62 protein-coding genes (2 of these 62 cut by a window edge) are annotated in these 54599 nt (G+C 71.9%); 30 read left to right on the top strand and 32 right to left on the bottom strand.

Going from position 1 to position 54599, the window contains the following annotated elements; all coding sequences use genetic code 11:
• Positions 1–151: the final stretch of a sugar transferase gene (locus AB0K10_RS04075; RefSeq protein WP_363679777.1), read on the top strand. It extends 1334 nt beyond the left edge of the window; 151 of the gene's 1485 nt are visible here — the last part of the coding sequence; the start codon falls outside the window, past its left edge; its stop codon occupies positions 149–151.
• 10 nt (positions 152–161) lie between these two features.
• Here the strand turns inward: AB0K10_RS04075 and AB0K10_RS04070 are convergent, their stop codons facing one another.
• Entirely contained in the window at positions 162–1292 is a 1131-nt protein-coding gene (locus AB0K10_RS04070; RefSeq protein WP_363679775.1) for a PP2C family protein-serine/threonine phosphatase, read from the bottom strand.
• Positions 1293–1388: 96 nt separating this feature from the next.
• Here AB0K10_RS04070 and AB0K10_RS04065 point away from each other — a divergent pair, with 96 nt between their 5' ends.
• Complete coding sequence (locus tag AB0K10_RS04065; protein ID WP_363679773.1) at positions 1389–2078, top strand: MarR family transcriptional regulator; 690 nt, start codon at positions 1389–1391, stop codon at positions 2076–2078.
• Positions 2079–2108: 30 nt separating this feature from the next.
• On the opposite strand, the gene AB0K10_RS04060 is transcribed toward AB0K10_RS04065, so the two are convergent.
• Both AB0K10_RS04060 and AB0K10_RS04055 read right to left on the bottom strand, forming a co-directional pair.
• Positions 2109–3782, bottom strand: a complete 1674-nt coding sequence (locus AB0K10_RS04060; protein ID WP_363679771.1) for a SpoIIE family protein phosphatase — start codon at positions 3780–3782, stop codon at positions 2109–2111.
• A 118-nt stretch (positions 3783–3900) separates the two neighbouring features.
• The gene (locus AB0K10_RS04055) at positions 3901–5139 is read right to left on the bottom strand and encodes an ROK family transcriptional regulator (protein WP_363679769.1); all 1239 of its coding nucleotides are present in this window, start codon (positions 5137–5139) and stop codon (positions 3901–3903) included.
• Positions 5140–5216: 77 nt separating this feature from the next.
• Here AB0K10_RS04055 and xylA point away from each other — a divergent pair, with 77 nt between their 5' ends.
• The 3 genes from xylA to AB0K10_RS04040 all read left to right on the top strand — a co-directional run bounded on the left by xylA (position 5217) and on the right by AB0K10_RS04040 (position 9348).
• On the top strand, positions 5217–6404 hold the full coding sequence (xylA, locus tag AB0K10_RS04050; RefSeq protein ID WP_363679767.1) for a xylose isomerase: 1188 nt from the start codon (positions 5217–5219) through the stop codon (positions 6402–6404).
• 10 nt (positions 6405–6414) lie between these two features.
• On the top strand, positions 6415–7839 hold the full coding sequence (gene xylB / locus AB0K10_RS04045; protein ID WP_363679765.1) for a xylulokinase: 1425 nt from the start codon (positions 6415–6417) through the stop codon (positions 7837–7839).
• Between the two features lie 84 nt (positions 7840–7923).
• Positions 7924–9348, top strand: coding sequence for an MFS transporter (locus AB0K10_RS04040; protein ID WP_363679763.1), 1425 nt, complete (start codon positions 7924–7926; stop codon positions 9346–9348).
• Between the two features lie 106 nt (positions 9349–9454).
• Here AB0K10_RS04040 and AB0K10_RS04035 read toward each other — a convergent pair whose 3' ends face one another.
• The 5 genes from AB0K10_RS04035 to AB0K10_RS04015 all read right to left on the bottom strand — a co-directional run bounded on the left by AB0K10_RS04035 (position 9455) and on the right by AB0K10_RS04015 (position 15767).
• Complete coding sequence (locus AB0K10_RS04035) at positions 9455–11125, bottom strand: glycoside hydrolase family 13 protein (protein WP_363680487.1); 1671 nt, start codon at positions 11123–11125, stop codon at positions 9455–9457.
• A gap of 95 nt (positions 11126–11220) precedes the next feature.
• On the bottom strand, positions 11221–12267 hold the full coding sequence (locus AB0K10_RS04030) for a LacI family DNA-binding transcriptional regulator (protein ID WP_363679761.1): 1047 nt from the start codon (positions 12265–12267) through the stop codon (positions 11221–11223).
• Between the two features lie 66 nt (positions 12268–12333).
• The gene (locus AB0K10_RS04025; protein ID WP_363679759.1) at positions 12334–13302 is read right to left on the bottom strand and encodes a carbohydrate ABC transporter permease; all 969 of its coding nucleotides are present in this window, start codon (positions 13300–13302) and stop codon (positions 12334–12336) included.
• Between the two features lies 1 nt (position 13303).
• On the bottom strand, positions 13304–14350 hold the full coding sequence (locus AB0K10_RS04020; protein WP_363679757.1) for a sugar ABC transporter permease: 1047 nt from the start codon (positions 14348–14350) through the stop codon (positions 13304–13306).
• Positions 14351–14420: 70 nt separating this feature from the next.
• The gene (locus AB0K10_RS04015; RefSeq protein ID WP_363679755.1) at positions 14421–15767 is read right to left on the bottom strand and encodes an ABC transporter substrate-binding protein; all 1347 of its coding nucleotides are present in this window, start codon (positions 15765–15767) and stop codon (positions 14421–14423) included.
• A 250-nt stretch (positions 15768–16017) separates the two neighbouring features.
• On the opposite strand from AB0K10_RS04015, the gene AB0K10_RS04010 reads away from it, so the two are divergent.
• A complete protein-coding gene (locus AB0K10_RS04010; RefSeq protein ID WP_363679753.1) occupies positions 16018–16791 on the top strand; it encodes a peptidoglycan DD-metalloendopeptidase family protein in 774 nt (257 codons plus the stop codon).
• A gap of 52 nt (positions 16792–16843) precedes the next feature.
• Here AB0K10_RS04010 and AB0K10_RS04005 read toward each other — a convergent pair whose 3' ends face one another.
• From AB0K10_RS04005 to AB0K10_RS03985, 5 genes are all read right to left on the bottom strand, one after another.
• Complete coding sequence (locus AB0K10_RS04005) at positions 16844–17338, bottom strand: TspO/MBR family protein (protein ID WP_363679751.1); 495 nt, start codon at positions 17336–17338, stop codon at positions 16844–16846.
• A 157-nt stretch (positions 17339–17495) separates the two neighbouring features.
• The gene (locus AB0K10_RS04000; RefSeq protein ID WP_007464364.1) at positions 17496–17639 is read right to left on the bottom strand and encodes a GPGG-motif small membrane protein; all 144 of its coding nucleotides are present in this window, start codon (positions 17637–17639) and stop codon (positions 17496–17498) included.
• Positions 17630–18406: a metallophosphoesterase gene (locus AB0K10_RS03995; RefSeq protein WP_363679749.1), complete on the bottom strand. Its 777-nt coding sequence runs from the start codon at positions 18404–18406 to the stop codon at positions 17630–17632. Before AB0K10_RS03995 ends, AB0K10_RS04000 begins: the two co-directional genes overlap by 10 nt.
• A 10-nt stretch (positions 18407–18416) precedes the next feature.
• Positions 18417–18692: a hypothetical protein gene (locus tag AB0K10_RS03990; protein ID WP_363679747.1), complete on the bottom strand. Its 276-nt coding sequence runs from the start codon at positions 18690–18692 to the stop codon at positions 18417–18419.
• Positions 18689–19336 (bottom strand): nucleotidyltransferase, encoded by a 648-nt coding sequence (locus AB0K10_RS03985; RefSeq protein ID WP_363679745.1) that lies wholly within the window; start codon positions 19334–19336, stop codon positions 18689–18691. Before AB0K10_RS03985 ends, AB0K10_RS03990 begins: the two co-directional genes overlap by 4 nt.
• Positions 19337–19437: 101 nt before the next feature.
• Here AB0K10_RS03985 and AB0K10_RS03980 point away from each other — a divergent pair, with 101 nt between their 5' ends.
• A complete protein-coding gene (locus AB0K10_RS03980; protein WP_363679743.1) occupies positions 19438–20211 on the top strand; it encodes a thymidylate kinase in 774 nt (257 codons plus the stop codon).
• On the opposite strand, the gene AB0K10_RS03975 is transcribed toward AB0K10_RS03980, so the two are convergent.
• A complete protein-coding gene (locus AB0K10_RS03975) occupies positions 20196–20888 on the bottom strand; it encodes an SDR family NAD(P)-dependent oxidoreductase (protein ID WP_363679741.1) in 693 nt (230 codons plus the stop codon). The genes AB0K10_RS03980 and AB0K10_RS03975 overlap by 16 nt on opposite strands.
• A gap of 104 nt (positions 20889–20992) precedes the next feature.
• Between AB0K10_RS03975 and AB0K10_RS03970 the strand changes: the two genes are divergently transcribed.
• The 4 genes from AB0K10_RS03970 (at position 20993) to AB0K10_RS03955 (ending at position 25342) form a co-directional block, all read left to right on the top strand.
• On the top strand, positions 20993–22009 hold the full coding sequence (locus AB0K10_RS03970) for an NAD-dependent epimerase/dehydratase family protein (protein WP_363679739.1): 1017 nt from the start codon (positions 20993–20995) through the stop codon (positions 22007–22009).
• Positions 22010–22084: 75 nt separating this feature from the next.
• Positions 22085–22999 (top strand): MurR/RpiR family transcriptional regulator, encoded by a 915-nt coding sequence (locus AB0K10_RS03965; RefSeq protein WP_363679738.1) that lies wholly within the window; start codon positions 22085–22087, stop codon positions 22997–22999.
• A complete protein-coding gene (locus AB0K10_RS03960) occupies positions 22996–23952 on the top strand; it encodes an N-acetylmuramic acid 6-phosphate etherase (RefSeq protein ID WP_363679736.1) in 957 nt (318 codons plus the stop codon). Before AB0K10_RS03965 ends, AB0K10_RS03960 begins: the two co-directional genes overlap by 4 nt.
• A 400-nt stretch (positions 23953–24352) precedes the next feature.
• A complete protein-coding gene (locus AB0K10_RS03955) occupies positions 24353–25342 on the top strand; it encodes a sigma-70 family RNA polymerase sigma factor (protein ID WP_363679734.1) in 990 nt (329 codons plus the stop codon).
• A 71-nt stretch (positions 25343–25413) separates the two neighbouring features.
• On the opposite strand, the gene AB0K10_RS03950 is transcribed toward AB0K10_RS03955, so the two are convergent.
• Positions 25414–26358, bottom strand: coding sequence for an NlpC/P60 family protein (locus AB0K10_RS03950; RefSeq protein ID WP_363680485.1), 945 nt, complete (start codon positions 26356–26358; stop codon positions 25414–25416).
• A gap of 557 nt (positions 26359–26915) precedes the next feature.
• Between AB0K10_RS03950 and AB0K10_RS03945 the strand changes: the two genes are divergently transcribed.
• Positions 26916–27398, top strand: coding sequence for a DUF6232 family protein (locus AB0K10_RS03945; RefSeq protein WP_363679732.1), 483 nt, complete (start codon positions 26916–26918; stop codon positions 27396–27398).
• Between the two features lie 16 nt (positions 27399–27414).
• On the opposite strand, the gene AB0K10_RS03940 is transcribed toward AB0K10_RS03945, so the two are convergent.
• Entirely contained in the window at positions 27415–27741 is a 327-nt protein-coding gene (locus AB0K10_RS03940; protein ID WP_007464337.1) for a DUF3817 domain-containing protein, read from the bottom strand.
• A 27-nt stretch (positions 27742–27768) separates the two neighbouring features.
• Positions 27769–28203 (bottom strand): hypothetical protein, encoded by a 435-nt coding sequence (locus AB0K10_RS03935; RefSeq protein WP_363679730.1) that lies wholly within the window; start codon positions 28201–28203, stop codon positions 27769–27771.
• A gap of 128 nt (positions 28204–28331) precedes the next feature.
• On the opposite strand from AB0K10_RS03935, the gene AB0K10_RS03930 reads away from it, so the two are divergent.
• Genes AB0K10_RS03930 through AB0K10_RS03920 form a run of 3 tightly spaced genes read left to right on the top strand, consistent with a single transcriptional unit; the run spans position 28332 to position 29582 of the window.
• Positions 28332–28670, top strand: coding sequence for a DUF6158 family protein (locus AB0K10_RS03930; protein WP_363679728.1), 339 nt, complete (start codon positions 28332–28334; stop codon positions 28668–28670).
• On the top strand, positions 28670–28996 hold the full coding sequence (locus tag AB0K10_RS03925; protein ID WP_363679726.1) for a hypothetical protein: 327 nt from the start codon (positions 28670–28672) through the stop codon (positions 28994–28996). Before AB0K10_RS03930 ends, AB0K10_RS03925 begins: the two co-directional genes overlap by 1 nt.
• 49 nt (positions 28997–29045) lie before the next feature.
• Entirely contained in the window at positions 29046–29582 is a 537-nt protein-coding gene (locus AB0K10_RS03920; RefSeq protein ID WP_363679724.1) for a DUF1360 domain-containing protein, read from the top strand.
• 63 nt (positions 29583–29645) lie between these two features.
• Here the strand turns inward: AB0K10_RS03920 and AB0K10_RS03915 are convergent, their stop codons facing one another.
• The 3 genes from AB0K10_RS03915 to AB0K10_RS03905 form a co-directional block, all read right to left on the bottom strand.
• Positions 29646–29840 (bottom strand): hypothetical protein, encoded by a 195-nt coding sequence (locus tag AB0K10_RS03915; protein ID WP_363679722.1) that lies wholly within the window; start codon positions 29838–29840, stop codon positions 29646–29648.
• Positions 29841–29890: 50 nt separating this feature from the next.
• Positions 29891–30115 (bottom strand): hypothetical protein, encoded by a 225-nt coding sequence (locus tag AB0K10_RS03910; protein ID WP_363679720.1) that lies wholly within the window; start codon positions 30113–30115, stop codon positions 29891–29893.
• Positions 30116–30384: 269 nt separating this feature from the next.
• On the bottom strand, positions 30385–31479 hold the full coding sequence (locus tag AB0K10_RS03905) for a 3-deoxy-7-phosphoheptulonate synthase (RefSeq protein WP_363679718.1): 1095 nt from the start codon (positions 31477–31479) through the stop codon (positions 30385–30387).
• A 274-nt stretch (positions 31480–31753) separates the two neighbouring features.
• Here AB0K10_RS03905 and AB0K10_RS03900 point away from each other — a divergent pair, with 274 nt between their 5' ends.
• On the top strand, positions 31754–31972 hold the full coding sequence (locus AB0K10_RS03900) for a hypothetical protein (protein ID WP_363679716.1): 219 nt from the start codon (positions 31754–31756) through the stop codon (positions 31970–31972).
• On the opposite strand, the gene AB0K10_RS03895 is transcribed toward AB0K10_RS03900, so the two are convergent.
• Entirely contained in the window at positions 31939–32355 is a 417-nt protein-coding gene (locus AB0K10_RS03895) for a hypothetical protein (RefSeq protein ID WP_363679714.1), read from the bottom strand. The genes AB0K10_RS03900 and AB0K10_RS03895 overlap by 34 nt on opposite strands.
• A gap of 439 nt (positions 32356–32794) precedes the next feature.
• Here AB0K10_RS03895 and AB0K10_RS03890 point away from each other — a divergent pair, with 439 nt between their 5' ends.
• The 4 genes from AB0K10_RS03890 (at position 32795) to AB0K10_RS03875 (ending at position 37243) form a co-directional block, all read left to right on the top strand.
• Entirely contained in the window at positions 32795–34087 is a 1293-nt protein-coding gene (locus AB0K10_RS03890; RefSeq protein ID WP_363679712.1) for a pitrilysin family protein, read from the top strand.
• Positions 34084–35427, top strand: coding sequence for a pitrilysin family protein (locus AB0K10_RS03885; RefSeq protein ID WP_363679710.1), 1344 nt, complete (start codon positions 34084–34086; stop codon positions 35425–35427). Before AB0K10_RS03890 ends, AB0K10_RS03885 begins: the two co-directional genes overlap by 4 nt.
• A 192-nt stretch (positions 35428–35619) precedes the next feature.
• Positions 35620–36645: an aspartate-semialdehyde dehydrogenase gene (locus tag AB0K10_RS03880; protein WP_363679708.1), complete on the top strand. Its 1026-nt coding sequence runs from the start codon at positions 35620–35622 to the stop codon at positions 36643–36645.
• Between the two features lie 157 nt (positions 36646–36802).
• Positions 36803–37243: a PPOX class F420-dependent oxidoreductase gene (locus AB0K10_RS03875; protein WP_363679706.1), complete on the top strand. Its 441-nt coding sequence runs from the start codon at positions 36803–36805 to the stop codon at positions 37241–37243.
• 134 nt (positions 37244–37377) lie between these two features.
• Here AB0K10_RS03875 and AB0K10_RS03870 read toward each other — a convergent pair whose 3' ends face one another.
• Complete coding sequence (locus tag AB0K10_RS03870) at positions 37378–37959, bottom strand: nucleotidyltransferase family protein (protein WP_363679704.1); 582 nt, start codon at positions 37957–37959, stop codon at positions 37378–37380.
• A 144-nt stretch (positions 37960–38103) separates the two neighbouring features.
• Here AB0K10_RS03870 and AB0K10_RS03865 point away from each other — a divergent pair, with 144 nt between their 5' ends.
• From AB0K10_RS03865 to AB0K10_RS03845, 5 genes are all read left to right on the top strand, one after another.
• Complete coding sequence (locus AB0K10_RS03865; RefSeq protein WP_363679702.1) at positions 38104–38802, top strand: TMEM175 family protein; 699 nt, start codon at positions 38104–38106, stop codon at positions 38800–38802.
• A gap of 90 nt (positions 38803–38892) precedes the next feature.
• Positions 38893–39309, top strand: a complete 417-nt coding sequence (locus AB0K10_RS03860) for a CBS domain-containing protein (RefSeq protein WP_234582109.1) — start codon at positions 38893–38895, stop codon at positions 39307–39309.
• A 302-nt stretch (positions 39310–39611) separates the two neighbouring features.
• On the top strand, positions 39612–39983 hold the full coding sequence (locus tag AB0K10_RS03855; RefSeq protein WP_363679700.1) for an SCP2 sterol-binding domain-containing protein: 372 nt from the start codon (positions 39612–39614) through the stop codon (positions 39981–39983).
• Positions 39983–42043 (top strand): glycogen debranching N-terminal domain-containing protein, encoded by a 2061-nt coding sequence (locus AB0K10_RS03850; RefSeq protein ID WP_363679698.1) that lies wholly within the window; start codon positions 39983–39985, stop codon positions 42041–42043. Before AB0K10_RS03855 ends, AB0K10_RS03850 begins: the two co-directional genes overlap by 1 nt.
• Before the next feature lie 103 nt (positions 42044–42146).
• Positions 42147–42899, top strand: a complete 753-nt coding sequence (locus AB0K10_RS03845; protein WP_363679696.1) for a lysophospholipid acyltransferase family protein — start codon at positions 42147–42149, stop codon at positions 42897–42899.
• Positions 42900–42992: 93 nt separating this feature from the next.
• Here AB0K10_RS03845 and AB0K10_RS03840 read toward each other — a convergent pair whose 3' ends face one another.
• From AB0K10_RS03840 to AB0K10_RS03820, 5 genes are all read right to left on the bottom strand, one after another.
• On the bottom strand, positions 42993–43706 hold the full coding sequence (locus AB0K10_RS03840; protein ID WP_363679694.1) for a hypothetical protein: 714 nt from the start codon (positions 43704–43706) through the stop codon (positions 42993–42995).
• A gap of 71 nt (positions 43707–43777) precedes the next feature.
• Positions 43778–44491: a response regulator transcription factor gene (locus AB0K10_RS03835; protein WP_266245576.1), complete on the bottom strand. Its 714-nt coding sequence runs from the start codon at positions 44489–44491 to the stop codon at positions 43778–43780.
• The gene (locus AB0K10_RS03830) at positions 44464–45681 is read right to left on the bottom strand and encodes a hypothetical protein (protein ID WP_363679692.1); all 1218 of its coding nucleotides are present in this window, start codon (positions 45679–45681) and stop codon (positions 44464–44466) included. Before AB0K10_RS03830 ends, AB0K10_RS03835 begins: the two co-directional genes overlap by 28 nt.
• Entirely contained in the window at positions 45671–46849 is a 1179-nt protein-coding gene (locus AB0K10_RS03825; protein WP_363679690.1) for an ATP-binding protein, read from the bottom strand. The genes AB0K10_RS03830 and AB0K10_RS03825 overlap by 11 nt, the downstream gene beginning before the upstream one ends.
• A gap of 118 nt (positions 46850–46967) precedes the next feature.
• Positions 46968–47363: a VOC family protein gene (locus AB0K10_RS03820; protein ID WP_363679688.1), complete on the bottom strand. Its 396-nt coding sequence runs from the start codon at positions 47361–47363 to the stop codon at positions 46968–46970.
• 19 nt (positions 47364–47382) lie between these two features.
• Between AB0K10_RS03820 and AB0K10_RS03815 the strand changes: the two genes are divergently transcribed.
• Together AB0K10_RS03815 and AB0K10_RS03810 are read left to right on the top strand one after the other, a co-directional pair.
• Complete coding sequence (locus AB0K10_RS03815) at positions 47383–47532, top strand: hypothetical protein (protein ID WP_363679686.1); 150 nt, start codon at positions 47383–47385, stop codon at positions 47530–47532.
• Between the two features lie 5 nt (positions 47533–47537).
• A complete protein-coding gene (locus tag AB0K10_RS03810; RefSeq protein WP_363679684.1) occupies positions 47538–48572 on the top strand; it encodes a hypothetical protein in 1035 nt (344 codons plus the stop codon).
• A gap of 6 nt (positions 48573–48578) precedes the next feature.
• On the opposite strand, the gene AB0K10_RS03805 is transcribed toward AB0K10_RS03810, so the two are convergent.
• From AB0K10_RS03805 to AB0K10_RS03790, 4 genes are all read right to left on the bottom strand, one after another.
• A complete protein-coding gene (locus AB0K10_RS03805; RefSeq protein WP_363679682.1) occupies positions 48579–49472 on the bottom strand; it encodes a septum formation family protein in 894 nt (297 codons plus the stop codon).
• Positions 49473–49605: 133 nt separating this feature from the next.
• Positions 49606–50118 (bottom strand): DUF3592 domain-containing protein, encoded by a 513-nt coding sequence (locus AB0K10_RS03800; RefSeq protein ID WP_363679680.1) that lies wholly within the window; start codon positions 50116–50118, stop codon positions 49606–49608.
• A 65-nt stretch (positions 50119–50183) separates the two neighbouring features.
• Entirely contained in the window at positions 50184–50561 is a 378-nt protein-coding gene (locus AB0K10_RS03795) for a hypothetical protein (protein WP_363679678.1), read from the bottom strand.
• The gene (locus tag AB0K10_RS03790; protein WP_363679676.1) at positions 50561–51484 is read right to left on the bottom strand and encodes an oxidoreductase; all 924 of its coding nucleotides are present in this window, start codon (positions 51482–51484) and stop codon (positions 50561–50563) included. The genes AB0K10_RS03795 and AB0K10_RS03790 overlap by 1 nt, the downstream gene beginning before the upstream one ends.
• 97 nt (positions 51485–51581) lie before the next feature.
• Here AB0K10_RS03790 and AB0K10_RS03785 point away from each other — a divergent pair, with 97 nt between their 5' ends.
• Complete coding sequence (locus tag AB0K10_RS03785; protein ID WP_363679674.1) at positions 51582–52151, top strand: TetR/AcrR family transcriptional regulator; 570 nt, start codon at positions 51582–51584, stop codon at positions 52149–52151.
• Between the two features lie 71 nt (positions 52152–52222).
• A complete protein-coding gene (locus tag AB0K10_RS03780; RefSeq protein WP_363679672.1) occupies positions 52223–52912 on the top strand; it encodes an alpha/beta fold hydrolase in 690 nt (229 codons plus the stop codon).
• Here AB0K10_RS03780 and AB0K10_RS03775 read toward each other — a convergent pair.
• On the bottom strand, positions 52860–53165 hold the full coding sequence (locus AB0K10_RS03775; protein WP_363679670.1) for a hypothetical protein: 306 nt from the start codon (positions 53163–53165) through the stop codon (positions 52860–52862). The genes AB0K10_RS03780 and AB0K10_RS03775 overlap by 53 nt on opposite strands.
• A 268-nt stretch (positions 53166–53433) precedes the next feature.
• Here AB0K10_RS03775 and AB0K10_RS03770 point away from each other — a divergent pair, with 268 nt between their 5' ends.
• On the top strand, positions 53434–54599 hold the 5' portion of the coding sequence (locus AB0K10_RS03770; RefSeq protein ID WP_363679668.1) for a hypothetical protein. 112 nt of this gene lie beyond the right edge of the window; the window shows 1166 of its 1278 coding nt (coding positions 1–1166); its start codon is at positions 53434–53436; the stop codon falls past the right edge of the window.

The raw sequence follows: 54599 nt of genomic DNA, 5'->3' as shown, positions 1-54599 counted from the left end.
GTTGTGGCAGGTCAGTGGCCGGTCCGACCTGAGCTGGGAGGACGGCATCCGACTCGATCTCTACTACGTGGAGAACTGGTCGCTCGCCGCCGATCTCACCATCCTCTGGAAGACCGCCGGCGCCGTGCTGAACAGCCGCGGCGCGTACTGACCGCCGCCGTTCACGCCTGCGGGCCGGTCCAGTCCAGGCAGACCACCACGGCGTCGTCGACGAGGTCGCCGGCCACGAAGGCGCGCAGGTCACCGATCAGCGACCGGACGGCGTCCAGCGGCTCCATCGGGCCCGTCCGCCGCAGGAACCGGTCCAGTGCCGTCTCGCCGTAGCGCACGTTCCGCCCGGTGGCCTCCACCACGCCGTCGCTGACCACGAAGAGCCGGTCGCCGCGTTCCAGCGTGAACGTCTGCTCGTGGTAGTCGGTCGCCTCGAACATGCCGAGCGGGAACTGCGCCTCCAGCGGTTGCTCGGTGACCTCCCCGTGGCGCAGCAGGACGAGCCGTGGCGAGCCGGCGTCCACCACTGTCATCCTCCCGGAGCGCAGGTCCAGCTCCATCAACAGCACAGAGAGGTGCCGCTTGCCCCGGTACTCGTCGTAGATGGCCTGGTCGGCGAGGGCGGCCTGATCGCCCAGATCGAGGCCGGCCCGGCGGGCGTTGCGCAGCGCGTGGGTGGCCAGCGACGTGAGCAGGGACGCCGCGACACCCTCGCCGGTCCCGTTGACCGTGGACAGCCAGAGCTTCTCTCCGTCGTCGGACCAGTCGAAGCTGTCTCCCCGGACGGCGTACGCCGGTTCCAGCTGGCCGGCAAGGCTGAACGAGGGCCGGATCCGGCTGCGGCCGGGGAGCAGGTCCCACTGCATCTCGGCGGCCAGCGTGAGCCGCTGGCTGCGTCGCGCGACGCTGTAGACGTCGGTGCCGGGGGACACGGCGGCCAGCTCGTGCGCGAGCGCGGTGGCGATGTCGGCCAGCTCGCCGAGCACGGCCGGGTCGTCGGCCACCGGCGCCAGGCGCAGGACGCCCCGGCGTTCGCCGCGCATGCTCACCGGCAACCAGGCGGTGCCGTCGACCAACAGGGGTGACTGGTGGTCGAAGGCGCGCCAGGCCGGGTGCCCGGCCCCCCGGAGGGAGTCACCCTGGGTGAGTGGCAGCAGCTCCGAGAGGCGGTAGTCGACCTGGTACAGCTCGGTCTCGGTGATCCCGTACGCCTCGGCGAGAATCTTCCCGATGCCGCCCACGAGGCGGTCGGCGGGTGTCTCGTTCAGGCCACGTCGTGCCCGATTGACCGGTTCGCTCATCAGGCCTCCTTGATCAAAGCTCGACTACCAGTGGCTTCGGAGTAGTCTCGGGCAACCATGGCCGAGAAACATGGTCCGCCGGACCCTGCGACGAGTATGGCCGCCGCGTTGGACGCGGCGGCGGAAGCCCTGCTGGGCGTCTGGGATTCCGCCCGCGAGGAGACCGCCAGCCGGGTCTCCGGAGCCCAACTACGGGCTGTGATGGTGGTCGAGCAACACGACGGGATCAACCTACGCCGGCTCGCCACCCGCCTGGACATGTTGCTCAGTTCCGCCAGTCGGCTCTGCGACCGGTTGGTCGCGGCCGGCATGCTGGAACGCGAGCCGGGGCGCTTCGACAGGCGCGAGATCTCCCTGCACCTCACCCCGGAGGCCCGTCGGCTCCTCGCCGAGCTGCGCGCCGACCGTCAGGGGCGGATCGCCGCCGTGCTGGCGGCGATGACCCCGGCGGGCCGTGCCGCGTTGGTGGACGGTATGCGGGAGTTCGACGAGGCCGCACGCCGGCAGCGGACGCTGAGCGGCTCGGCGCCGGACGACGGGGACCGGCCCGCTGGCCGGGGAGACCTGCCGGACGACGGGGACCGGCCCCCTGGCCGGGGAGACCTGCCGGACGACGGGGACCCGCGGGATCCGGACCGGCCCGCCGGGTCGGCGCGGGACTCGTCGGAGCACCCGGAGCGGTCGACCCGACCGGTGTGGCAGAGCGGGCCGACCGGCCCCGAGCGGACGGTGGGCACGTCGCGCGACTGGCCCACCGGCGAGCCGCCGGTGGCCCGAACCGCCTGACTCGCGCCCCCGTCGACAGGCTCGCCCGACTCAGGTCGGCGTCGACGCGCACACCGCCAGCATGGCGACATCGTCGTGAGCCTGCCCGCCCAGCCACTCGTCCACCACCCGGAGCAGCCTGTCGACCAGGGCGGCCGGAGGAAGCCCGGCCGCCGCGGCGAGCGCAGCGCGCAGCCGGTGCTCGCCGAACTTCTCGACGTGGACCGGGCCGCCGGTCGCCTCGGTCACCCCGTCGGTGTACGCGAGGAGCAGGTCGCCCGGGTCGAGGTGCACCCGGGCCTCGGCGAACCGGGCGTCGGCAAGTGCGCCGACAGGCATCCCGCCGACCGGAACCGGGACTACCGAACCGGCGGCGGTGACCAGCAGCGGCGCCGGGTGACCGCCCCCGGCGATCCGGATGTCCACCCCGGCCGGCCCGCGCTCCAGCGACCCGAGCAGCAGAGTGGTGAGCTGGCTGCGCCGTGCCGCGTCGGGCGCGTCGAACAGCGTGCGGTTGAGCAGGTGGATCAGCTCCAACGGTCGCTGCTCGACCAGTCGTAGGGTCTGCAACGACTGGCGGACCCGGCCGGTCAGCACGGCCGCCCCGACGCCCCTGCCGGACACGTCGCCCACCGCGAACAGCGCGCCCCGCGAGTGCGGAAAGACCTCGTAGAAGTCGCCCCCGATGCGCAGCGTGTCCCCGGCGGCCCGGTAACCGCCGGCCATGCCCACGCCGGGCACCGACGGCAGCTCCGGCGGGAGCAGGCTGGTCTGCAACACCCGGGCCAGGTGGGCCTGCTCGCCGTACAGCTCGGCGGCGGCCAGCGCCGCGCCGGCCCGCGCGGCGAACTCGCGGGCCAGCTCGACGTCGCGTGGGTCGAAGCCGGCGCGGCCGGCACGGCGGACCAACACCAGCGCGCCGGCCGACCCCCCGGGACCGGGCATCGGGCTGACCAGCACCGTGCCCGGCCGACCGAACCCCTGTGGAAGCACGGCGGCCAGGTCCGCGACCTCGGCGTCCGGCCAGGGGCTCGGCTCGGTGGGCACGCCGTCGAGCGCCTCGTCGAGGCCGGGGACCGCGGTGGTCAGTTCCGGGCCGGCAAGCCCGGTGACCGGGGCCGGCTCGCCGTCGGCGTACCGCGTCCAGCGCGGGTGCGGCTCGGCCGGCGCGGGCGGCCGGAGCAGCGCCACGGCGGCGTCGGCCAGGTACGGCACGGCGAGGGTGGCAGTGGTGCGCAGTGTCTGGTCCCGATGCAGGGACAGCCCGAGCCGGCTGCCGGCCTGGGCGAGGAACGCGGTGCGGGAGCGCTCGGCCAGCAGGGCGTCGGTGCGGGCGTGCTCCTCGGTGACGTCGCGGACGTACCAGGCGTACCGGCTGCCGGCGAGCTGCCGTCGACCGCCCCGCAGGCGCCGGCCGTGGTGTTCGGCGTCGAAGCTCTCGCTGCCGTCGGAGACGGCCCTGGCCAGTGCGGCCACCGGGCACCGGGACAGCTCGACGCCCGCGACGATCTCCGGGAGCAGGTCTGCCGCCCGGGCGTTGACGAGGGTGACCCGGCCGGTCTCGTCGGTCGTCAGCACCGCCTCGGCGAGCCCGTCGAGCAATTCGCGTGCCAGCGGCGAGTCGGCCGGCAGCGCACCACCGGCGCTCTGGCGGGTCGGTCGGCGCGAGGCCTGCCCGTCGCCGTCGACCGGACCGGCGGGGCCGCCCCGTCGGGTGGTGGTCACCGCCCGACGCCGGCCCGCGTCTGACGACCTGTACGCATGCTGCTCCTGCACTCCTCGCCTGCGGGTCGTTGCCCGACGGCAAGCGTACCGAGCCGCACCGGGGCAGGCCCAGAGCGCGTCAGCCGGAGCGGCCCAGCCAGCCGGCGGGCCGGGCGACGATCCGCCGGACCACCGATTCGGCAGCGCCGACGGCGGCCGCCTCCGGACCGAGGGTCGAGGGCCGGACCGTGACCGGTGACCACGCGGCGGTGAGCACCCGGGCCGCGATCTCGGCGAGCACCGGCGGGCACAGCCAGGGCGCCAGCGGGGCGTACCCGCCGCCGAGCACCACGGTGTCCAGGTCCAGCAGGTTGACCACGCTGGCGACCGCCACCCCGAGGGCCGTGCCGGCGTCGTGCAGTGCCCGCAGCGCGTCCGGGTCGCCGGCCTCGGCCAACTCGGCCAGCCGCGCCGTCGCGGTGTCCGCGGGAAGCTCCGCCCGCAGCAGTCCGGCGGCGGCAACTATCGCCTCCTGGCCGGCGTACTGCTCCAGGCAGCCATGACCGCCGCAGCGGCAGGGCCGCCCCTGCGGGTGGACCGGGAAGTGTCCGATCTCGCCGCTCCAGCCGCGCACGCCGCGGAACAGGGCACCGTCCAGGACGATCCCCGCGCCGATGCCGACCTCGCCGGAGATGTGCAGGAAGCTGGCCGGGCCGGGCGGCCGGGAGTGCAGCTCGCCGAGCGCCGCGAAGTTGGCCTCGTTGTCCACCACCAGGGCCGGTACGCCCGGCACCTGGTCGGTCAGGGCCTGGTGCCCGCTGAGCAGTTCGGGGACCGGAACGTCGCGCCAGCCGAGGTTCGGCGCGAGCCGGACCAGCCCGGCGTCGTCCACCAGGCCGGGTACGGCGAGCGCCGCCCCGGCCAGGGTGAGGCCCTGTCGGGCCGCGTCGGCTCGGGCCTGCCCGGCCAGGTCGACGAGGCGGGCCAGTGCGTCGGCGGGGGCGACCGGGCGCAGGTCGGCCCGGTGCACGGTGCGGTGCCGGACCTGCCCGGCGAGGTCGACGACACACACCGTCAGGTAGTCCACGTTGACCTCCAGACCGAGCCCGGCCGGGCCCTGGTCGGCCAGCACCAGCCCGCGGGCCGGTCGGCCGGCGCCCGCCCGGGGCGCCGGGTCTGCCTCGCTTACCAGTTGACCGGCGAGCAGGTCCTCGACGACCGCCGAGACGGTGGCCCGCGTGAGGCCGGTGGCGGTGGCCAGGTCGGCCCGGGACGGGGGACGGTCGGCGGCGGCGATCCGGCCGAGAACCAGGGCGAGGTTGAGCTCGCGGAGGCTGCCCTGACGGGCTGCGCCGGCCGGGGCGTGGGTGGGGCTCACCCCTTGACAGTGCCATAGGGCGGGCAAATAATTCAATCGCTGAACAAATAGCTGACACCACCACCCGGAGGTAGCTCATGGCACCCCGTCCCACCCCCGCCGACAAGTTCTCCTTCGGGCTCTGGACCGTGGGCTGGCAGGCCCGCGACCCGTTCGGCGACGCGACCCGTCCCGAGCTCGACGCCGTCGAGGCGGTGCACCGGCTCGCCGAGCTGGGCGCGTACGGCATCACCTTCCACGACGACGACCTGATCCCGTTCGGGGCCGACGCCGCCACCCGCGACCAGCACATCGCCCGGTTCCGCAAGGCGCTCGACGAGACCGGCCTGGTGGTGCCGATGGTCACCACCAACCTCTTCACCCACCCGATCTTCAAGGACGGCGGCTTCACCAGCAACGACCGCGACGTCCGTCGCTTCGCGCTGCGCAAGGTGCTGCGTCAGGTCGACCTGGCCGCCGAGCTGGGCGCCAGCACCTTCGTGATGTGGGGTGGCCGCGAGGGCTCGGAGTACGACCTCGCCAAGGACGTGCGCGCCGCCCTGGACCGCTACCGCGAGGCGGTGGACCTGCTCACCCAGTACTCCATCGACAAGGGCTACGGCCTGCGGTTCGCCCTGGAGCCCAAGCCCAACGAGCCGCGCGGCGACATCCTGCTCCCGACCATCGGGCACGCGCTCGGTTTCATCTCCCAGCTGGCCCACCCGGAGCTGGTCGGTCTCAACCCGGAGGTCGGCCACGAGCAGATGGCCGGGCTCAACTACGCCCACGGCATCGCCCAGGCGCTCTGGCAGGGCAAGCTGTTCCACCTGGACCTCAACGGCCAGCGCGGCATCAAGTACGACCAGGACCTGGTCTTCGGCCACGGTGACCTGATGAACGCGTTCGCCCTGGTGGACCTCCTGGAGAACGGCGGCCCGAACGGCGGCCCCGCCTACGACGGTCCCCGGCACTTCGACTACAAGCCCTCCCGCACCGAGGACATGGACGGCGTCTGGGCTTCCGCGGCGGCCAACATGAGCACGTACCTGCTGCTCAAGGAGCGGGCGGCGGCGTTCCGTGCCGACCCCGAGGTGGTCGAGGCGCTCGCCGCCAGCAAGGTCGGCGACCTGAACACGCCGACGCTCAACGAGGGCGAGGGCTACGAGGAGTTCCTTGCCGACAGGTCCGCGTTCGAGGACGTCGACGTGGACGCGGTGGCCGAGCGGGGCTTCGCCTTCGTCCGGCTCAACCAGCTCGCCGTCGAGCACCTGCTCGGCGCTCGCTGAGGCCCCCGCCATGCCGTTGGTCGCAGGCGTTGACTCGTCCACCCAGTCCTGCAAGGTGGTCATCCGGGACGCGGAGACCGGCGCCCTGCTCCGGCAGGGCCGGGCACCGCACCCGGACGGCACCGAGGTCGACCCGGAAGCCTGGTGGGAGGCGCTGCGCAGCGCCGCCGACGAGGCCGGCGGGCTGGCCGACGTCGCGGCGATCTCGGTCGCCGGCCAGCAGCACGGCATGGTCTGCCTCGACGAGGCGGGCCGGGTGGTCCGCCCGGCCCTGCTGTGGAACGACACCCGCTCCGCCGACGCCGCCGCCGACCTGATCGAGGAGGCCGGCGGCGGCGCGGCCGGACGACGGTTCTGGGCCGAGGCCACCGGCAGCGTGCCGGTGGCGAGCTTCACCATCACCAAGCTGCGCTGGCTGGCCCGGCACGAGCCGGAGCAGGCCGCCCGGGTGGCGGCCGTCTGCCTGCCGCACGACTGGCTGACCTGGCGGCTGGCCGGTGCGCCGGGGCTGGCGGCGCTGCGGACCGACCGGGGTGACGCCAGCGGCACCGGCTACTGGTCCCCGGCCACCGGCTCCTACCGTCCCGATCTGCTGGAACGGGCCTTCGGCCGGCAGCTCGTCGTGCCCGAGGTGCTGGGCCCGGCCGAGTCGGCCGGCACGCTCGCCGACGAGCTGGGTGGGGGCGGCGCGCTTCTCGGCGCGGGCACCGGTGACAACGCCGCCGCCGCGTTCGGCGTCGGCGCCGGCCCCGGTGATGTGGTCGTCTCGATCGGCACCTCCGGCACGGTGTTCAGCGTGGCGGACGTGCCGGCCGCCGACGAGAGCGGCGCCGTGGCCGGCTTCGCCGACGCGTCGGGCCGCTTCCTGCCGCTGGTCTGCACGCTCAACGCCGCCCGGGTGCTGGATGCCGCCGCCACGATGCTCGGTGTCGGCCTGGACGAGCTGGCCGACCTGGCGCTCTCCGCGCCGGCCGGCGCGGACGGGCTGGTCATGGTGCCCTACCTGGAGGGTGAGCGGACGCCCAACCGTCCGCTGGCCACCGGCGCGGTGCACGGGCTGGCCCTGCGCACGTCGACCCCCGCGCACCTGGCCCGGGCCGCCGTGGAGGGCATGCTCTGCGCCCTCGCCGACGGCCTGGACGCGCTGACCGCGCAGGGTGCCACCGTCCGCCGGGTCATCCTGGTCGGCGGCGGGGCACGGTCGGCAGCGGTCCGCCGGATCGCACCGCAGGTCTTCGGCTGCCCGGTGGTCGTCCCGCCCGCCGGGGAGTACGTCGCCGACGGCGCCGCCCGCCAGGCCGCCTGGGTCGCCCTGGGTGGTCCGACGCCGCCGCAGTGGGAGGTCAAGGGCACCGAGGAGTACGCCGCAGAGCCCGTCCCCGCCGTCCGTGAGCAGTACGCGGCGGCCCGCGGACTGGTCCTCGACCGCCGCTGACACCTCGCAGTCGACGCGGGTGGGAGCCGACCGGCACCCACCCGCGTGGCGACAGGCATGCCGGAGTCTGGTTGGCTGCCCGTCATGAGCGTGACCAGTGGCGAGCTCGGCCAGCGCCGGGGCGGCGGCCGGGCGCACCGGCTGTACAGCGTCGTGGTGTTCGTGCTGCTCGCCTCGCTGGACAACGTGGCGATCGGGCTGGTCCCACCGCTGTACGGGCCGATCTCCGACGCGTTCGACGTGTCGGGCGGGCTGCTCGGCCTCGTCACCGCTGTCAGCTTCCTGGTCAGCGCGGTGGCCGCGGTCGGCTGGGCGTACGTCGGCGACCGCACCAACCGCAAACCGCTGCTGATGGTGGGCACTCTGCTCTGGGCGGCGGGCACCGGAGGCAGCGCGCTCGCCGACGGCTACCTCATGTTCCTGACCGCCCAGCTCGTCGCGGCGGTCGGTCTCGGCGCGGTCGGCTCGGTGGGCTTCTCGGTCGTCACCGACCTGATCTCACCGACCCGGCGCGGGCTGGTGATGAGCTTCTGGGGGCTCTCCCAGGGCGTCGGCACGCTGGCCGGGACGCTTGTGGGTGGGCTGCTCGGGGCGACCGACTGGCGGCGACCGTTCTGGGTGCTGACCGGCGTGGGCGTGGTCGCCACAGTCGCGTACCTGTTCACCTACGACATCCGGCGCGGCCAGAGCGAACCCGAGCTGGCCGGCGCGTTGGACACCGGCGCCGAGTACGACTACCGGATCAGCCGCGCCGATCTGCCGCGCATCCTGGCCCGGCGGACCAACAGGTGGTTGATCCTGCAGGGCCTGACCGCGCAGGCTGCCTTCGGCTCACTGGTCTGGCTGCCGAGGCTCTTCGCCGAACGGGCCGAGGCGCAGGGCTACTCGGAGTCGACAGCGGTGGTGGTGGGCAGCGTCTTCGCCACGCTGTTCCAGCTCGGCGGCGTGCTCTCCATCGTGGGCGGGCTGGTCGGCGACGCGGTGCAGCGGCGTACCCCTCGGGGTCGGGCACTTGTCGCGGCGGTCGGCATCCTGGCCGCGCTGCCGTTCTACCTGGTGCTGTTCTTCGTTCCGGTGACCATCGACGTGCCCGACGGCGGCAGTGCGGGCGCGGTCGTCGGCGCGGTGCTGTCCAGCGTGGTCACCGAGCCGTCGGTCGGGCTCAGCCTGCTCACCGCGGTGGTGGCGCTGGCGCTCACCTCGGCCAACTCGCCGAACTGGTTCGCGCTGATCGCCGACGTGAACCCGCCGGAGCACCGGGGCACCGTCTACAGCCTCGGCAACCTGGTCAACGGCGTCGGCCGGGCCGCCGGCAACGGGGTGGTCGGCGTCGCCTTCCAGGGGCTGCGCGCGGCGTTCCCGCCACCGCTGAACTTCGCCGTCGGGCTGGCCGCGTTCCAGCTCTTCTTCATCCCCACCGGCGTCATGTACTGGCTCGCCTCGCGGACCTCGCCGGCGGACATCGACAACGTGCACGACCTGCTGCACACCCGCGCCGACCGCCTCTGACGCCGCACTGCGCCCTGATCCGGGCACCATCGGGGAAAGTGCTGCCTAGGGCGAGCGTGAGGGGCCAACATCCCTGCTGTTGGCCCCTCACGGACTCGGGTCAGAGTCAGCGCAGCCAGACCGTCACGTCGGTCGGGATCGCGGCCTGGTCGTCCAGCGGGGCGCTGGACGCGAGGACCTCGGCGCCGGCCGGAACCGGCACCGGCGCGTCGCCGAAGTTGGTAAGCACGGTCAGCTCGCCGTTGCGGAAGATAAGCGTCTCGTCGCCCGAGGACAGCCACTCCAGCGTGCCCCGGCCCAGGCCGTGGGCGCGGCGCAGCCGCAGCGCCGTGCGGTACAGCTCGTACGTCGAACCGGGCACGTCGCGCTGCCGGTCCAGCGCGTACTCCGCCCAGGACGGCGGTTGCGGCAGCCAGCTGGCGTCGGTGGGCCCGAAGCCGTACGACGGGGCGTCGGCCTCCCACGGGATCGGCACCCGGCAGCCGTCGCGGCCCCGCTGGGTGTGCCCGCTGCGCGCCCAGGTCGGGTCCTGCCGGGCCTCGTCGGGCATCGTGGTGTGCTCGGGCAGGCCCAGCTCCTCGCCCTGGTAGAGGTACGCGGAGCCGGGCAGGGCGAGCATCAGCAGGGTGGCCGCGCGGGCCCGGCGCAGGCCGAGCGCGGCGTCCGGCTGCGGGTCGCCGATGCCGATGCCGTTGGGTCGGCCGCCACCGACCGCCAGGCCGAGCCGGGAGGCGTGCCGCACCACGTCGTGGTTGGACAGCACCCAGGTCGTCGGCGCGCCCACCGAGTCGGTCGCCTCCAGGGAGCGGGTGATCACCGCGTACTGGGCCGGCGCGGTCCACGCGGCGAGCAGGTACTCGAAGTTGAACGCCTGGTGCATCTCGTCCGGGCGGACATAGCGGGCCAACCGCTCGGCCGGCTCCACCCACGCCTCGGCGACCAGCACCCGCTCACCGGGGTAGCTGTCCAGGACCCGCCGCCACTGCCGGTAGATCTCGTGCACGCCCTCCTGGTCCCACATCGGCGGGCGCGGCTTGTCGATCTCGTTGCCGGAGAGGATCTCCTGGGGCTCCTGCCAGTCGGCCAGGTCGGCCTGCTTGACGAGGCCGTGGGCCACGTCGACGCGGAAGCCGTCCACCCCGCGGTCCAGCCAGAACCGCAGGACGCCGAGGAACTCCTCGTGCACCTCCGGGTTGTCCCAGTTGAGGTCGGGCTGGCCGGTGTCGAACAGGTGCAGGTACCACTGGCCGGGCCGGCCGTCCGGGTCGACCGTCCGCGTCCAGGCCGGGCCGCCGAAGACGCTCTGCCAGTCGTTCGGCGGCTGGTCGCCGGCCGGGCCGAGGCCGTCGCGGAAGATGTACCGGGACCGCTGGGCGCTGCCCGGCGCGGCGGCCAGCGCGGCCTGGAACCAGCGGTGCGCCGACGAGGTGTGGTTGGGCACCAGGTCGACGATCACCCGCAGGCCCCGGGAGCGGGCCTCGGCGATCAGCTTGTCCGCGTCGGCGAGGGTGCCGAACAGCGGGTCCACGTCGCGGTAGTCGGCCACGTCGTAGCCCGCGTCGGCCTGCGGCGACGGATAGAACGGGGAGAGCCACACCGCGTCCACGCCCAGCTCGGCCAGGTGGTCGAGGCGGGCGGTGATGCCCGGCAGGTCACCGATGCCGTCGCCGTCGGAGTCGGCGAACGAGCGCGGGTAGATCTGGTAGATGGCGGCCTCGGTCCACCAGCCGGTGATCGGGTGACCGGAGGAGGTCTGCTGGGTCGGATCGGTGTTCAGGGTCGTCTCCCGTGTCGCGCGGTGGGTGGACTGCCGGCGGTGCTGCTGCCGGCCGCGTCGCCGCCAGCCGCCGGCCGGCGGCGGATGGTTGGGGTTCAGTCTGCCCGGGGCGGCGCGGTGGACTCTCGCACCACCAGTCGAGTGGGCAGGATCACCGATGTGTCGCCGTCGGCGGTTCGTTGACCGACGATCGGGCTCAGGCTGCGGGCGCCGAGCGGGTCGAGCAGCATTCGGGCTGCCAGCCGGCCCTGTTCCGCGGCGGGCTGGGCGATGGTGCTGAGTCCGAGCACGCCTGCGAGGTCGTGGTCGTCGATGCCGACGACGCTGACGTCCTGCGGTACGCGCAGCCCGGCGTCGCGCAGGGCGGTCATCGCGCCCATCGCCATCTCGTCGCAGGCGGCGACGATCGCGGTCGGTGGAACACCGCGGGCCAGCAACTCGGCGGTGGCCCGGTTGCCGCCGTCGATGGTGAACGACGACTCGACGTCCAGGCTCGGATCGGGTCGCAGACCGGCGGCTCGCAGCGCAGCCTGGTAGCCCCGGCGCCGGTCGAGGTGGGTGGTGAAGGCCAGCTCGTCGTCGGGGTCTCCGGAGATGTGCGCGATTCGCCGGTGCCCGAGGTCGAGCAGGTGGCGGGTGGCCGTCCGCGCGGCGGCCACGTCGTCGATGCGTACGCACGGCCAGTTGGGGACCCTGCTCCCCGAGCTGATGGTCACGCCGGGCAGGTCCAGGGAGGCCAGTGCGGTCAGGTCCGCGGGGCGCAGCGGCGTGGCGACAAGCATCATGGCGTCCACCCGCTTGTGCAGGTTGGCGGTGCGCAGCACCCGCTGGCGGATCTGCTCCCGACCGCCCAGGTTGTAGAGCAGCAGGTCGTAGCCGGAGTGGTGCAGGTAATCCTCGACCGCCTCGACGACGGTGCTGAAGAACCACCGGGTGATCCGGGGTACGACCACAGCGACCGTGCCGGTGCGGCCGCCGGCGAGCCGGGACGCGCTCGGCGAGACCGCGTAGTCGAGCTGCTCGGCGGCCGCGAGCACTCTGCGTCGGGTGGCGGCCGAGACCGTCGGCAGCCCGCGCAGGGCCCGCGAGACGGTTGCCGTGGAGACCCCGGCCAGCCGGGCGACATCATCAATCTTCGTCACGGTTCCCCCGCTCGGTACCCGTCGCCCGCCGCCGCCTTCAGGGGCAGGCGACGGCGGGCAAGCGGGTCAGCCCTTGACGCTGCCGGCGAGCAGACCTCGCACGAAGAAGCGCTGCAGGGACAGGAATACGACGAGCGGTACAACGATCGAGACGAACGCGCCTGCGGTCAGCCGTTGCCATTCGCTGCCCCGGGTGCCGGCCATCTCGGCCAGGCGAACCGTGAGCGGGGCCGTCTCGTTGCCGCCACCGGCGAAGATCAGCGCGACCAGCAGGTCGTTCCAGACCCAGAGGAACTGGAAGATGCCGAACGCGGCAAGCGCCGGGGTGATCAGCGGCAACACGATGGTGCGGAAGATCTTCGGGTGGGTGGCCCCGTCGACCCGGGCCGCCTCCATCAGGTCGCCGGGAAGCTGCGAGATGAAGTTGTGCAGCAGGAAGACGGCGAACGGAAGCGCGAAGCAGGTGTGCGCGAACCACACCTGGGCGAACTTCTGCTCGTCGACCAGGTCCCACGCCGGCATCAGCGTGACGCCGCCGAGGGAGACGCCTGTGGAGAAGAACCTCAGCAGCGGCACCAGGGCCATCTGCAGCGGGACGATCTGCAACGCGAAGATCGCGATGTAGAGCCAGTCCCGCCCGCGGAAGTTGATCCACGCGAGCGCGTACGCGGCCAGGGACGCGAAGGCGAGCGGAAAGAGCACCGACGGGATGGTGATCGCCAGCGAGTTGATGAAGTAGCTGGCGAGCTGCCCGGACGAGGACGACCGCCCGAACAGGACCTGCTGGTAGTTCTCCAGCGTGAACTGTGGGTTGGTGAAGGCGGTCCACCAGCCGGTGGTCTTGATCTCGTCCTCCGGCCGGAGGGAGGAGACGAGTAGGCCGAACGTCGGGATGGTCCAGACCACCGCGATGACGATCGAGACGAGCGTGGCCGTACGGCTGTTGAGTCGCCGACGGACCCGCCCAGCGGTGGTGGACGGCGTGCCGTCGGTCTTCTGCGTACCGGCGGCGACGGTGGGCGTTGCGGTCGTCATGTCAGCCCTCCCGCTGTCGACGGAGGTTGCGGATCTGGTAGATCACGACCGGGATGACCAGGATGAAGAGGAAGACCGCGAGCGCGGAGCCCTGCCCGTTCTGGCCGTACCGGAACGCCTGGTTGTACATCTCGCTGGCGATCACGTTGGTGTCGTAGTTGCCGTTGGTCGCGGTCCGGACGATGTCGAAGACCTTGAGCGTGGCGATCGTGAGCGTCACGGCCACCACGATCAGCGCCGGCCGAATGCTCGGCATGGTGATCTGCCAGAACATCTGCCAGGGGCTGACCCCGTCGAGCCGGGCGGCCTCCACGATGTCGCCGGGGATCGCCTTGATCGCGGCGGAGAGCACCACCATGGCGAAGCCGGCCTGGATCCAGACCATGATGACGATCAGCAGCAGCGTGTTCAGGGGTGATTCGAGCAGCCACTGCTTCGGTTCGCCGCCGAGGCTGACCACGATCTGGTTGAGCAGACCGATCTGGTCCCCGTCGCCGCGGTAGGCGTAGACGAACTTCCAGATGATGCTGGCGCCCACGAAGGAGATCGCCATCGGCAGGAAGATGAGCGACTTGGCCACGGCCTCGAACCGGGCCTTGTCCACCAGGACGGCGTAGATCAGGCCGAACGCGGTCGCGACCAGCGGGACCAGCACCACCCAGACCAGGGTGTTGATCAGGACCCGGAGCATCGAGTTGTCGGAGAACATCCAGCCGTAGTTGCGCAACCCCACCCAGTCGGTGCTGCTCCCGTTCATCAGGGAGAGCAGCATGGTGCGGAGGGCCGGCACGACCAGGCCGATGGCGAGCAGCAACAGCGTGGGCAGCAGGAAGAAGATCGCGAAGATCCCCTCCCGCGGCTTGTACCGGCGGGGGAGAGGAGCTCCACTCGCCGAGGCAGCGACGAGCTGCGCCTCCCGTCGCCGGGCAAACCAGGCCGGCACGACGTCGAGCAGCAGGAGCAGACCGCCCACCACCACCACGAAGGCGATCAGCCCGTACATCAGCATGAGGAGCTTCGGCTGCTCCTCGGCGAAGTCGAACTCCATCAACCCTCCCTTCCGGGTCCGGTTCGAACGGTGGCCCGGCCCGCTGTCGCGGGCCGGGCCACCGTCGAGATCACTTAGGCCAGCTGCTCTCGATGCCCTGGAGCACCGGGGCGGTCTGCTTGCCGTTCAGCCACTCGATCATGCCCTTCCAGAACGTCCCCGCGCCGACGGCCGCCGGCATCAGGTCGGAACCGTCGAACCGGAAGACGCCGGTCTTGTCCTGGAGGATCTGGACGGAGAGCTTGTCGATCGGGCTGGCGACGTTGGCGATGTCCAGCTTGTTGTTCGCCGTGACCCAGTTGCCGAGCTTCGCGCGGCTGTTGACGTACTCGGCGGAGGCCAGGTAGGTCTGCACCGCCTGGACCTCGGGACGGTCGGCGTAGGCGACGACGAACTCGCCCGCGCCCAGCACCGGCTTGCCCTTGGCGGCGTCGATGGCCGGGAAGTAGAAGGCGAACGCGTCGCCGTCCTCAGCCACCTTGGTGCCCTCGGGGAACTGGTTGGCGTAGAACGACGCCTGACGGTGCATCGCGCACTTGCCGGTGGTCACCGGCAGGCCCGCCTCCTGGAAGGCGGTGGTGGTGATGCTCTTGACGCCGCCGAAGCCGCCGTTCATGTACTTCTCGTTCTTGAGGATCGTGCCGGCGCGCTCCACCGCGTCGACGACCCGCGGGTCGTTGAACGCGATCTGGTGGGTGGTCCACTGGTCGTAGACCTCGGCGCCCGCCGTCCGCAGCAGCACGTCCTCGATCCAGTCGGTGGCCGGCCAGCCGGTGGCGTCACCGGACTCGACGCCCGCGCACCACGGCTTCATGCCACTGGCGGCGATCTTGTCGCTCAGGGCGATGAGCTGATCCCAGGTGGTCGGGACCTCCCAGCCCTTCTCCTTGAACGTCTTCGGGGAGTACCAGACGAAGGACTTGACGTTCGCGCCGAGCGGCACGCCGTAGAGCGTCCCGTTGACGGTGCCGTACTTCAGCCAGTCGGCAGGCATGTTCTGCTCGGCCATGGTCTTGGTGTCGGCGCCGAGCTGCTTCAGCTTGCCGGCGTCCGCGAATCGCTTCACGAGGCCCGGCTGGGGCACGAAGGCGATGTCGGGAGCGTTGCCGCCGTCGACCCGGACGGGGAGCTGGGCCTCGAACTCGCCGCTGCCCTCGTACGCGATCTTGATGCCGGTGCACTCGGTGAACTGGGACCACGACCGCTCGAGCAGGTCGGCCTCGGCGTCACGGATGGACGCGTAGATGGAGACCTTCTTGCCGTCGTTGCCCTGGTACTTCTCGTATGGGGCGCACTCCGCGGAGCCCGCCTTGTCGCTCTTCTTGTCGTCACCGGTACCGCAAGCGGTGGCGCTGAGCGCCAGCCCGAGCACACCGGCGATCACGAAGGCCTGGCGTGGTCTGGTAAAGACCGCCATGCCGTCCTCCTTCCTAGCCGGCGTGGTCTGCGCTGACGACCCTCGCCGGTCCGATTGGGCGTGCACACATGTAAGCGCTTGCATCGGGTCTGGTCCACCCCCTGTCAGACACGAGCGAGTAACAATCCCGAAACCTCGTGTCCGCCGGCTGGGCGGGCTGCCGGGCGAAGATCGGGACTCTTTCGAAGATTGGCGATATCTGTCAGTCTAGGGCTACCTCATCGAAGGTTTTCAACATAGGAGGATCTGGATGCGTAAGCGGTGGATCAGTCTGCTGGTGACGGGCCTGCTCGTCGGTGGAGTCCTCGCGCCGGCGAGCCCGGCGCTGGCCGCGCCGACCTTCAAGGTGCCGTTCCCGTGCGGTCAGTCCTGGTCCGGGCAGACCCGGTCGGACCACAGCCCGGCGAACGCGGTCGACTTCAACCGCACCGACGACCTCGGCGACCCGGTGGTGGCCAGCGCCCCCGGCACGGTCGACCGGGTCACCGACCTCGGTGGCACCAGTTACGGCAAGTACGTCCGGATCAACCACGGTGGCGGGTACTCGACCTACTACGCCCACCTCAACGGCTTCAACGTCTCGGTGGGGCAGACCGTCGGCTACGGCAAGGTGCTCGGCTGGGTGGGCAGCACCGGCGGGTCCACCGGTCCCCACCTGCACTACGAGCAGCGCCTCAACGGCAACGACGTCCAGGTCAGGTTCAACGGCACCCTCGGCCTGTACTGGGGCACCAAGACCTACACCAGCGACAACAACTGCAGCTCGGGCTCCGGCAACGCCACTGTCGACACCAGCGGCACGCCGCTGACCGTCCGCTCCGGCCCCGGCACGGGATACGCCTCGGTGGGCACCGTCGCCGACGGCACCCGGGTGACCATCGCCTGCCAGACCAGCGGCACCACTGTCACCGGCACGTACGGCACCAGCTCGATCTGGGACCGCATCGGCAGCGGCCGCTACATCGCCGACGCGTACGTCTACACCGGCTACGACGGCTACATCCCGAACGTGCCCCGCTGCTGACGCGCCAGCGGGCCTCCGGCGGGGCTGCCTCCCGCCGGAGGTCCGGCGTCGGTCAGGTGTTCAGTTGCCAGATCGACAGGTTGAGCGCGGCGGCGAACGTGACCCACGCCCAGTACGGCAGCAGCAGCGCCGTGGCGACGCGGGACACCCGGGTGAAGAGCACGACGGTGAGGCCGATCGCCAGCCACATCACCACGATCTCGGCGAACGCCAGCCCGTACTGCCCCGCGCCGAAGAACAGTGGCGTCCAGATGGCGTTGAGGACGAGTTGGGCCGTCCACGCCCAGAGGGCGGGGGAGAAGCCGACCCGACGCCACACCAGCCAGCCGGCGACGGCGATCAGCGCGTAGAGCACCGTCCAGACCGGCCCGAAGAGCCAGGACGGCGGCGCCCAGCCCGGCTGGCGCAGGCTCGCGTACTCGTCGGTGGTGCCCTGCACGCCCAGCCCGCCGATCGCCGCCGCGACGAAGACCGCCGCCGCGAAGCCGGCGAGCGCCCAGCGCGACCGTCGGCCGGAGGTGGGCCGTGCCTCGCGAGATATCTCCATGGTCGAGATATTGCCGATCGGTGGCCTGGTCAAACCCCACAAAAAAGCGCCGGGGCCGCCGCCGCCGGTGCTTCTGTCGGGAGGACGAAGCTCCGGCCACGGCGACCCCGACGGGTCCCGGTCTGGTGAAGGAGTGTTTGTTTAAGAGGTACGAACGTCAATTGAAGATGCTGACACCACCCGGGCCGACCAACAGCCCGACGACGATGAGGACGATGCCCCACAGGATCTGCCGGCGGAACAGCGCGAGGATGCCGGCGACCACGAGTACGACTGCGAGAATCCAGAGAATCAGCTCCATGACCTCTGTCTACCCGACCCTCCGATCGGGGAAACCTGGTCGGTGTCGAGTTGATCCCCGACGTGGAAGACGCTGTACGCCTGCTTGATCACCGGGTGCGCCACGTTGCGGACGCGTACCCCTCCCGGGGTGGTGCCGCGCTCGGTGCCGGCGTGCGCGTGTCCGTGCACGGCCAGCGCGGTGGGCGCCGAGTCGATCGCCTGCCCGAGCTGGTACGACCCCAGGAACGGGTAGATCTCCAGCGGCTCGCCGACAAGCGTGTCCGGAACCGGCGAGTAGTGGGTCAGCGCGACAAGCATGTCGCAGTCCAGCGAGCGCAGGGCCGCTCCGAGGCGATCCGCGCTCTCGTTGGTGGTCCGGACGAACGCCTTCATCTCCGGCTCGCCGAAGTCGCTCGCGCACCGGCCGGCGAACCCCCCGCCGAAGCCCTTGACGCCGGCGATACCGAGCCGGCCGCCCGCGCAGTCCAGCACCACGCCGTTGCCCTCCAGCACGGTGATCCCCGCGTCCTCGAGCACCTTTACCACCTGCGGCACCTGGTCACACTGGTGGTCGTGGTTGCCCAGCACGGTCACCACCGGCACGGCCAACCCGCCGAACTCCTGCGCCACGCAGCGCGCCTCGGCCTCGGTGCCGTGCCGGGTGAGGTCGCCGGCCAGCAGCAGCACGTCGGCGCACTCCGGCAGCTCCTCCAGCGCCGGGCGGAACCGGCCGACCACGTCCTCGTCCAGATGCACGTCGCCCACGGCGGCGATCCGGATCACCATGAAACCTCCCTCAGGGCAGTTGCTCGATCTCCGTGGGCGCCTGGGCGCGGATCACACCGATGTCGCTGGTGATCGGCACGTCCGGGAAGCGCTCCGACACCCGGCGCAGGATCTCCTCCCGCCGGTGTGGGCTCTCCACCTCGCCGTACAGCACGATGGCACCTTCCCGCCGGACGACCGTGATCCCCTGTTCGGCGACGGCCGGATCCTCGGTGAGCAGCCGTTGAATCTCCGCTTCGACGTACTCGTCGGGTGGCGCCACGCCACCGGCCTGATCGTTCGTCACGGTGTCTCCTCTCCTGCCGGGGCGCCGGGTTCCGGCACCACCTCCAGCCGGTCCAACAGCACCAGGAACGCCTCGGCGTACGGCGAGTGCTGCGTCTCCTTGCGTACCCGTTCCCAGTCGATCTGCTCCCGCAGCGATCTGGCCAGCGGCAGGCCGCGGGCGAAGTCGCAGTAGTGCTGGGAGAAGCTCAGCAGCTTGTGCACCATGAGCTGGGTGGCGGACAGGACCGGCATGTGGATGGCGTCCACCGGCCGCACGACGGTGTCGGCGAACGTCTCCTCGGTCACCGGCGTCTCGATCGGCCGGTGGATCAAATCCACCATCCGCCCGTCGTCGAAGACCTTGACCAGCCAGTCCTCCGGCGGTCGCTCGGCGCGGAAACCCGCGGCCACGAGCGCTTCCAGGGACCGCTCGACGTCGGCCTCGCGGATCAGGAAGTCGACGTCGTGGTCGCTCGAGTGGCCGCCGTGGGCGTAGACGGCGAAGCTGCCGCCCAGGGCGAACGGGATCTCGGACTGCTTGAGCACGGCGGCGACCTTCTTCAGGGTGTGCACCAGACTCTCGTCCCCGCGCTCAGCCATCTGGATCTCCCGTCGGTCGTGTTGGTGGACAGGCGGTTGGATTCGAACTCCCGTACCCGGCATTCCGGTCGCCCACACCTGCTGACGTCGCGGTCAGGTGCCAACGGGGACAAAAGGGTACTAACGTCGCGGGGCGCAAGCATGGGTCGGATAACCTGTCGAGGGTGGCCAGATCATCGGGGATGCGACGCGGCGGGGTCCGGTTGCGCACCGTCGCCCTGATCGGCATCGACGGCTCGGGCAAGACCACGCAGGCGCACCGGCTGGCCGACGCGCTCACCGCCGCCGGGCGTCCCGCCGCGTACCGCCGCAACGCCAGCGGGCGGCGCTGGCTCGGCCGGCTCGCGCACCGGCTCGGCCTCCCGGACGCGCAACGGCTCGTCGGGCGGGACGGCGTCCTGGCGGTGGAGTCCGTGCTGCGCTGGCTCGCCATCGCCGTGGCCCTGCTCAGTTGCCTGCTCACCGGCCGCACGGCGGTCATGGACCGCTACTCGGCCTGCCAGTACGCCAGCATCCGCGCGCACGGCGGGAACCGCTGGGAGCGGCTGGCCCGGGCCGGCTACCGCCTCTTCCCGACGCCGCAGGTGACCTTCCTGCTCGCCGTCGACCCGGCCGTGGCGTACCAGCGCATCGAGGAGCGCGGCACCGACCACGAGTCGATGGGCTGGCTCACCGCGGCGGACACCGCCTACCGGACCCTGCCCGAGTATCCGAGCTTCGTCCTCGTCGACGCGGGCCGCTCGGCCGAGGAGGTGACCGAGCAGATCCAGGCGCACCTGGCGACCTGGCTGCCGGAGGACGTCCGCCCCGACCCCACCCGGTCGTCGGACGGGCCGGCGCCCACCGACGTACCGCAGCCGGCGCCGCCCGCCGCGCCGACGCAGGAGCGGGTCGAGCGCGGCGGCGTCGTGTCGCTGCTCGTTCAGGCGCGTCCGTAGACCGGAACGCTGGCCCCGGTGGTCGGCGCGGAGTCCGTCGAGGCGAGGAAGCGGATCACCGGCGCGATCTCGGCCGGCGTCACCCAGCGGGAGTGGTCGGCGTCGGGCTGAGCGGCGCGGTTCGCCGGGGTGTCGATGACGCTGGGCAGCACGGTGTTGCAGCGCACGTTGCGGGAGCGGTATTCGACCGCGACCGCGTTGGCGAAGGCGAGCACCGCCGCCTTGGCCGTGACGTAGCCGGCCGCGCCGGCGAACGGGCTCACCGCAGCGCGAGCCGAGACGCACACCACCGCGCCACCGCCGGCCGCCACGAGGTGCGGCAGCGCGGCCTGGGTGACCAGGTAGGTGGGTCGCAGGTTGACGGTGAGCATCCGCTCGAACTCGTCGACCGGCGTCTCGTGCACCAGGCCGCCGCTCGCGTACCCGCCGACGAGGTTGACCACCGCCCGCAGCGGCGCCGCCGGGTCGCCGAGGGCGGCCTCGACGACGGCTGCCGCGCCGGCCGGGTCGGTCAGGTCCGCGACGACCCGGACCAGCCCGTCCGCCGCCGGCTCCGACCCGGGCCGGGCTGTCCGCTGCGGTACGACCACCCGCCAACCCGCGTCGACGAACGAGGCGACGACCGCCCCGCCGAGACCACCCGTGCCTCCGGTCACCACCACGCTGCGCTCCGCCATGGGCCACACGCTAGCGCCCGGCGCGACTACCGATCGGCCGGCCGGCGCTCTGCCCACAGCAGAGTTCTTGGCGTGATCGGCGTTCGGCGGCGCAGGATCGGCGGATGCGGATCCTGATTCTCGGTGGCACCCGGTTTCTCGGGCGGGCGCTGGCCCGACTGGCCGTCGCGCAGGGCCACGAGGTGACCTGCGCGGCCCGGGGCGTGTCCGGTGTCGTGCCGACCGGTGCGCGGTTCGTGCCTGTCGACCGCGACGAGCCCGCGGCGCTGGCGCCACTCGCCGACGACGGCTTCGACGCGGTGATCGACGTTACCCGTCAGGTCAGCCATGCCCGGTACGCGCTCGCCACGCTGGCCGACCACGTTCGTCACTGGTCGTTCGTGTCCACGATCTCGGTGTACGCGGACAACACCACCCCGGGTCAGACAGCGTCGGACGCGCCGCTGCTGCCGCCCGCTCCGCCGGACGTCGACGCTCCGGTCGGCCCGGACCACCGCTGGTACGGCGAGTGCAAGGTCAGCATCGAGTCGCTGGTCCGCGAGCGGATGGGTGCGGACCTGTCGTTCATCTGCCGCGCGGGGCTGATCGTCGGCGCGGAGGACCCGAGCGACCGCTTTCCGTACTGGGTGCGGCGGCTGGCGAACGGCGGGGAGGTTCTCGCGCCCGGCCGGCCGGGCGACCGGGTGCAGTTCGTGGACGTCGCCGACCTGGCCCGCTGGTTGCTGCACGCCGCCGGCACCCGCCTCGCCGGCACGTACGACGGCATCGGCCCGGCGCTGTCCCGCGCCGATCTGCTGACCGGTGTGGCGGCCGGCCTGGGCATCGCCGACCCGCAGATCACCTGGGTCGATCAGGACTTCCTGGCAGCCCACGACGTACGGGAGTGGTCGGGGGAGCGGGCGCTGCCGCTGTGGGTGCGCCTGCCGGAGTGGGCTGGCCTGATGGATCGCGATGCCCGGCCGGCGCTGGACGCGGGTCTGACGGTCCGTCCGCTGTCGGACACCGTTCGGGCGACCGCGTCCTGGATGACAGCGCGGCCCGACACCGTACGGCAGGGTGGACTGGACCCGGCGGATGAGGCGGCGATCCTCAGGGAGTGGCAGGCTGTGCGAAACGCGTGATACGGGTCGTCGACACTATTCCCACCACATATGGTCATGGTTGACGCTCACGCCTCGTGAAAGTAAGTTTCACCCGTGGCGAAGAGTCCGAAGATTTCTGCGAGTCACGAGCCTGGTGGGCTGATCGTCCACATCAGCGGGCTGTTGCCATCGCTGTCGCCCGCCGAGCAGCGGGTCGCCCGGCTTGTCGTGTCCGACCCGGCCGCCGCCGCCCGGCGGACCATCACCGACCTTGCCACCGCAGCGGAGACGTCGGAGGCGACAGTCATCCGGTTCTGCCGATCGGTAGGCATGGACGGCTATCCACAGCTGCGCATCCGGCTGGCCGCCGAGGCCGCCCGGCGCATCGAGCCGCCGGACGCCCGCGTCGTCGGTGGTGACATTCCGCCCGGCGCCGACCTCGCCCAGATCATCGCCACCATCGCCTTCAACGACGCCCGAGCCGTCGAGGAGACCGCCGAGCAGCTCGACCCGGCCATCTGCGAGCAGGTGGTCGAGGCGATCGCGGGCGCCGGCCGGATCGACATCTACGGCGCCGGCGCCAGCGGGTTCGTCGCCTCCGACTTCCAGCAGAAGCTGCACCGCATCGGCCGGATCGCCTTCTACTTCCCCGACGTGCACACCGCGTTGACCTCGGCCGCCCTGCTCGGCCGCGGTGACGTCGCGATCGGCATCTCACACACCGGCACCACCTCCGACGTCATCGAGGTGCTGGAGCAGGCGCGGACGCGGGGCGCAGCCACCGTGGCGCTCACCAACTTCCCGCGCTCGCCGGTCACGGAGGTCGCCGACTTCGTGCTGACGACCGCTGCCCGCGAGACGACCTACCGCTCCGGAGCGACGGCCAGCCGGCTCGCTCAGCTCACCGTCGTCGACTGCCTCTTCGTCGGGGTGGCCGCCCGCAACCGGTCCCGGGCCCGCAAGGCCCTCGAGGCGACCGCCGAGGCGGTCCAGTCGCACCGGGTGGGTGCCAGCCGGAGGCGGGCATGACGCCCGGCTCCGTGGAGCCGGACGAGGACATGTCAGCACCGCTCGCCCGCCCGACGGTCCGGGTGGGCGCGCCCACCGAACGACGTAACCCCCTCAGCGTCGACCTCGATCTGATGTCGACGCGGGACGTGCTCACCGTGATCAATGAGGCGGATCGGCGGGTGCCCGCGGCGGTCGCCGCGGTGCTCGACGAGATCGCCACCACCGTCGACCTGGCAGTCGCGGCGCTGCGCGGTGGCCACCGGGTGCACTACTTCGGGGCCGGCACCTCCGGCCGGCTGGGCGTGCTCGACGCGGCCGAGTTGGCCCCCACCTTCAACTCGCCGCGGCACTGGTTCTGCGCCCACCTGGCCGGCGGCCCGGACGCCATGTGGCGGGCCGTGGAGGACGCCGAGGACGACGACCGGAACGGGGCGGCCGAGGCCGGCGGATGTGTGCGCGCCGGTGATCTGGTGGTCGGTCTGGCGGCCAGTGGACGCACCCCGTACGTCCTCGGGGCGCTCGCCGCGTCCCGCGCCGCGGGCGCCTCGACGGTGCTGCTGTGCGCCAATCCGGAGGCGGAGGCCGCCCGGTCGGTCGACGTGTTCATCGGGGTGGACACCGGACCCGAGGTGGTCACCGGGTCGACCCGGATGAAGGCGGGCACCGCGCAGAAACTGGTGCTGAACACGTTCTCGACAGCAGTCATGGTGCGCCTGGGCCGGGTCTACTCGAACCTCATGATCGATATGGTGGCCACCAACGCGAAGCTCCGGGGACGAATGATCTCGATCCTCATCGAGGCGACCGGCTGCTCTGAGGAGGTCTCCCGGCGGGCCCTCGGCGAGGCCGACGGCGACCTGAAGACGGCGTTGGTCTCGCTGGTCTCCGGAGCCGAGGTGGCCGCCGCCCGAGCAGCCCTGGCGCGCTCCGCCGACCAGGTTCGCGGGGCTCTGGCCCTGCTCGCCTCCTAGCTGGCCCCGCTCGGGAAGCGAACGGGGCTCCGGATTGTTCACCGGGGCGGGGGGTAATCACACCCCCGTGGATGAACCGACCGGTCCACCGCTGCGTATCTGACAGTGACCAGGATCGCAGCGCGGTGGTGACCCGGGTCGCTGCGTGAGCGCGGCGGGCGGTGTTGCCATGGTGCGGGCGATCGGCGATTCGTCGACCCGCCAACCCGTTCGAGGTGCCCAGCGGCGCGCCACCCGGCGGGTGCTGACAGCAAACATGGACCGTGCTCTCAGCTACTACTCAGGCATTCGTGACACTTTCGACTCACGACATGGAATCCCCGACACGTCTCATCTGTTGTGTAGGTGTCAGCGACGGTGGGCACAGCAGAAGTTACCAGGGGCTGACCGGACGTGGGGAATGGCAAGGAACCGGGCAACCGGCGCGAGCGAGGGGACCGTGGGCAACGTGGACAAGAACATCGGCATGCGGACCGACGAGGTTGCCGAGGAGCGCGACCTGGTCGGCGTCTACCTGCACGAGATCTCCCGGACGCCACTGCTGGACGCCGCCAAGGAGGTTGACCTCTCCAAGGCTATCGAGGCCGGCCTCTACGCCGAGCACCTGCTCGGCGAGGACGCCGTTCCCGACGGTGTCGACCGGGCCGACCTGGAGCGGCTGATCGTCGAGGGTGAGCGCGCGAAGGACCTCTTCATCCGCGCCAACCTGCGACTGGTCGTGTCGATCGCGCGTCGTTACGTGCGCTCGGGCATGCCCATGCTGGACCTGATTCAGGAGGGCAACACCGGCCTCGTCCGGGCCGTGGAGAAGTTCGACTACGAGCGTGGCTACAAGTTCTCCACCTACGCCACCTGGTGGATCCGCCAGGCCATCAGCCGGGCGATCGCCCAGCAGGAGCGCACCGTCCGTCTGCCGGTGCACCTGGTGGAGGACGTCAACCGGATGCGCAACGTGATCCGGCAGCTCACCCGTGAGCTGGGCAGCGACCCGGAGCCGGAGCAGATCGCCGCGTCGCTCGGCGTCACCGTCGAGCGGGTCAACGAGTTGCGCCGCTGGTCGCAGGACACCGTCTCGCTGGACACCCCGGTGGGCGACGACGGCGACACCAACCTCGGCGACCTGGTCGCCGACAGCGACGCGCCGTCGCCGGAGGACATCGTCCTCAGCGGCCTGGAGCGGCAGCGCATCGAGGGGCTGCTCAACCACCTCGACGACAGGTCCGCCGGCATCATGCGGGCCCGCTACGGGCTGGAGGACGGCCGTGAGCACTCGCTGACCGAGGTCGCGTCCCGCTTCTCGCTGTCCCGCGAGCGGATCCGGCAGCTGGAGATCCAGGCCCTCGGCCGGCTCCGGGAGCTGGCCCGGGCGGAGGGGCTGCAGGCAGCCTGACCTGGTAGTAATGACGGCGAACGGCCGGCGTCCGATAGGGGGACGCCGGCCGTTCGCCGTATCGGGTCGGGTCAGCTGACCCGGCCGTAGCCGTGGATGGACATCATGTTCATGCCACGCTTGAGCACGTTGCGACCGGCGCTCGGCGCGTCGATGACCTGGCCGCCGCCGACGTAGAGAGCGACGTGCCCGAGCCCGCTGTAGAAGATCAGGTCACCCGGGCGCAGGTCACCCCGGCCGATGTGGGCGACCGCGCCCCACTGCATCCGTGCGCTGTGCGGCAGTGATCTGCCGGCCGCCCGCCAGGCCGCGAGCGTCAGCCCGGAACAGTCGTAGCCGTTGGGCCCGTCACCGGCCCAGACGTACGGCTTGCCGATCGCGCCGAAGGCGTAGCGCACCGCCGTGCCGGCGTCCCCGGCCACTGCGGGCACGTTCTTGGCCTCGACCCCAGCCGCCTTGGGTGCGGGTTTCTCGGTGGCGGCGCCGTACGCCTGCCGGCGCAGCTCGTACAGCTTGGCCAGGTCACTCTCGATGCGCTTCTTGCCGGCCGCCAGCTCGCGGGCCTGGGCGGCCTGCCGGGCCAGCGTGGCGTCCAGGCGTGTCTTCTCGTCGAGCAGCCGCCGCTGGTTGTCCGTGAAGCCGGAGATGCGCTCCTGGCGTTGGCGGGTCAGCTGGTCGAGGGTGCCGAGCCGGTCGAGCAGAGCGACCGAGCCGCCGGGACGCAGCAGCGCGTCCGCGGTACGCAGGCCGCCGCTCTTGTACGCGGTGTTGGCGAGTGCCGCGACGTCGGCCCGGCTCTGCTCGGCCTGCTGTTCCAGGGGGCCGATGCGGGCCTGTAATCGGGCCACCGCGGTCTTGTTGACCTTGATGTCCTCGGCGAGCTTGTTGTACGACTCCACGATCCGTTCCAACTCGGCGGAGGACGTCTCGATCCGTCGGGTCAGGTCGGCGGGGAACGGCTCGGCGTGTGCCACGGCCGTCGGGGCGATGAGCGCGGCCGACATGCCGGCCAGCATCGCGGTGCGCAGCAGGGTTCTCAGGGATGACAAGAGCGAAGGGCCCCTCTCCCACGGCCGCCGACGGGCTGCTGACGCCCTCGGCGACACCGGCCGGGGCCACCCGGGTGGGTGGCACTGGGCCAGACCGGCCCGCCCAACCTAACCCGGGACGGTTGTGTGGCGCAGTTGAAGCAGGGGCGAATGTTGACGAAGTGGCGAGAAGTGCCGCTGCTCCGGGTGACTCCAGCGGGGCTGCTGACGCGGACAGAAGCGCCTTTTCGCATCCGTTGCCCGATATCCGACTTTCGTCGTTCCGGGCGCATGCCGCCGGATGGTCACCGCCAATATCCGATAAAAACCGAAATGGATGCTGTTTCGTGGCCATGTCGCCCGGATAGGGGCCGGGGACGTATCGGTAAATGCCCAGGTCGAGTGGCGGTCCCCCAGAACAATGGAGCCGCAGCCGGGAATCCCGTCCCGAGGCAGCGATGCCCCCCACGGACCCACCCCGGCAGATCGCCCCCACGGGAGGAACCGTGAATCGTGAAGGCGCACAGACGCGACCGCAACGAACGGTGCCCGGAGCCAGGTCCACGCTGCTGTACGCGCGACCCGGCATCATCGTCACCGTCGACCGGTTCACCGTCGGCCGCACCAGTTATCGCATCGTCGACCTGACCCACCTGCGTACCACCCGAGGCCCGCACGACCGGATCGCCGTCCGGGCCGTCGTGGTCACCGCATCCATGATCGGCGTGGTCGGCCTGCTCCTCGGCTTCAGCGGTGGCCTGCAACGGCTGACCGCCGAGGCGTACCTCATCCTCGGGGCGGTGCTCCTGCTGCCGGCGGCGCTCGCCCTGGTCGGCGACCGCTGGCGTCCACCGCCGTACGAGCTGTGGGGCTGGCACCGGGGCGCGGAGGTGCTCCTGTTCAGCGCCGAGGACGAGCGGCAGTTCGGTCAGGTCACCCGGGCGCTGCTGCGCGCCCGGGAGGTCAACCGGTACGGCGGCTGGGTCGACCCGCTCGCCTCGGCCGACCCGTGGCGGCCCAGCCGCTGACCCACCGCCGGGCCGGTCAGCTGGCTACCGGCTCCGGCGTACGGGTCACGGGCCGGTCCAGCCAGGCGGTGACGCGACGCTCGGCGTAGAACGAGACGAACGGCACGGTGCCGGCCAGCATCACTAGGAGCATCCGCTTCAGCGGCCAGTCGGCCCGGCGGCTCAGGTCGAACGCGGCCACCAGGTAGATCATGTAGAGGAAGCCGTGTGCCGGACCGACCGTCTCCACCACGACCGGGTTGTCGAACGCGTACTTCAGCGGCATGCCGACAACGACCAGCAGGATCAGCACCACGCCCACGATCCAGGCGATCACGCGGTACCGGGTAAGGGCTGCGCCCACAGTCGTCCGTCCTTCCGAGCCCCGGCTTCAGCCGGGATAGTCACCGGGCTTGGCGCCCGGATTGGCGTTCAACCATGACAGGTAGTCGTTGTAGGCGGCCAGGTCGGCGTCGTCACCGGGCGCCGCGTTGACCGGCACCCGGGCCACCCGCACCGGTCGGCGTACCGCCGGTCGGGCGCCGATGGTCGCGGCCGACGCCGGCTCGTCGGCCGGTGCGTCGGCCGGGTCCGCCGGTGGCTCGGCGGCCGCCTCCGCGTTGCGGCGGGCCAGCCGCACCTCACGCCACCAGACGTACACCACGAAGCCGGCGAAGATCGGCCACTCGACCGCGTACCCCCAGCTGAGGCTGTTGCCGGCCGCGGCCCGGCTGATCTGCCACCAGCCCAGCCCGAGGAAGCCCACGACCAGCACGACCATGGCCGCATGACGTGCGATCCACGCCGGGGTCCAGAGCCACCTCATGGCGTCGAGGGTACCGGGAACGCGGCGCTCTCCGACACGGTGTCGTAGCTGCCACGCGGCGGGAGGGTTTGGCGTCACCCGGTGTGGGCATCCGTCTAGACGCCAGCCCAAACGAGACCAGGGGGGCGATGATGACCGGATCGGTACGCGAGGACGGCTTTCCGTCCAGCGGCAGCACGGAGATGAGCCCGGAGCAGCGGGTGCCCGAGTGGGGCGGCGATCACCTCGCCGACCCCGGGGGCGCCGACCTCGACGGCGACACGCTGGGCGTCGACCCGACGGAGCTGACCGACGAGGATCTGATCCGCGAGATGCACAGCCTGCACCGCACCCGGCTGGACACCCTCCGGCACGCGGCGGACTCCGCGCTCGCCAACCACCTGCGACGCACGGCGGAACTGGAGACCGAGTACCTCGCCCGGCACCCGGGCCGGGAGGTCGACCCGAGCCGCCTGCGGGACGCCTGATGCCGGCGCGAGCGGTGCGCGGCATGTCCGCGCCACCCGAGGTGGTCTTCAACACAGCCACCGATCCGGCTCGGGCCTCGGCCTGGCTCCCGGCGCCGCTGCGCGGCGACGGGAGCCCTCCCGCCGAGATCAGCGGCGAGGAGCTACGGGCCCGCTGGGGCGACGCCGACTGGGCCGCCGAGATCCGCGTGGATCCGGCCGACTCCGGTGGGGCCCGGATCCAGCTCGACCTGTCCGACGGCTCCGGCGCCGACCCGGACCAGTTGGCCGACGAGGCGCTCACCAACCTCGCCCGCGAGGTCGCCGACAACCTCCAGGCCGGCTGAGACCCCACCGCGGGCCACCTACGCGCCACGACGACATGTGAGGAGAACGGTGACCGACACTGGCCTGCGACAGAAGGCGGCACGGCTGCGCCGGGCGTACGCGCCGCACGAGCACCGGCCGCTCGGCGGCTACCTGGCGGCCATGGGCACCTACGCAGGGGTGACCGGGGTGCTCGCCGGCCTGGTCAAGGTGACCGGCCGCCCGGTGCCCGAGCGTCCCGCGCCCGCCGACGTCGTGTTGCTCTCCATCGCCACGCACAAGCTGAGCCGGCTGCTGTCCAAGGACGCGGTCACCAGCCCGCTGCGGGCGCCGTTCACCCGCTACGACAGGCCGATCGGCAGCGGTGAGGTGATGGAGCAGGTCCGCGACTCGGGCAGCCCCACCCGGCACGCCATCGGCGAGCTGCTGAGCTGCCCGTTCTGCCTGGCGGTGTGGGTGGCCACGGGGCTGACCGGGGGCCTGGTTCTCGCCCCCCGCCTCACGCGCCTGGTGGCCACCGCGCTGACGGCGGTGGCCGCGTCCGACTTTCTCCAGATGGCGTACGCCACCGCGCAGCAGGCCGCTGAGGGCGGGCACGACGACTGAACGACACGACGAGCGCAGCGAAGCGGGGGCCGGCGGATTCGCCGACCCCCACCGTCGTACGCGTCAACGCTGCATACCGGACCAGCCGTGCGGCGACTCCGGCTCCCGTTCGTCCTCGTCCTCGCCGGTGATGATGTCCCGGTCCACAGCCGTGCGGTCGTGCTCATTGGCGAAGTCCGGCTCGGGCGTGGTGTCCCTGCCCTTCGGCGGCTGACCCAGCGCCGGGACCTTCTCGTCACGGTCCTCGTGGTGCGTCATGGTGGATGTCCCTTCGGGGTCGCTGGCTTCGCTGGTTCCGCTGGTCCGGCTCACGCGACGGTGCCGCCCAGCTGGTCGCTGGCCTCGTCCACCGCGTACTCGCCCTCGGGCAGCGCGTCGATGCGCGCGAGCAGCTCCGGGGGAAGTTCGGCGGCCACCGCCCGGCGATAGATCTCCGCCTGGGTGACCCGCTCCTGACCTCGGAAGATGTCGTCGAGCAGGTCGTCGAGGGCTTCGGTGTCCGGCTCGTCGGCCACGGATGCGTCGTCGGTCACGCCGATCAGCTACCCGGGTCGGAATCGGTCAAACGTCGCGCCGGTGGCCCCGTACAGACAGCGCCGCCCCCGAGCCTTGTGGGCCGGGGGCGGCGCTGGTGTCGGTGTGTAGGTCGCCTCTCGGCGAGTGGCGCGACGCGGCTCCAGCCGAACGGTATTCCGCGAGGGCTATTTAGGTGAGGCCCGGGGACACTGAGCACACCGACACCTCAGTTAACCAGGCGCCGCCGTTCCGTGTTCCGCGCACCGCAGTGCCGGCCGTCACACCCTCACGCCGGGGTGGGAAGGGTGGCCCGGCGGGCCCGTACGGCGGTGGCCAGGTGGTCGAGCACCTCGGCGGTGTCGTCCCAGCCGAGGCAGGCGTCGGTGACCGAACGCCCGTACACCAGCTCGCGGGTCGGGTCGAGGTCCTGCCGGCCGGGCAGCAGGAACGACTCCAGCATCACGCCGGTGATGCCGCGCTGGCCGGCGGCCATCTGCGCCGCCACATCCGCGGCGACCAGCGGCTGGTTGCGGTGGTCCTTGCCGCTGTTGGCGTGGCTGGCGTCGATCACCAGGCGCTCCGGCAGCCCGGCCGCCCGGAGCAGGTCGAGCGCGCCGGCCACCGACTCGGCGTCGTAGTTGGGCCGACCGCCACCGCCGCGCAGCACCAGGTGCCCGTCGGTGTTGCCGCGGGTGTGCATGATCGCCGGCGTGCCGGAGAAGTCGATGCCCGGGAAGACGTGCGGCACGCCGGCGGCGCGAATCGCGTCCACGGCGGTGCCGATGCTGCCGTCGGGGCGGTTCTTCATGCCGATGGGCATGGACAGGCCGGAGGCGAGCTGCCTGTGCACCTGGCTCTCCACGGTGCGGGCGCCGATCGCGCCCCACGCGACCGTGTCCGCGATGTACTGCGGGGTGATCGGGTCGAGGAATTCGCAACCCACCGGCAGGCCGAGGCGCAGGACGTCGAGCAGCAGCGCCCGCGCCCGGCGCAGGCCGGTGTTGACGTCACCGCTGCCGTCCAGCCCGGGGTCGTTGATCAGGCCCTTCCACCCCACGGTGGACCGGGGCTTCTCGAAGTAGACCCGCATGACGATCAGCAGATCGTCGGCGAGCCGGTCGGCGGCGGCGCGCAGACGCTCGGCGTACTCGAGGGCGGCGGCCGGGTCGTGCACCGAGCACGGACCGACCACCACCAGCAGGCGGTCGTCCTCGCGGTCCAGCACGCGGCCCACCGCGCGCCGGCCGGTCAACACGGCTGCGGCGAGCGGTGCGTCCAGGGGTAACTCGTGGTGCAGGAGGGCGGGTGTGGTCAGCGGCACGACACGGTCGATCCGCTGATCGCTGACCCGATCGGTCTCCGGGGTCGTCACGGTGGGCATCCTTCCGCCGACCGTGCCCGGGGCCGGTGCCCGGGACGAGCCGGCTGCTCGTACGCAAAAGGGCAGGAACGACAGCTCCTGCCCAGCCGGCTCGGTTTGTGGTGACGTCAGTTCATGGTGAAGTCACCGGCCTGCGAGCCGGCTGCCTAAACCATGGATACGACCGCGTCACGGGAGCCAGCGTACCCGACCGGATGGGGATGCCCGCCCCGTCGTCCCAAGATGCGGCGTGAACATCGCGTGCCGAGGGCGGGCCGGGGGTAACAGCTGTGCCATGAGTGACGAGCAGAGCGATCAGGAGCGGGCGGAGTCCCGCGCGCACCACCTCCTTCCCGAGGAGGTGGCGGCGGGCAGCGACGACCCGCAGGCACAGGCGGAGGCCATCCTCGCCGAGTCGGACATCCGCGAGGCGGACCAGAACGCCGCCCCGGACACGGTGCTGGAGCGGCGTACCTCGGATCAGACGGTGGTCGCCGTCGAACCCCCGGACTGAGTCGTCGCGCCGCGGGCCCGGCGTGACCCCCCGTAGGTCTGCTCGCGCAGCCAGGCGAGCGGGCCGGCCGCCCGCAGGTCGGGTGGCAGGTTGCGCACCGGGTCGAACGCGAGCGCTGCGTCCTCCCGGGCGGTGAGCTGAGCGCCGATGGTCACCTGCCCGACCGGGTGCCACGGCCCCACGGCGGACGCGACCGCGAGCACCAGGCGCGGCGCGTCCGTCCGGGCCGCGGCCGCGACGGCGGCCAGACCGCGGCCGAGGTCGACCGCTTCCGGGTCCGCCAACGCGGCCAACCACAGACGGCGCCGGGCCGCGCGATAACCCATGATCGTGCTGTACGTCCCGGTGAAGCCGCGCCGGGGCAGCGGCAGGTTCCGCAGCACCGGCGCGGCGCCGCTGGAGCTGACCAGCAGGTCGAACGGGCGGCCGCGTCGAGGTGCACGCGCACCGCCAGGCCCAGCACGTCCGGCCAGCCATCAGGTGTGGGCGTCCCCCTGGAGAGCCGGACGGTTGCCGCGTACCGGCCGGGGGCGTCCAGGAGGGCGACCCCGGTGGGCGGTCCCGGCGTACCCCACATCGTCACCTCGGCGGTGAACGAGCGACCCGCCGGATGCAGCAGCCGGCCGCGGCGCAGCCGGCCGAGCGCGGCGGAGGCGCGTTCGACGGCGCTGGCGGCCGGTCGGCGCGCGGGCGGGGTGGGGGTCGGTGGGGTCATCCCTGCGCGGTACCCCGACGGGCGGACTCGATGCCCCGCCGGCGAGGTCGGCTCGCCGACCGGCCGCACGTCACCTTTCCGCCCGCGAGATCGGATAGCGTCGTGCCATGCCCGACAGTGGTTACCCCTGGCCCATCGAGACGTCCCGCCTGGACAACGGCCTGCGTGTGGTGGTGAGCGAGGACCGCACCGCCCCCGCGGTGGCCGTCAATCTCTGGTACGACGTCGGATCCCGGCACGAGCCGGCCGGGCAGACCGGTTTCGCCCACCTCTTCGAACACCTGATGTTCGAGGGTTCGGTAAACGTGGCGAAGACCGAGCACATGAAACTGATCCAGGGCTCCGGTGGCTCGCTCAACGCCACCACCAACCCGGACCGGACGAACTACTTCGAGACGGTCCCGGCCGAGCACCTGGAGTTGGCGCTCTGGCTGGAGGCCGACCGGATGGGCGGGCTGGTCCCGGCGCTGACCCAGGAGACGCTCGACAACCAGCGCGACGTGGTCAAGAACGAGCGCCGGCAGCGCTACGAGAACGTCCCGTACGGCGACGCCTGGTTGCGGCTGCTGCCGCTGCTCTACCCGCCGGGGCACCCGTACCACCACTCGACCATCGGCTCGATGGCCGACCTGAACGCCGCCGACCTGGCCACCTTCCAGGCGTTCCACGAGACGTACTACGTGCCGAACAACGCGGTGCTCACAGTCGTCGGCGACGCCCGGGCCACTGACGTGTTCGCGTTGGCCGACAAGTACTTCGGCGCGCTCCCCGCCCGCGACGACATCCCCGCCGCCCCGGACGGGCGCACCGTCGCGGCGACCGGCCAGCCCGCCGTGGAGACGGTGACCGCCGACGTGCCGGCGCCGCGCGTCTATGTCGCGCACCGCGGCCACCCGTTCGGCAGCCCGGGGTACGACGTGCTCACCGTGCTCGCCACAGTGCTCGGCAGCGGCCGGGGCAGTCGGCTCTACCAGCGGCTCGCCGACGGTGAGCGGATCGCCCAACCCGACCTGGTCGGGGCGTACGGGGTGGACCTGGCGCACGCCCCGGCGCCGCTGATCGCCACCGCCACCGCCCGCCCCGGCGTGAGCGCCGAGCGGTTGGCCGAGGGGCTGGCCGAGGTCGTCGACGAGCTGGCCACCGTGCCGGTCACCGCCGCCGAGCTGGACCGCGCGAAGGCGCTGCTGAGCACGGCGTGGTGGCGGCAGATGTCGACGGTGGACGGCCGCGCGGACACGCTCGGGCGGTACGCCACCCAGTTCGGCGATCCCGCCCGCGCGGCCGACCGGCTGCCCGCCTGGCTCGCGGTGACCGCCGAGCAGATCGCCGAGACGGCCGCCGAGGTGCTCGGCGCCGCCGACCGGGTGACCCTGACCTACCTGCCCGAGGAGACCGCATGACGCTGATCGCCGACCGTCCCGGCCCGGGTGCCGCTCGCCCGTACCGGTTCCCGCCGGTGGTCCGCCGCGCGGCCGGCGGTGGCCAGGTGGTCGCCGCGCACCTGCCCGGGCAGAACCTCGCCGTCGCGTTGCTGCTGCTCGACGCCGGCGCCGGTCGGGAGCTGACCGGCAAGGAAGGGCTGGGCGGGGTGTTGGCCAAGGCGCTGGAGGAGGGCACCGCGCAGCGGGACGCCACGGCGTACGCGCTGGCCATCGAGGCGCTCGGCACCGAGCTGGTGACCGGGCTGGACTGGGACTCGTTCCAGGTCAGCGTGCAGGTCCCGGTGGACCGGCTGACCGCCGCGGTGCAGCTCCTCGCGGAGGCCGTCCGGACGCCCCGGCTGGATCCGGTCGACGTCCGGCGCGTCCGCGACGACGAGGCCACCGCGCTGCGGATGGACTGGGCCAACCCCGGCCCGCGCGCCGACGCCGCGCTGCGCGCCGACCTGTTCGGCGCCGACAACCGGTGGGGACGACCGATGTACGGCGACCCGGACTCGGTGGCCGCCCTGGACGTGGAGGACATCACGGTCTTCCACTCCGAGTGGTTCCTGCGGCCGGGCACCCTGATCGTCGCCGGTGACCTGGACCGGATCGACCTGGACGCGTTGGCCGGGGCGGCGTTCGCCGGCACCGGAGGCGGTCCGGCCGAGCGGGGCGGCCCGATCGAGGTGCCGCTGCGCGTCGAGCGCCGGATCATCCTGGTGGACAGGCCCGGCTCGGTGCAGTCCACGCTGCGGCTGGGCCACCCGTCGCCGCACCGGGCGCACCCCGACCACGTGCCGATGACCCTCGCCGGCACGGTGCTCGGTGGGGCGTTCACGTCCCGGCTCAACCACCTGATCCGCGAGGTGCACGGCTACACCTACGGCATCCGGGGCGAGTTCGCCTCGTCCCGGCGGTTCGGCCGGTTCGCGGTCAGCTCGGGCGTCCAGACCGCCGTCACCGCGCCGGCCCTGGTCGAGGCGGTGGGCGAGATCAGCCGTACGCAGACGGGCGGCGTGACCGAGGACGAGCTGGCGGTGGCCCGTTCCTGGCGGGCCGGTCAGCTCTCGGTCGAGTTGCAGAGCCCCCGGGCGATCGCGTCCGCGCTGACCACGCTCGTGGTGCACGACCTGCCGGACGACTACCACGCCCAACTGCGCGAGGAACTGCTCAACGCCGACGTCGACCAGGTCTCGAAGGCGGCGGCCACCCACCTCCACCCGGACGCATTGACCTTGGTCATCGAGGGCGACGCGGCAGCAATCCACAACGACCTGGAATCGGCAAACCTAGGCCCCCTGCTAACCCACCCCTAACCCACCCCTAACCCACCCCTAACCCACCCCGGACCACCCCTGACCGCGTTGATCATGAAGTTATCGTCACCCGGCGCGGCGTGTCGCGACGATAACTTCATGATCAACGGGGTGGGGGGTCCGATGTGAGGTGGGACCCGGGGGTTGGGAAGGGGTGCCGGTTGTGGGGGCGGGGTCGGTAGCCTCGCGGGCATGAGGATCGGCATTGTGGGGGCCACCGGCCAGGTCGGTGGCGTGATGCGGCAGGTGCTGGCGGAGCGGAAGTTCCCGGCGGAGCAGGTGCGGTTGTTCGCCTCGGCGCGGTCCGCCGGGCGTACGCTGCCGTGGCGCGACGGCGAGGTGACGGTCGAGGACGCGGCCACCGCGGACTACTCCGGGCTGGACATCGTGCTCTTCTCGGCCGGTAAGGGCAGCGCCCTGGAGTTGGCGCCCCGGGTTGCCGAGGCCGGCGCCGTGGTGATCGACAACTCTTCGGCGTTCCGGATGGACCCGCTGGTGCCGCTGGTGGTCGCCGAGGTCAACCCGCACGCCGCCGCGAACCGCCCGAAGGGCATCATCGCCAACCCCAACTGCACCACGATGGCCGCGATGCCGGTGCTGCGTCCGCTGCACGCCGAGGCTGGTCTGGTGGGCCTGGTCGTCTCGACGTACCAGGCGGTCTCCGGCGCCGGGCTGGCCGGTGTTGCCGAGCTGGACGAGCAGGTCCGCAAGGTCGCCGAGCACGCCGCCGGGTTGGCCTTCGACGGGTCGGCCGTGGAGTTCCCCGCGCCGCGCTCGTTCGCCGAGCCGATCGCCTTCAACGTGCTGCCGCTGGCCGGCTCGATCGTCGACGACGGCTCGTTCGAGACCGACGAGGAGCAGAAGCTCCGCAACGAGAGCCGCAAGATCCTGGAGATCCCCGATCTGTTGGTCTCCGGCACCTGCGTCCGGGTTCCGGTGTTCACCGGCCACTCGCTCCAGATCAACGCCCGCTTCGCCCGCCCGCTCACCCCGCAGCGAGCCCACGAGCTGCTCGCCGACGCGCCCGGGGTCGCGCTGACCGCCGTACCGACACCGCTGCAGGCCGCCGGGCAGGACCCGACCTACGTGGGCCGCATCCGCGCCGACGAGACCGTCGAGTACGGGCTGGCGCTGTTCTGCTCCAACGACAACCTGCGCAAGGGCGCGGCGCTCAACGCCGTACAGCTCGCCGAGTTGGTGGCCGCCGAGCGGCGCTGACCACGGCCATCCAGCGGCGCTGACCGTTGCGATCATTGCGGGCTCCCGGCCGATCGTGGCGGGGGCCCGCAGTCCGTGGTGGTGGCGGTCCATCGGGGGCGGGAGCCCGCCGGTCATGTTTGGATGGACGCAGCCGACCGTGCCACCTGGAGGAACCGTGCCGGAGGACCCCACCCAGCAGGCGTTGACCGACCTGATCGCCGGCCGCTCGATGGGCGTGCTGGCCACCCTCAAGCGCGACGGGCGACCGCAGTTGTCCACAGTGGTCTACGCGTTCGACCGCGCGGCCGGCCTGATCCGGGTGTCCGTCACCGACGGCCGGGCCAAGACCGCCAACCTGCGTCGGGACCCGCGGGCCAGCTTCCACGTCGGCAGCGAGGACGGCTGGGCGTACGCGGTGGTCGAGGGGCGGGCCGAGCTGACCGCCCCGGCCGCCGACGTCGACGACGCCACGGTCGAGGAGTTGGTGGGGCTCTACCGGTCGCTGCGCGGCGAGCACCCGGACTGGGCCGACTACCGCACCGCCATGGTCGCCGACCGGCGGCTGGTGCTGCGCCTGCACGTCGAGCGGATCTACGGCATGCCGCCCCGCGCCTGACGAGCCGGACTGCGCCTCGCGCCCGAGCGGGCCGGCCTGGGCCGCCGCGCCGGACTGCACCTCGCGCCCGAGCGGGCCGGCCTGGGCCGCCGCGACCGACGAGGTCGACTGTCGCCCGGTCGGCGACCTCCGGGTCAGCCCGGCTCGATCACTGTCACGCCGGGCCAGCGTTGCGCGGGCCGATGGCGAGCCAGTCGCTGCCGGGACAATGCGACGTCCACCCGGGCCGGGTTGTGCCGCCACACCCCGCCCAGCAGATCCCCCAGGCCGTACGGCGCGCAGACCTCCAGCCCACCGGTCGGGCGCAGCCGCACGGCCACCGCGGTGGCGTACTCCGGCCAGGTGGCCACCGCCTCGGCGACGCTGCGGTACGCCGGGATCGGGTCGCCGCCGAACTTCGACGCGTACCAGGTGTGCACCGCCGCCTGGTTGCGTGCCTCCCACGGCGGCGCTGCCCAGGCCGCGGCGAGTCGGGCGGTGGCCCGGTGGTCGTCGTCGCGGGACAGCCTCATCGGGTCGAAGAAGACCACGTCCACGTCGCGGACCGTCGCCGGGTCGAACCCGTCGCCGTACCGCTCGCCCCAGACGAGGTCGCGGAGAGCGCCCGCCCCGATCCAGGCGTCCGGCAGCCCCGAATCGCGGACCACGCTCAGCGCCCGGGTCAGCCAGGCGTTACCGGCGACCAGGTCCCGCAGCTCCCGTTCGCCCGTCAGCACCCCACCCACGCTAGGTGGTGCCGCCGACACGCGCCGCCCCGCGGCAACGGGGTGGCGAGGCCGTCGGCGGGTATACCGCGCTGCCGTGCCGGCGTCGCCCAGGCGGAGCGCCGGGGAGGATCGGCACCTCGGGGGAGGGGCGGAATGAGCACCGAGCAGGGCAGCGACGACGTCGGGCGGATTCGCGACGGCACCGGCGGCCCGGCCCTGCGGTCGGAGACGTCCCGCCTGCTCGCGTTCAGCGACGGGGTGTTCGCCATCATCATCACGCTCCTGGTGCTCGACCTCCAGCCGCCCCGTGTCGCCCGGGGTCAGCTGTTGCACGCGCTCGTCGAGCAGTGGCCGGCCTACCTGGCCTACGTCACGTCGTACCTGCTCGTGGCGATCACCTGGCTGAACCACCGGGCTGCTTTCCACCGGGTGGCGGGCAGCGGGAAGGGTCTGCAGTGGTGCAACCTCGGGGTGCTGTTCACGACGGCGCTGTTGCCGTTCGCGACCTCGATCGTCTCGCAGGCCGTGCGGCAGGGCGACCGGGCCGACGAGCGCACCGGCGTTGTCCTCTACGGTCTGGCCGGCATGCTGCTCTCGGCGAGTTGGTTGGTCCTGTACCACTATCTGACCCGCCGGCACGACCTGGTCGATCCGGCGGTGTCGCGGGGGTTCTTCCCCGCGGAACGGGCACGGGCCGCGGTCGGGATCCTGGGGTACGGGCTGGCGGCTCTCATCGGATTCTTCACCGACCCACTGTTCGCGCTGACGATCTTCCTGTTGCTGCCGATTTTCTTCAGCCTGACCAGCAGTGGTCTGTACGAGCTGCACCGCCTGCGCCACCGGCGCGGATAGCCGGCTCGCCGCACAGCGGTCCGGCCATCGGCGTTACCCCCTCCCGGGCGGCGGGTAGACGGGCCGTGCCGACACCGAGAGGGGAGCACCATGACAACGGTCGGAGAGTTCATGACGACCCGGTTGGTGACGATGGACGGCAACGACACGCTTATCGCCGCCGCTCAGGAGATGCGCGACAGCGCGATCGGCGACGTGGTGGTGACCGATGGCGACAGTGTCGTCGGTATCGTCACGGACCGGGACATCACGGTCCGTGGTGTCGCGGAGAACATGGACCCGGGCTCGACCCGGTTGAACGAGATAACCAGTCGCGACGTGATCACCGTGAGTCAGTACGACGACGCGGTGTCCGCCGCGGACCTGATGCGTACCTACGCCGTACGCCGACTGCCCGTGATCGACGACGGGCGCCTGGTCGGTCTGGTGTCGATGGGTGACCTCGCGGTCGAGCGCGAACCGCAGTCGGTGCTTGCCGACATCAGCGCCGACGACCCGAACAACTGATCGTCCGCCGCGGACGCGCCGGCCCTCCCCGCTGGGGAGGGTCGGCGCGCTGTCGTCTCGTTCCCTTGATCGGTGGCAGCTGAGCAACCCGACGCGCCGAGCGCCGCCCTGCTGAACTGCCACCGATCGCCGGGCGGCTAACGGGGGGCGACCGACGCGACGCGCCGGCTCACCCGAATCGGGCGAGGTTGACCGTGTGGGTCGGCGGGGACCCGTGCGGGGACGTGTGACGCCGGCCGTGCGCGTGACGCGAACGCGCCGGGTGGGATCCCGGGCCCGGCCAACTGGGAGGAGTGGACCCGATGGTGGACGCGACCACGAGGTTCTTTGAGGACCTGGACCGGCGGGGGTACGAGCCCCTGTTGGCGAAGACCTCCGGGACAGTGCGGTTCGACCTGCACGAAGGGGCGCAGACCCGACACTGGCTGGTGGCGATCGATCACGGGCGACTCGACGTGACTCAGGAGGACCGGGAGGCCGACACGGTGATCGGCGCCAGCCCGGCGCTCTTCGACGACATCGCCACCGGCCGTGAGCACGGCCTGGCTGCCCTGTTGCGCGGGGACATGACGGTGACGGGCGACGCCCGACTGGTGGTGCAGGTGGAGCGGATCTTTCCCGGGTCGCCGGATGCCCTCGGGCCGCGTCGCCGCTTCGCGGGGGAGGTGCACTGATGGGCCAGAGCAACACGGTCCGGATCCTGGACGGCAACACGTTCGTCGTCTGCGAGGACACCGGTGACATCGAGGCGACGCCGAGCGAGCCGACGGGGCTCTTCTCCATCGACACCCGTTTCCTGTCCACCTGGGTGCTGAGCGTGAACGGTGAACGCCTCAACTCGCTCTCGTACGACGATCTGCAGTACTTCGAGTCTCGGTTCTTCCTCGTGCCAGGGATGGCCACGCACTACGTGGACGCGAAGTTGTCGATCATCCGGGAGCGGGCGGTCGGTGGCAGCTTCCGGGAGCAGCTCACCATCCTTAATCACGACGAGAAGGCGGTCGACCTCGAGGTACGGATGGACGCGGCGTCCGACTTCGCCGACCTGTTCCAGGTCAAGGACGAGATCCTGAACAAGAAGGGCGAGATCTACACCGAGGTCGAATCCGACAAGCTGCGCCTGGGCTACCGCCGGGGCAACTTCCGACGCGAGACGATCATCTCCTCGTCGGTGTCGGCCCGGTACGACAGCCGGGGGTTCGCGTACACCGTTCGTCTGGAGCCGAACCAGCAGTGGGAGGCGACGATCGACGTGCAGACGCGCGCGGTCGGACCCGGGGACCGGGACCTGCGGATGGGTCTGCGGGTGCACGGCGGCGAGCGGCTGGCGCTGCAACACGATCTGGAGCAGTGGATCGCGGACGCTCCCAAGGTCAACAGTGAGCACGGTCGGGTGGCCAGCACGTACCGGCGCAGCCTGATCGACCTGGCGGCGCTGCGCTTCTCGCCGCTCTCGCTCGGCGGCGCGACCCTGCCCGCCGCCGGTCTGCCCTGGTTCATGACCATGTTCGGCCGGGACAGCATCCTCACCTGCCTGCAGACGCTGCCGTTCACGCCGCAGCTGTCGAAGACGACGCTGCGCATCCTGGCGTCCCTGCAGGGCAGCCGGTTCGACGACTTCCGGGACGAGGATCCGGGGCGGATCCTGCACGAGATGCGCTACGGCGAGACAGCCGCCTTCGAGGAGCAACCGCACTCGCCGTACTACGGGTCGGTGGATGCCACCCCGCTGTTCGTCGTGCTGCTCGACGAGTACGAGCGGTGGACCGGGGACGTGGCGTTGGTCAAGGAGTTGGAGCAGGAGTCCCGGGCCGCGCTGAGGTGGATCGACAACTACGCCGATCTGGTTGGTACCGGCTACATCTGGTACCAGCGGCGCAACACCGAGACCGGCCTGGAGAACCAGTGCTGGAAGGACTCCTGGGACTCGATCTCCTACTCCGACGGCACCCTGCCGCCCTTCCCACGGGCGACCTGCGAGGTGCAGGGGTACGCGTACGACGCGAAGGTCCGCGCGGCACGGTTGGCCCGCCAGTTCTGGGGTGACCCGGAGTTCGCCGACCAGTTGGAGCGGGAGGCGGCGGAGCTGAAGGAGCGGTTCAACCGCGACTGGTGGGTGGCCGACGGCGGGTACTACGCGCTGGCCCTGGATCCGGACGGTCGCCAGTGCGACGTCCTCAGCTCCAACATCGGCCACCTGCTGTGGAGCGGGATCGTCCTCCCCGAGCGTGCGGAGCAGGTCGCGCAGCACCTGGTGGGGCCTCGGCTCTTCTCCGGCTGGGGGGTGCGGACCCTCGCCGAGGGGGAGACGCGGTACAACCCGATCGGCTACCACAACGGCACGATCTGGCCGTTCGACAACTCCTTCATCGCCTGGGGTCTGCGCCGGTACGGCTTCGCCGAGGAGGCCGCCACCATCGCCAACGGCATCCTGGACGCGGCCACCTACTTCGACGGGCGGCTGCCGGAGGCGTTCGGCGGATACCCGCGGGAGCTGACGAAGTTCCCTGTCGAGTACCCCACGGCGTGCAGCCCGCAGGCGTGGTCGACAGGTACGCCGCTGCTGTTGCTGCGCACCATGCTCGGCCTCGAACCACACGACGGCCACCTCGCGGTCGAACCGCGGCTGCCGGTCGGGATGGGCCGGATCGAGGTGCTGGACATCCCGGGCCGCTGGGGCCGGGTGGACGCCTTCGCCCGTGGCCGGCTCGACCTGCACAGCCTCGCCGACTGAGCCCGGTCGGCGTACCGGCGGCGGCAGGCCACCCGCGTCGCCGCCGGTACGCCGCCGGGTCGCCACCCAGCCGACCACCAGCCGGGCAGGGTAGATTCTGCGGATGCCGGAGCTCGTGTACCCGCCCGTTATCGCCACCGCCAAGACGCTGTTCCGGGTCCTCGACCTGAAGATCACCATCGAGGGCGCCCACCACGTACCCCGCACCGGCGGGGCGGTCTTGGCCAGCAACCACGTCAGCTACCTCGACTTCATCTTCGCCGGGCTGGGTGCGAACGCGTCGGGTCGGCTGGTCCGGTTCATGGCCAAGAACTCGGTCTTCACGCACAAGATCTCCGGCCCGCTGATGCGCGGTATGCGGCACATCCCGGTGGACCGGCAGGCCGGCGCGGCCTCGTTCCGCGCCGCCGTGGGCGCGCTCAAGCAGGGTGAGGTCGTCGGCGTCTTCCCCGAGGCCACGATCAGCCGGTCGTTCACGGTCAAGGAGCTCAAGAGCGGCACGGTACGGATGGCCCGTTCGGCGAAGGTGCCGGTGTTGCCGGTCGCGCTCTGGGGCACCCAGCGGCTCTGGACGAAGGGCCGGCCCCGCACCCTGACCCGTCGGCACACCCCCATCACCATCCTGATCGGTGAGCCGATCCAGCCGGCGGACTTCCCGGACCCGAACGTGCTGGCCGACGAGCTGACCAGCCGGTTGAGCGCGCTGGTCGAGCGTGCCCAGCGCGAGTACCCGGATGCGCCGGCCGGCCCGGAGGACACCTGGTGGCTCCCGGCGCACCTGGGCGGCACGGCCCCGACGCCGGAGGAGGCCGCGGCGCTGGACGCCGCCGGGGAGGAGCGCACCCCCAGCGTGTGACGGCGACGCCCCGGACGCCGCGCCTCACCAGCGCTCGAACGCGCGCGTCACCAGCGCCCGGACGCGCGCGTCACCAGCGCCCGGACGCGCGCGTCACCAGCGCCCGGAGGCTGCGCCGCCTGCGAAGCCGTCCCAGGAGGTCGGTTCCGGCCCCGAGCGGTAGTAGTCGTCCCGGGAGCGGAACTCGACCGGCAGCGAGCCGGGCAGGGTGATCCGGGTTTCCCCGGCGAGCAGCGCGGGGCCGGCCCGCAGCAGCAGAACGTCGCGCTCCTGGGCGGAGAGGTCGACGAGTTGGGGGCGGGTGAGGCGGAACATGGCCACCGCCCGGCGGACCTGACGCGCCAGCGCGCTGACCTCACCCGGTGACCCACCGAGGGCCAGCGCCGGCTGCTGGATGGTGCGCAACGCGTCACAGACGATCATCAGCTGTGCCGGATCGGTGGGAGGAAGCTCCAGCCGGGACGGCCACTGCCAGCGGATCTGACCGGTCATCAGCCCGGTGAGCCGCCCCGCGAGCCGGGACCGCGGCGTGTCGTCCGCGACCAGCGACAGCTGCGAGCCGGTGCCCACCCAGCAGATCCGCTGGTCGGTGACGGTCACCGAGACCGGCCCGGGAAGCTGCCAGCCGCGTTGTGTCTCGGTCGGCCCGAGCAGGTAGCCCGCGACGAGCAGCCGGTGCCTGCCGAGCACCTTCTCGCCGAGCAGTGGGCGCATGTCGTAACGCCGGTCGAGGGTCGGGCCCACGTCGTCGTCCGTCGCGTCGAACCGGTGTGGACCGATGAAGAAGGGGGACGCGTCGGCGTGCATCGTCACGACCTCCCGGTCAGCTGGCTGTGGGTTGAGCCTCGCCGATCCACCGGCCACTGTCATGACGCCCGTTAGGGGGTCGGCCGGTCGTGTGTCGCCTGTGACCGGTAGATGCCAATCTCCTCCGGGCGGACGAGCCCGTCCTCGATCGCACGGGCGAGCAGCGCCGCCTTTGTGGCTGCCGGCCGCCCCGCCCGGGTGTACTTGATCCGCGCGCGGTCCACATACTGCTTCACCGTGTGCTCACTGATCTGCATGCGACGGGCCACCGACGCCTTGGACATCGACTGGAACCAGAGCAGCAGCGCCTCACGCTCCTTGTCGGACAGCATCGGCCGGTCCGGCCTCGGGTCGCCGACCATCGCGCCGGCCAGCGCCGGCGGCACGTACGGCCTGTCGCTCGCCGCGGCCAGTACGGTCGCCACGCAGTGCTCCCGGCCCTCGTGCTTGGCGAGGAACGCCACCGCCCCGGCGTCCAGCGCGGCAAGCATCGTCTCCGGGTCGGTGTGCTCCGAGTAGACCACCACCCGCCGTCCGGTGGCGCTCAACTCGGCCAGCTTGTCCAGCGCCATCCGGCCGTGCAGCCGCAGGTCGAGCAGGACGACGTCGGCGTCCGGCGCGGCCCGGAGCACCTCGTCCGGGTCGTCCCCGGTGGCCAACACGGTCAGTCGCGGCTCGCTGGCGAGCCAGGCGCGCACCCCCTCCACGACCACCGGGTGGTCGTCGACGATCGCCACCCCGACCAGCCGGTCTCCTGTCACCCCAACCACCGGGTCTGCGCCCATCTGATGTCCCCGTCCCGTTCGTAGAGGTGCTGCACCGGCCCGTCCTCGTGCTCCCCGGGCGGAGGGCCTGTCGTGTCCGGTCCCTCCCGGTCCGGCGTGACCAGACTGACCACCACCTCGCCGGGGCCGGACACCACTGTCAGGCGCGCCCAACCCCGGGCGTCGGCGAGCAGGCCGGTGAGCGGATCGGCCAGCCGGCGGCGGATCTCCACCGGCAGCGGCGGTGGGTTGCCGATGGAGATCAGGTCGATCGGCAGCCCGTTGCGTTCGGCCAGGTCGGCGGCCGCGCGCAGCTCGTGCAGCAACGGGTCGGGCACGTCGTCGGACTCGGCGATCAGGCGCCGCAGCCGGCCTGCGGCCAGCACGCAGCGGCGCTGCACCTCCGGGTCGGCCGGGTCGGCCGCCCCGGCGGCCAACTCGCCGAGGACGCTTCCGGCCGCCGCGCCGACCAGGCCGAGCCGGTCGCGGCGTTCCTGCCGGCCCCGCTCGGCCGCGGCTCGCTCGGCGGAGAGCGTGTGCATCGCGGCGGCCGCGGCGGCCCGGTCCCGGGCCAGGCCGACTATCACCGCGCTGCCCACGAAGACCGCCACCGGCAGCGAGAAGGTGCCGTAGACGTACATGGTGAAGCGGGCCAGGTCGGCCGTTCCGGGGCCGTGCACGAGGACGGCGGCGAGCGCGATCAGGGCGTGCGTGGTCAGCAGCGCGACCAGACCGCTCACCCGCCGGCCCCACAGCGCCAGCACGAAGAACCAGCCGAGCGTGCCCCACACCCAGTTCGCGGCGGTGAACAGTTGCCCTGCGCCGACCCCGGCGAAGACGGCGGCGTCGACGGCGAGCAGCAACCCGGCGAGCGGCCAGGGCGGCAGCGGCCTGCCTCGCAGCAACCGGATGCCGGCCACCGCCCCGGTCACGGCGACCAGGAGCCAGCCGCCGAGCACCACCGCCGGCGCGGCGAACTGCGTCCGGGTCGCCAGCACCGCTGGCAGCCCGATCGCGACGTGCCAGGCCAACGCGATGGCGACGGCGACGATCCGGGCGCCCCGGTCGGAGGCGTGGGCCACCGCGGCCGGCGCGGCGAGCAGCGCGGGCTCGGGCGGCATGGGCCCCTCGACCGGGCTGGGACGCGGCCCCAGGATGGTCGTCTCGCGGATGCGGGTGCGATCCGCCGAGGCGCCGAGGTCAGCCGACACCGGGCCACTCCAGTCGGATCCGGGTGCCCGCACCGGGCGTGGAGTGCACCTCGGCCCGCCCGCCGACCGCCGCCATCCGCCCGTGGATCGACTCGCGCAGCCCGTACCGGTGCGGGGGGACGGTGGCCGGGTCGAAGCCGGGGCCGTCGTCGACCACCTCGACCACGACAGCGACCGCGTCGCGGGTCAGCCGCAGGGTGACTGTTGCGCCCGGCGCGTGGCGGAGCACGTTGGACAGGGCCGCGTAGGCGCTCTCGGTGATCGCGTCGGCCACCCCGGCGGGCACCGCGCAAGAGGCCAGCTCCAGGCCGACCGGCAGCTCGGGCAGCCGGCCGGGCACCGCCCGCAACCGCCCGTCGAGGGGCACCGGGCCGTCACCGGGCGTCGGACCGAGGTCGGTCAACGCGACGAGAGTACGCAGGTCGGCGGCGCACCGGCCGCGGAAGGAGACCGACGGGCCGGCCACCGCGCCGAGCCCCACCATGGTCAGCGTGCCGAGCACGGTGTCGTGCAGGTCCCGGTTCTGCTGGCGCTCGGCCTCCCGGGCGGCCCGAGCGACAAGCGCCTCCCGGGTCAGCCGCTGATGCTCCACGAAAGCCCGGTCGGCCCGCCCGATCCGGCGGCGCATCACGGCCGTCATCATCGCCGTGCAGGCCGTCTGCACCACCAGCGTGGCGGCGTGCGCCCGGGACTCGGTGGGGTTGCCGGCGGCCTGCGCGCCCGCCACGTACGCGGCAGTGATCAGCAGTCCGGCCGGGACCGACCAGCGGGCCGGTGCGGTGGCCTGCGCGTTGATCACCGTGGTGCTGGCGAGGACCGCGATCCAACTGCCCTCGCCGGGCAGCACCTCGGGCGCCACCAGGTGGGGGATGAGCAGGCAGGCCACCGCGGTGATCCCCACGTCACCGACGACCAGTGCCGGGGTGATCCCGTGGCGCAGCGCCCGGCCGGCGTACCAGAGCGACCATCCGGTCAGCGCGGCCACGCCGGGCAGCAGCAGGGCCTCATCGACCGGCGGGGTACGCACCGACAGCGCCACCGCGCCGCCGACCAGCCCGCACGTCAGCCGCAGCAGCGCCGGCAGCGTGGTGAAGATGAGGCTGAACGCCCCGCCGGCCGGATTGTCCAGAGCGGGCGGTGGCACGGTCCGGGCGGCAGTCGCCGGCATCGGGAGGTGTCCTTCCGACAACGACCCGGTCCGGGTCCGCGCGGCAGAGATCGACATCGGAGAATAGCATGGCGGACAGTGAGCGTTCACCCACTGTGTGCGTCATGTCATCTTGTCGTCACTCTGCGACGCGCGGCTGGATCAGGTCCCACCGATTGCCGTACAGGTCGACGAAGACCGCCACCGAGCCGTACGCCTCGTGTCGTGGCTCCTCCAGGAACCGCACCCCGGCGTCGACCATCCGGGCGTGGTCCCTGGCGAAATCCTCGGTGTACAGGAACAGGCCCACCCGGCCGCCGGTCTGGTCACCCACCCGTGCTCGCTGCTCCGCGCTGCTCGCTCGGGCCAACAGCAACGCCGTCTCCCGCGCCCCCGGTGGGCGCACCACCACCCAGCGCGAGCCGTCCGGACGGGCCGTGTCCTCCACCAACTCGAAGCCGAGGCCGCCCACGTAGAAGTCGATCGCCTCGTCGTACTCGCGCACCAGCAGCGCGACCAGTCCCAGATGTGCCATCCGGTCATCATGCCGACGGTTGCGCCAGCCCCGGCGGGCGGCGTCGCTCACGGTCGGCGACGTCACGCTCGGCCGGCTCGGCTACGCGCCCGTCTGCGAGGTGGCGTCGGAGTTCCACGAAACCGCCGGGTGGCGCGGTGCGTCCCATCTCCTGGTGGAGAGGTGGTGAGCCGGATGCGCTCGGGCGCAACGACACTGGCGGCGGCGCTGCTCGGCGTGGGGTTGTGCGGCATGGCGCTGAGCGGCTGCGCGGGCTCGGCCAACACGCCCAACGATCCCGGCCCGGCCGAGATCGCCGAGAGGTGGACCTCCTGCGCCGAGAGCGCACCGCGGGCCGGTGTCGTGCTCCCCGTACCGCCGGGGTCTGCCGGACCGTCGGCGGCATCGCCGGACGCGGCGACGCCGGCCGGGGTGGAGCCGCGGATCGGGCGGATCGACCCCGCGTTCGTCCCGGTCGCCGTCGTGATCTGTGGTCGCGAGGTGCGGCCACGTGCCGGTGGCGGCCGCGAGCAGGTGACCACCGAGCGTCGCGCCGACGACATCGGCGCGCTGGTGGCCGCGTTGCGCCTGTCCGATCAAGCCCGGGGCCGGAGGGAGATCGCCTGCACTCTCGACCTGCTCATTCCACCCTGGCTGGCGCTGCTCGACGACCGGGGCCGGTGGCTGCGGCCGTACGTGCCGACGGACGTCTGCGGCAAGCCGCTCCCGGAGGTGCGTGCCGCGCTGGACGGGCTGCGCCTGACCACTGTCGACAGTCGTACCGTGGGGCCTGCCGAAGCGTCGGCGGCCGAGACCGTCGGCTGTGCGCAGCGGTGGTCCGACATGGTGTGGGTGGAGACCCACCTCGGCCGTCCCGGACGCGTCGTGGCCGGCGCGAGCCCGACGGCCGGGCCGCTGCGCCTCTGCGTCTACGCGGTGCCCCCGTCCGAGCGGGGCGGCGGCAAACCGGCAGGTGACTTCGTGTACGGCGGGCCGCTTCCACCCGAGCGGCAGGCGAAGGCGCTCCGGGCGCTGGCCACCACCCGGCCCGCGGCCGACTGTGCCACCCCGGCGTCCCGCTTCGCGGTGCTGCGGTCCCTCGACGGCGATGGGCCCGAGTGGTACATCGAACTCGACGCCTGCCGGCGGTTCCTGGTCGTGGCACCACCCGGTGGGACGCAACTCGGGCAGGGTGACGCCGCGTTGGCGGCGCTGTTGGGCCCGATCTGACAGGCCTCAGCGGATCGGCAGCGCCTTCGTGCCACCGCCGGCGATCGACCGTTTGACGGCGGCGCCGCCGGACCAGAAGTAGCAGCGCACACCGCGGTCGCCGCGTGCCCACAGTGGGCGACTGGGGAAGCGGTACGAGGTTCCGGTGCGGTAGGGCAGGTTGCTGTCCACAGGCACCTTGGCGTACCGAGCGATGACCGTCCGGCAGGCCGAGTGGATGGGGTCCTCGTCTCTGGTCGCGTCCGCCCAGGAACGGTCCGGTGCGGTCCAGATGCCGGCGTACTCGAACTGATGCCCGGTAGTGCACGCGACCGGCCGCAGCGAGCCCCACCTGTCCCGGTTCATGCACCCGAGGTGGAGCGGGGAACGGCTGGCCAGGGCGTTACGCAGCGAGCCGGCCCGCTCCATCGCCGCATCGCTCTCGCCGTTCGGGCCGCTGATCTCGTCCAACTCGAAGATGTCGCACCGGTACCAGCGGGCACCGCCCTCCCAGCCGGCCGGCGACGGCGGCGCGACCTGCACCGACAGGCGGGCATCGCGCCAGTCACCGCCCACGAACTGCTTGGCCCGGGTGTCGCAGTCGGCAAAGGTCGACCGCATCGTCGCCGACTGCACGCTGGGAGGGGCACTTCGGGCCGCCAGGGTGCCGGTGAACGTGCCCACGTGGAAGGTCTCCAACCTGTGGGTCTTCGCGCAGTCCACCGGGGAGTAACTGCTCAGGTACGAACTGGGTGTGGGAATCATGTGGCACTCGCCGGCCTGCGGGGCGAATTGCCGCGCCGCCGCCATTGCCGGCCAGCCGTCCAGCAGGTCACCGTCCGTGCCGGCCGGCGTGCCGCAGCCCGTCAGTGTCACCGTGAGGATCGCAGCCGTCAGCGCTGCCCTGCCCTGCCGTCGCATGTGACTCTCCCCGTGGCCCCGTGTGAACGCGGGCAGCATATGGCAGCGGTGCGGCTGCCCGGCATCCGCTTCCGGTGGGGTTCGACCCGCCGATCGCCGTACCTGGTCGGGCCGGGTCGGAGTGACGGTGGCGCTACCGCCACTGATCGTCGCGGGTGCGGATGACCAACACCAGCAAGAAGGCGCCGAGGGCCGCGAAGGCGAGACCGGTAGGGATGACGGTCCAGGCCATCAGGAACGACAACGAGCCGTTGGTGTGCCCGTTCGCCGCCACGAACTTCTGCGGAGCGGCCGGGTCCACCCACACGTCCATGGTCGGGCCGGGAGTCCGGTGGCAGCCGGTCCCGCCCGCGCAGGGGATCCAGGTGCTGTACGACCTCTGCTCGTACAGGTAGGAGATCTCGATCCGGTCGATGCCGCTGCCCCGGCCGTGGCCGCCGGCGCGGTCGGACACGTACGCCGTGACCGGTACGCCGTCGGCCCGCAGACGGTCCGCCTCCGACGACACGTGCCAGCGGTAGGCCCCGGCGCCGACGGCCAGGCCCAACCCGGGCAGCAACATGGCCAGCGCGATCAGCAGGATCTGCACGCGCGGACGTAGGCCGGTCGGTGCGGGTGTCGGCGACTGCCGCCGTCGTTTGGTCACCGGGCCATCATCGACGGCGGGCGCAACAGCCGGTGACGCCATGGCGAGTACGTGCTGAACAGCCTTCACGCGAGCTGGGGCGGGCGGCGCAGGAAGTGGCAGAGGGCGAAGGCCAGAATCAGTGCTGCGTGGATGGCCACACCGCTCCAACTGCCGGCGCTGATCGTGCCGTCGACGATGGCGATGGCGTTGACCACGCCGAGCGCGGCGTTCAGGAAGACGTTGGCGAGGACCACCGCGGCAGGTGCTCTGGTGCTGACGCTCGCCGACCAGTTCAGGATCGCGACCGTGAGCAGGATCGCCCCGATGGTGCGCGTGGCGAACACGTCGAACGGCGTCAACGGTTGGCCCAGGCCGGATGCTGCGGCCTGCGGGACGAGCAGCGCGGCGGCGCCGAGAACGCCGAGGTAGATCGCCGTGATCCTGAGCAGCCAGCGGAGCATCAGGCGGCCGCGCCGGTGAATGGGTACGTCACCCCGGTCAGCCGCTCGGACTCCGCCCACAGGCGGCGCTGGGTGTCCACGTCGTGTGACGCGGGGCTTGACCGGGTCGGCACCGGGTGGCCGGATGCGTTCAGCAGTCGACCGTCGGGGGCGTAGTAGTTGCCACCGTTGACCGTGGGGTCGGTGGCGGCGCGCAGGGTGGCGAGCGCACCGGCCGCGGCGCTGGGTTGGCCGATCAGCTTGCCGACGACCGCGACACCGATGGCCATCCCGCCGGTGACGTGGCGTTGGAGGCCGGTGGAGACGATGCCGGGTTCGACCGCGACCGCGATGGGCTGGGCCTTCGCCGCGGCAAGGCGGCGCTGGAGCTCGTACGTGAACAGGATGTTGGCGAGTTTCGACTGACCGTAGGCGGTCGGCGGCCGGTAGCGGCGGCGCTGGAACTGGAGGTCGTCGAAGTCGATATGCCCTTGGCGGTGCGCGGAGCTGCTGACGGTGACGATGCGGGAGCCGGGGCTGGCGAGGAGCCGGTCGAGAAGGAGCCCGGTCAGGGCGAAGTGGCCCAGGTGGTTGATCCCGATCTGGAGTTCGAACCCGTCCTCGGTGCGGCCGAGCGGCGGCATCATCAGGCCCGCGTTGTTGATGAGCAGGTCCAGCCGAGCGTGGCGCGACCGGAGCTCGTCCGCAGCGCGACGGATCGAGGCGAGCGAGCCCAGGTCGAGGTCGAGCGTGGTGACGTCCCCGCCGGGCAGGGCTGCCGCCGCAGCCGTGGCCCTGTCACGATCGCGGCAGGCCAGGACGACCGAGGCGCCTCGGGCTGCGAACACCCTGGCAGTCTCGTACCCGATGCCGCTGTTGGCGCCGGTGATGACGACGGTGCGGCCATGCTGGTCGCCGACGTCGTCGGCGGTCCATCTGGGCATGGTGGCCCTCCCGATCCCTATAATCGGGACCATCGTCCCGGATGGAGTGAATATACGGGATGGTCATCCCGTTTGGACAGGTAGGAGATGGAACTCGATGACGGGCAAGCCTGCGCGGGCGCCGCGTGCCGATGCCCGGCGCAATCGGGCGTTGGTACTGCGGGCGGCGGCGGAAGCATTCGCCACCGAGGGGCTCTCCGTACCGGTCCACGAGATCGCGCGACGTGCCGGGGTGGGCACCGGCACTGTCGGCCGCCACTTCCCGACGAAGGAGTCCCTGTTCGCGGCCGTCCTGCTCGATCGCATGGCAGTGCTCACCGCGCGGGCGGATGCTCTGGCGACGACGGAGGAGCCGGGGGCGGCGTTCTTTGCCTTCTTTGCCGAGCTCATCCACGAGGGCACCGACCACCGTGGGTTGGCGGAGTCGCTGGCCGGTGCCGGATTCGACATCGAGTCGGCTGCCGTCGAGGCCGGCAGCGACGTGTCAGGTCGGCTGCACGCCCTGCTGAAGGCCGCCCAGGATGCGGGCGCGGTACGGGATGGAATCACCTTCGCCGACGTGAAAGCCCTGATGAGCGGCTGCCTGGCGCGGGAGGTCGACCCGACCGACACCGGCGCCCGCGACCGCGTCATCGCCGTCGTCTGCGACGGTCTACGCGCCACCTGACCATCCCGCTCAGCCCGTGCGCCAGCAGGGTTCGGCTGTACAGATGGCGGTACGGCAACCAGGATGCGATTGTGGCCGTCGAACCAACGATGCTCCTCGTCCACAGCCCGCTCCTCACCTCGGCGACGTGGGACGCACTGCGTACGCCTCTCGAAGCGGCGGGGTGGCGCGTGGTGGTCCTGGACCTTCGCCCCCTGATCGAGTCGCCGTCCTTCCATTCGGCTGTCTGCGCGGCGGCTGCCACCGTCACCTCCGGTGCGCCAACCGTCGTCGTCGGCCACAGCCGCGCGGGCGCCTACCTGCCGGGCATCGCCGACGCCGTCGGCAGTGACCGGCTCGACGTCGTCTTCCTGGATGCCCGCCTGCCGCATCCGGGCACGAGCTGGATCGGATCGCTGACGCCGGAACGGGCCACGTGGTTGCGGGAGATGGTCATGTCGGGCCGGCTGCCACGGTGGGACACCTGGTTTCCCGGGGCCTCCCTGGCCGATGTCCTGACGGATCCCGAACAGCGGCTACGGGTGCTCCACGACATACCCGAACTGCCGTGGCAGGTCGTCTCCGAGGCGCTACCCACGCCCGGCGAGGCATGGAACTCGGCCCGACACATCTACCTCCGGTTGAGCGCCGCGTACCAGTCCACGGCAGAGCAGGCGGAAGAACGCGGCTACCGGGTCCGGAGCGTGGAAGCTCATCACCTGGCGATGGTCACGCATCCGGCGGAGGTGACGGACCTGCTCCTGTCGGCACTGCGGCCATAGGCGGCACACGATCGGCCGGGGCGTCGCCGAGGGCGCCGGTCGGGAAGACGAACACATGGCCGCAGGACCGCTCGACGTCGGGTGCCATGCCGAGCAGGTGGGCTTCCAGCCCGGCGCGGGCAGCGGCCGCCGTCGCGCGGATGGTGTGGTCCACGCAGGTGTACGCACAGGCGTCCAGGGAGTCTGCCGAGTACAGCTCGATGCGGATCGTCGCGGGTTCTCCGCAGGCGGGCAGGGTGGGTACGGTGCTCACGGGTCGCCTCCTCGTTAGGCGATCAAGGCCCTCGATCGGCGTGGCTGCGCTGGTCGAGGGCCGCCTTCATATTGGGTACGACAGACACGCTCGATCCCGGCCTGGTCCGCATGGCCGCCCCAGGCCGTGTCTTTGGTGCTGGTCACCGCATGTCCTCTGGTGCTTGTATCGGCTTACTGAATCCAGTGAAGTCGAAGTCGGACGATGCGCCCATGCAAAGCTGGTGCAACGAGCGGCAATCCGATGCAACGCAGGCGCGGGAGGCGCGATGGCGAGGATGGAGCAGTGGACTGGACGCTTCGCCTGTGCGCTGCAAGCTGCCGCCGGGATGACGAACGAGGGGTTCGCGGCCTGGCTGGGCATCGCGGTCAGAACTGTGGCGTATTGGCACAGCCGACCGGAAACGGTGCCCGGCAGCGCGAACCAAGAGTTGCTGGACGCCGCCGTCGACAGGCTTTCGGACGCGGTCAGATCGCGGTTCTTCCAACACATCGACGGCGTTGCCCGAAAGCAGGGAGGCGCTGGTAGTGGCAGTGATCTTGGTGATGCCGTGAGTGATGCCGCGGATGCAGTCGCCCATGACTCATTGCTGTCGAGCGCCGGGGTGCCGTATGACTCGATTGAAACCTTGCAGCAGGACATGAGGGTCCTCGCGCGGTCTGTTGGAATGGCAGCCTTCGACACGTTCTCAAGCGCTCGGCGGCTGCGTGACGATGCTCGAGCACTCGCCGACCGGACGCGGCGGCCGGGAGACCTGGCTGACCTGTTCGTGGTCATCGGCCAGGGCGCAGCACTCATGGCCTCCACCGCTTTCGACCTCGGGCACTGGAACGAGTCGGCGACGCTGGCCAGGGCAGCTACGCAGTACGCAGATCTTGCCGGTCACGCGTCGTTGAAGGCATGGACGTACGGGCTGCAAATGACGTTGGCGAACTGGCGCACCGAACCGGATGCGGCACTCAGCTACTTCGGCCGTGCAATGCGGGTGGCCCCTGACGGCGAACCGAAGCTGCGCCTCCGCTACATCGCTGCTCGTTCTCATGCTCTGCTCGATGACCCCGTATCGGTTGCTGGGGTGCTGGACGCAGCCCAGCGAGACAGCGAGGCGGCACAGAGCAGGCCCGATGAGCTGGCTGTGACGACCGGTGGGGAGTTTGCATTCGGAGTTGCACGCGCCGCAGCCTGCGCCGCCGCTGCCTGGCTCGACCTCCGCAACGACGAGCAGGCCGCACAGTACGCGGGCGATGCACTGCGGGTCTATCAAGCGCTGCCGGCAGCGCGGCGGCCACATTCGCAGATCAACGGTACGAACATCGACATGGCCGCCGCTCACCTCCACATGGGGGACAAGGACGCGGCTACGGAGGCGTTGCGTGCTGTGCTGGCTCTGCCGCCGCAGAGGCGCAACGTCTCGCTGACCGGTCGGCTGGATCG

Source organism: Micromonospora sp. NPDC049274, from assembly GCF_040678875.1.
Lineage (GTDB): Bacteria > Actinomycetota > Actinomycetes > Mycobacteriales > Micromonosporaceae > Micromonospora.
The sequence above is the reverse complement of the archived record's forward strand: the minus strand, read 5'-3'. Positions and strand labels throughout refer to the sequence as shown.

Coding starts and splice junctions, on each gene's coding strand:
- AB0K10_RS04070 (WP_363679775.1), bottom strand. CDS start 1,292: ATGAGCGAACCGGTCAATCGGGCACGACGTGGCCTGAACGAGACACCC.
- AB0K10_RS04065 (WP_363679773.1), top strand. CDS start 1,389: ATGGCCGCCGCGTTGGACGCGGCGGCGGAAGCCCTGCTGGGCGTCTGG.
- xylA (WP_363679767.1), top strand. CDS start 5,217: ATGGCACCCCGTCCCACCCCCGCCGACAAGTTCTCCTTCGGGCTCTGG.
- xylB (WP_363679765.1), top strand. CDS start 6,415: ATGCCGTTGGTCGCAGGCGTTGACTCGTCCACCCAGTCCTGCAAGGTG.
- AB0K10_RS04040 (WP_363679763.1), top strand. CDS start 7,924: ATGAGCGTGACCAGTGGCGAGCTCGGCCAGCGCCGGGGCGGCGGCCGG.
- AB0K10_RS04025 (WP_363679759.1), bottom strand. CDS start 13,302: ATGACGACCGCAACGCCCACCGTCGCCGCCGGTACGCAGAAGACCGAC.
- AB0K10_RS04020 (WP_363679757.1), bottom strand. CDS start 14,350: ATGGAGTTCGACTTCGCCGAGGAGCAGCCGAAGCTCCTCATGCTGATG.
- AB0K10_RS04015 (WP_363679755.1), bottom strand. CDS start 15,767: ATGGCGGTCTTTACCAGACCACGCCAGGCCTTCGTGATCGCCGGTGTG.
- AB0K10_RS04010 (WP_363679753.1), top strand. CDS start 16,018: ATGCGTAAGCGGTGGATCAGTCTGCTGGTGACGGGCCTGCTCGTCGGT.
- AB0K10_RS04005 (WP_363679751.1), bottom strand. CDS start 17,338: ATGGAGATATCTCGCGAGGCACGGCCCACCTCCGGCCGACGGTCGCGC.
- AB0K10_RS04000 (WP_007464364.1), bottom strand. CDS start 17,639: ATGGAGCTGATTCTCTGGATTCTCGCAGTCGTACTCGTGGTCGCCGGC.
- AB0K10_RS03995 (WP_363679749.1), bottom strand. CDS start 18,406: ATGGTGATCCGGATCGCCGCCGTGGGCGACGTGCATCTGGACGAGGAC.
- AB0K10_RS03985 (WP_363679745.1), bottom strand. CDS start 19,336: ATGCCGGGTACGGGAGTTCGAATCCAACCGCCTGTCCACCAACACGAC.
- AB0K10_RS03975 (WP_363679741.1), bottom strand. CDS start 20,888: ATGGCGGAGCGCAGCGTGGTGGTGACCGGAGGCACGGGTGGTCTCGGC.
- AB0K10_RS03970 (WP_363679739.1), top strand. CDS start 20,993: ATGCGGATCCTGATTCTCGGTGGCACCCGGTTTCTCGGGCGGGCGCTG.
- AB0K10_RS03960 (WP_363679736.1), top strand. CDS start 22,996: ATGACGCCCGGCTCCGTGGAGCCGGACGAGGACATGTCAGCACCGCTC.
- AB0K10_RS03955 (WP_363679734.1), top strand. CDS start 24,353: ATGGCAAGGAACCGGGCAACCGGCGCGAGCGAGGGGACCGTGGGCAAC.
- AB0K10_RS03950 (WP_363680485.1), bottom strand. CDS start 26,358: ATGCTGGCCGGCATGTCGGCCGCGCTCATCGCCCCGACGGCCGTGGCA.
- AB0K10_RS03935 (WP_363679730.1), bottom strand. CDS start 28,203: ATGAGGTGGCTCTGGACCCCGGCGTGGATCGCACGTCATGCGGCCATG.
- AB0K10_RS03930 (WP_363679728.1), top strand. CDS start 28,332: ATGATGACCGGATCGGTACGCGAGGACGGCTTTCCGTCCAGCGGCAGC.
- AB0K10_RS03925 (WP_363679726.1), top strand. CDS start 28,670: ATGCCGGCGCGAGCGGTGCGCGGCATGTCCGCGCCACCCGAGGTGGTC.
- AB0K10_RS03915 (WP_363679722.1), bottom strand. CDS start 29,840: ATGACGCACCACGAGGACCGTGACGAGAAGGTCCCGGCGCTGGGTCAG.
- AB0K10_RS03905 (WP_363679718.1), bottom strand. CDS start 31,479: ATGCCCACCGTGACGACCCCGGAGACCGATCGGGTCAGCGATCAGCGG.
- AB0K10_RS03900 (WP_363679716.1), top strand. CDS start 31,754: ATGAGTGACGAGCAGAGCGATCAGGAGCGGGCGGAGTCCCGCGCGCAC.
- AB0K10_RS03890 (WP_363679712.1), top strand. CDS start 32,795: ATGCCCGACAGTGGTTACCCCTGGCCCATCGAGACGTCCCGCCTGGAC.
- AB0K10_RS03885 (WP_363679710.1), top strand. CDS start 34,084: ATGACGCTGATCGCCGACCGTCCCGGCCCGGGTGCCGCTCGCCCGTAC.
- AB0K10_RS03880 (WP_363679708.1), top strand. CDS start 35,620: ATGAGGATCGGCATTGTGGGGGCCACCGGCCAGGTCGGTGGCGTGATG.
- AB0K10_RS03865 (WP_363679702.1), top strand. CDS start 38,104: ATGAGCACCGAGCAGGGCAGCGACGACGTCGGGCGGATTCGCGACGGC.
- AB0K10_RS03860 (WP_234582109.1), top strand. CDS start 38,893: ATGACAACGGTCGGAGAGTTCATGACGACCCGGTTGGTGACGATGGAC.
- AB0K10_RS03855 (WP_363679700.1), top strand. CDS start 39,612: ATGGTGGACGCGACCACGAGGTTCTTTGAGGACCTGGACCGGCGGGGG.
- AB0K10_RS03850 (WP_363679698.1), top strand. CDS start 39,983: ATGGGCCAGAGCAACACGGTCCGGATCCTGGACGGCAACACGTTCGTC.
- AB0K10_RS03845 (WP_363679696.1), top strand. CDS start 42,147: ATGCCGGAGCTCGTGTACCCGCCCGTTATCGCCACCGCCAAGACGCTG.
- AB0K10_RS03840 (WP_363679694.1), bottom strand. CDS start 43,706: ATGCACGCCGACGCGTCCCCCTTCTTCATCGGTCCACACCGGTTCGAC.
- AB0K10_RS03835 (WP_266245576.1), bottom strand. CDS start 44,491: ATGGGCGCAGACCCGGTGGTTGGGGTGACAGGAGACCGGCTGGTCGGG.
- AB0K10_RS03825 (WP_363679690.1), bottom strand. CDS start 46,849: ATGCCGGCGACTGCCGCCCGGACCGTGCCACCGCCCGCTCTGGACAAT.
- AB0K10_RS03820 (WP_363679688.1), bottom strand. CDS start 47,363: ATGGCACATCTGGGACTGGTCGCGCTGCTGGTGCGCGAGTACGACGAG.
- AB0K10_RS03810 (WP_363679684.1), top strand. CDS start 47,538: ATGCGCTCGGGCGCAACGACACTGGCGGCGGCGCTGCTCGGCGTGGGG.
- AB0K10_RS03805 (WP_363679682.1), bottom strand. CDS start 49,472: ATGCGACGGCAGGGCAGGGCAGCGCTGACGGCTGCGATCCTCACGGTG.
- AB0K10_RS03795 (WP_363679678.1), bottom strand. CDS start 50,561: ATGCTCCGCTGGCTGCTCAGGATCACGGCGATCTACCTCGGCGTTCTC.
- AB0K10_RS03790 (WP_363679676.1), bottom strand. CDS start 51,484: ATGCCCAGATGGACCGCCGACGACGTCGGCGACCAGCATGGCCGCACC.
- AB0K10_RS03785 (WP_363679674.1), top strand. CDS start 51,582: ATGACGGGCAAGCCTGCGCGGGCGCCGCGTGCCGATGCCCGGCGCAAT.